The 49,863-nt window shown below is 64.4% G+C and carries 48 protein-coding genes (1 of these 48 cut by a window edge); 27 read left to right on the forward strand and 21 right to left on the reverse strand.

From position 1 onward, the window contains the following. The 4 genes from ACFQX9_RS21695 to ACFQX9_RS21710 all read left to right on the forward strand — a co-directional run. Window positions 1–460, forward strand: partial view of a beta strand repeat-containing protein gene (locus ACFQX9_RS21695; protein ID WP_377790414.1) — the 3' portion only. Its footprint begins 2,387 nt before the window's first position; 460 of the gene's 2,847 nt are visible here — the last part of the coding sequence; the start codon falls outside the window, past its left edge; the stop codon is at window positions 458–460. Window positions 461–489: 29 nt separating this feature from the next. Continuing rightward, window positions 490–2,622 (forward strand): type I secretion system permease/ATPase, encoded by a 2,133-nt coding sequence (locus ACFQX9_RS21700; protein WP_377790416.1) that lies wholly within the window; start codon window positions 490–492, stop codon window positions 2,620–2,622. Beyond that, window positions 2,609–4,063, forward strand: a complete 1,455-nt coding sequence (locus ACFQX9_RS21705) for an HlyD family type I secretion periplasmic adaptor subunit (protein WP_204511000.1) — start codon at window positions 2,609–2,611, stop codon at window positions 4,061–4,063. Before ACFQX9_RS21700 ends, ACFQX9_RS21705 begins: the two co-directional genes overlap by 14 nt. Before the next feature lie 166 nt (window positions 4,064–4,229). Beyond that, complete coding sequence (locus ACFQX9_RS21710; RefSeq protein WP_085352933.1) at window positions 4,230–5,195, forward strand: tripartite tricarboxylate transporter substrate-binding protein; 966 nt, start codon at window positions 4,230–4,232, stop codon at window positions 5,193–5,195. 159 nt (window positions 5,196–5,354) lie between these two features. Here the strand turns inward: ACFQX9_RS21710 and ACFQX9_RS21715 are convergent, their stop codons facing one another. The 3 genes from ACFQX9_RS21715 to ACFQX9_RS21725 form a co-directional block, all read right to left on the reverse strand. Beyond that, window positions 5,355–7,217, reverse strand: a complete 1,863-nt coding sequence (locus tag ACFQX9_RS21715; protein WP_085354380.1) for an ABC-F family ATP-binding cassette domain-containing protein — start codon at window positions 7,215–7,217, stop codon at window positions 5,355–5,357. 71 nt (window positions 7,218–7,288) lie between these two features. After that, window positions 7,289–7,462, reverse strand: a complete 174-nt coding sequence (locus tag ACFQX9_RS21720) for a hypothetical protein (protein ID WP_007609361.1) — start codon at window positions 7,460–7,462, stop codon at window positions 7,289–7,291. A 217-nt stretch (window positions 7,463–7,679) separates the two neighbouring features. Then, window positions 7,680–7,934 carry a sulfur globule protein precursor gene (locus ACFQX9_RS21725; RefSeq protein ID WP_247368370.1) on the reverse strand — a complete coding sequence of 85 codons (255 nt, stop codon included), beginning with the start codon at window positions 7,932–7,934 and terminating at the stop codon, window positions 7,680–7,682. Window positions 7,935–8,269: 335 nt separating this feature from the next. Here ACFQX9_RS21725 and ACFQX9_RS21730 point away from each other — a divergent pair, with 335 nt between their 5' ends. The 3 genes from ACFQX9_RS21730 to ACFQX9_RS21740 all read left to right on the forward strand — a co-directional run bounded on the left by ACFQX9_RS21730 (window position 8,270) and on the right by ACFQX9_RS21740 (window position 10,475). Further along, on the forward strand, window positions 8,270–8,896 hold the full coding sequence (locus ACFQX9_RS21730) for a glutathione S-transferase family protein (protein WP_085352938.1): 627 nt from the start codon (window positions 8,270–8,272) through the stop codon (window positions 8,894–8,896). A gap of 251 nt (window positions 8,897–9,147) precedes the next feature. Further along, entirely contained in the window at window positions 9,148–9,570 is a 423-nt protein-coding gene (gene ndk / locus ACFQX9_RS21735; protein ID WP_018456271.1) for a nucleoside-diphosphate kinase, read from the forward strand. A gap of 44 nt (window positions 9,571–9,614) precedes the next feature. Further along, window positions 9,615–10,475, forward strand: coding sequence for a TerC family protein (locus tag ACFQX9_RS21740; RefSeq protein WP_085352939.1), 861 nt, complete (start codon window positions 9,615–9,617; stop codon window positions 10,473–10,475). 35 nt (window positions 10,476–10,510) lie between these two features. On the opposite strand, the gene ppx is transcribed toward ACFQX9_RS21740, so the two are convergent. The 4 genes from ppx to ACFQX9_RS21760 all read right to left on the reverse strand — a co-directional run bounded on the left by ppx (window position 10,511) and on the right by ACFQX9_RS21760 (window position 15,662). Beyond that, window positions 10,511–12,013: an exopolyphosphatase gene (ppx, locus tag ACFQX9_RS21745; protein ID WP_085352941.1), complete on the reverse strand. Its 1,503-nt coding sequence runs from the start codon at window positions 12,011–12,013 to the stop codon at window positions 10,511–10,513. A gap of 15 nt (window positions 12,014–12,028) precedes the next feature. After that, complete coding sequence (locus ACFQX9_RS21750) at window positions 12,029–14,221, reverse strand: RNA degradosome polyphosphate kinase (RefSeq protein WP_377791048.1); 2,193 nt, start codon at window positions 14,219–14,221, stop codon at window positions 12,029–12,031. A gap of 128 nt (window positions 14,222–14,349) precedes the next feature. Beyond that, window positions 14,350–15,027 carry a DnaA ATPase domain-containing protein gene (locus ACFQX9_RS21755; protein ID WP_085352943.1) on the reverse strand — a complete coding sequence of 226 codons (678 nt, stop codon included), beginning with the start codon at window positions 15,025–15,027 and terminating at the stop codon, window positions 14,350–14,352. Between the two features lie 92 nt (window positions 15,028–15,119). Then, window positions 15,120–15,662, reverse strand: a complete 543-nt coding sequence (locus ACFQX9_RS21760) for a CDP-alcohol phosphatidyltransferase family protein (RefSeq protein WP_026233129.1) — start codon at window positions 15,660–15,662, stop codon at window positions 15,120–15,122. 155 nt (window positions 15,663–15,817) lie between these two features. On the opposite strand from ACFQX9_RS21760, the gene purM reads away from it, so the two are divergent. Together purM and purN are read left to right on the forward strand one after the other, a co-directional pair. Continuing rightward, window positions 15,818–16,891 (forward strand): phosphoribosylformylglycinamidine cyclo-ligase, encoded by a 1,074-nt coding sequence (purM, locus tag ACFQX9_RS21765; protein ID WP_085352944.1) that lies wholly within the window; start codon window positions 15,818–15,820, stop codon window positions 16,889–16,891. Window positions 16,892–16,905: 14 nt separating this feature from the next. Further along, complete coding sequence (gene purN, locus ACFQX9_RS21770) at window positions 16,906–17,559, forward strand: phosphoribosylglycinamide formyltransferase (RefSeq protein WP_085352946.1); 654 nt, start codon at window positions 16,906–16,908, stop codon at window positions 17,557–17,559. Window positions 17,560–17,653: 94 nt separating this feature from the next. On the opposite strand, the gene ACFQX9_RS21775 is transcribed toward purN, so the two are convergent. Further along, window positions 17,654–17,860: a cold-shock protein gene (locus ACFQX9_RS21775; protein WP_007591938.1), complete on the reverse strand. Its 207-nt coding sequence runs from the start codon at window positions 17,858–17,860 to the stop codon at window positions 17,654–17,656. Between the two features lie 378 nt (window positions 17,861–18,238). On the opposite strand from ACFQX9_RS21775, the gene ACFQX9_RS21780 reads away from it, so the two are divergent. Next, window positions 18,239–19,399, forward strand: a complete 1,161-nt coding sequence (locus ACFQX9_RS21780) for an autotransporter outer membrane beta-barrel domain-containing protein (protein WP_085352948.1) — start codon at window positions 18,239–18,241, stop codon at window positions 19,397–19,399. Window positions 19,400–19,479: 80 nt separating this feature from the next. On the opposite strand, the gene ACFQX9_RS21785 is transcribed toward ACFQX9_RS21780, so the two are convergent. Continuing rightward, window positions 19,480–20,520 (reverse strand): LysR family transcriptional regulator, encoded by a 1,041-nt coding sequence (locus tag ACFQX9_RS21785; protein ID WP_018456281.1) that lies wholly within the window; start codon window positions 20,518–20,520, stop codon window positions 19,480–19,482. Between the two features lie 71 nt (window positions 20,521–20,591). Here ACFQX9_RS21785 and ACFQX9_RS21790 point away from each other — a divergent pair, with 71 nt between their 5' ends. The 5 genes from ACFQX9_RS21790 to ACFQX9_RS21810 all read left to right on the forward strand — a co-directional run bounded on the left by ACFQX9_RS21790 (window position 20,592) and on the right by ACFQX9_RS21810 (window position 24,147). Continuing rightward, window positions 20,592–21,209, forward strand: coding sequence for a hypothetical protein (locus ACFQX9_RS21790; RefSeq protein ID WP_026233132.1), 618 nt, complete (start codon window positions 20,592–20,594; stop codon window positions 21,207–21,209). Continuing rightward, window positions 21,196–21,816 carry a GNAT family N-acetyltransferase gene (locus ACFQX9_RS21795; protein ID WP_018456283.1) on the forward strand — a complete coding sequence of 207 codons (621 nt, stop codon included), beginning with the start codon at window positions 21,196–21,198 and terminating at the stop codon, window positions 21,814–21,816. Before ACFQX9_RS21790 ends, ACFQX9_RS21795 begins: the two co-directional genes overlap by 14 nt. 25 nt (window positions 21,817–21,841) lie before the next feature. Beyond that, on the forward strand, window positions 21,842–22,405 hold the full coding sequence (locus ACFQX9_RS21800; RefSeq protein WP_085352950.1) for an isochorismatase family protein: 564 nt from the start codon (window positions 21,842–21,844) through the stop codon (window positions 22,403–22,405). A 30-nt stretch (window positions 22,406–22,435) separates the two neighbouring features. Further along, on the forward strand, window positions 22,436–22,606 hold the full coding sequence (locus ACFQX9_RS21805; protein ID WP_007609402.1) for a hypothetical protein: 171 nt from the start codon (window positions 22,436–22,438) through the stop codon (window positions 22,604–22,606). 158 nt (window positions 22,607–22,764) lie between these two features. After that, window positions 22,765–24,147: an aspartate aminotransferase family protein gene (locus tag ACFQX9_RS21810; RefSeq protein ID WP_018456285.1), complete on the forward strand. Its 1,383-nt coding sequence runs from the start codon at window positions 22,765–22,767 to the stop codon at window positions 24,145–24,147. A gap of 107 nt (window positions 24,148–24,254) precedes the next feature. Here ACFQX9_RS21810 and rnd read toward each other — a convergent pair whose 3' ends face one another. Both rnd and ACFQX9_RS21820 read right to left on the reverse strand, forming a co-directional pair. Next, window positions 24,255–25,406: a ribonuclease D gene (gene rnd, locus ACFQX9_RS21815; protein ID WP_018456286.1), complete on the reverse strand. Its 1,152-nt coding sequence runs from the start codon at window positions 25,404–25,406 to the stop codon at window positions 24,255–24,257. A 374-nt stretch (window positions 25,407–25,780) separates the two neighbouring features. Then, a complete protein-coding gene (locus ACFQX9_RS21820; protein WP_085352952.1) occupies window positions 25,781–26,680 on the reverse strand; it encodes a LysR family transcriptional regulator in 900 nt (299 codons plus the stop codon). Window positions 26,681–26,782: 102 nt separating this feature from the next. On the opposite strand from ACFQX9_RS21820, the gene ACFQX9_RS21825 reads away from it, so the two are divergent. Then, window positions 26,783–27,772: a zinc-dependent alcohol dehydrogenase family protein gene (locus ACFQX9_RS21825; RefSeq protein WP_085353061.1), complete on the forward strand. Its 990-nt coding sequence runs from the start codon at window positions 26,783–26,785 to the stop codon at window positions 27,770–27,772. 86 nt (window positions 27,773–27,858) lie between these two features. Here the strand turns inward: ACFQX9_RS21825 and ACFQX9_RS21830 are convergent, their stop codons facing one another. Continuing rightward, entirely contained in the window at window positions 27,859–29,334 is a 1,476-nt protein-coding gene (locus tag ACFQX9_RS21830) for a YdiU family protein (RefSeq protein ID WP_377790427.1), read from the reverse strand. Window positions 29,335–29,528: 194 nt separating this feature from the next. Between ACFQX9_RS21830 and aspS the strand changes: the two genes are divergently transcribed. Then, complete coding sequence (gene aspS, locus ACFQX9_RS21835) at window positions 29,529–31,301, forward strand: aspartate--tRNA ligase (RefSeq protein WP_085352954.1); 1,773 nt, start codon at window positions 29,529–29,531, stop codon at window positions 31,299–31,301. A 145-nt stretch (window positions 31,302–31,446) separates the two neighbouring features. Here aspS and ACFQX9_RS21840 read toward each other — a convergent pair whose 3' ends face one another. Together ACFQX9_RS21840 and ACFQX9_RS21845 are read right to left on the reverse strand one after the other, a co-directional pair. Next, window positions 31,447–33,024 carry a hypothetical protein gene (locus tag ACFQX9_RS21840; protein ID WP_377790429.1) on the reverse strand — a complete coding sequence of 526 codons (1,578 nt, stop codon included), beginning with the start codon at window positions 33,022–33,024 and terminating at the stop codon, window positions 31,447–31,449. A 29-nt stretch (window positions 33,025–33,053) separates the two neighbouring features. Then, the gene (locus ACFQX9_RS21845; protein ID WP_085364700.1) at window positions 33,054–33,410 is read right to left on the reverse strand and encodes a hypothetical protein; all 357 of its coding nucleotides are present in this window, start codon (window positions 33,408–33,410) and stop codon (window positions 33,054–33,056) included. A gap of 245 nt (window positions 33,411–33,655) precedes the next feature. Between ACFQX9_RS21845 and ACFQX9_RS21850 the strand changes: the two genes are divergently transcribed. Together ACFQX9_RS21850 and ACFQX9_RS21855 are read left to right on the forward strand one after the other, a co-directional pair. Continuing rightward, the gene (locus ACFQX9_RS21850) at window positions 33,656–35,965 is read left to right on the forward strand and encodes an NADP-dependent malic enzyme (RefSeq protein ID WP_018456292.1); all 2,310 of its coding nucleotides are present in this window, start codon (window positions 33,656–33,658) and stop codon (window positions 35,963–35,965) included. Between the two features lie 291 nt (window positions 35,966–36,256). Further along, the gene (locus ACFQX9_RS21855) at window positions 36,257–36,709 is read left to right on the forward strand and encodes a DoxX family protein (protein ID WP_377790431.1); all 453 of its coding nucleotides are present in this window, start codon (window positions 36,257–36,259) and stop codon (window positions 36,707–36,709) included. 11 nt (window positions 36,710–36,720) lie between these two features. Here ACFQX9_RS21855 and ACFQX9_RS21860 read toward each other — a convergent pair whose 3' ends face one another. The 4 genes from ACFQX9_RS21860 to ACFQX9_RS21875 form a co-directional block, all read right to left on the reverse strand. Continuing rightward, window positions 36,721–37,272, reverse strand: coding sequence for a dihydrofolate reductase (locus ACFQX9_RS21860; RefSeq protein ID WP_377790433.1), 552 nt, complete (start codon window positions 37,270–37,272; stop codon window positions 36,721–36,723). Window positions 37,273–37,280: 8 nt separating this feature from the next. Next, the gene (locus ACFQX9_RS21865) at window positions 37,281–38,294 is read right to left on the reverse strand and encodes a polysaccharide deacetylase family protein (RefSeq protein WP_377790435.1); all 1,014 of its coding nucleotides are present in this window, start codon (window positions 38,292–38,294) and stop codon (window positions 37,281–37,283) included. A gap of 165 nt (window positions 38,295–38,459) precedes the next feature. Beyond that, on the reverse strand, window positions 38,460–39,029 hold the full coding sequence (locus tag ACFQX9_RS21870; RefSeq protein WP_247391422.1) for a glutathione peroxidase: 570 nt from the start codon (window positions 39,027–39,029) through the stop codon (window positions 38,460–38,462). Window positions 39,030–39,121: 92 nt separating this feature from the next. After that, entirely contained in the window at window positions 39,122–40,705 is a 1,584-nt protein-coding gene (locus tag ACFQX9_RS21875) for a L,D-transpeptidase family protein (RefSeq protein ID WP_085384887.1), read from the reverse strand. A 208-nt stretch (window positions 40,706–40,913) separates the two neighbouring features. On the opposite strand from ACFQX9_RS21875, the gene ACFQX9_RS21880 reads away from it, so the two are divergent. Next, on the forward strand, window positions 40,914–41,462 hold the full coding sequence (locus ACFQX9_RS21880) for a CreA family protein (protein ID WP_026233134.1): 549 nt from the start codon (window positions 40,914–40,916) through the stop codon (window positions 41,460–41,462). Window positions 41,463–41,517: 55 nt separating this feature from the next. Here ACFQX9_RS21880 and ACFQX9_RS21885 read toward each other — a convergent pair whose 3' ends face one another. Further along, window positions 41,518–41,727, reverse strand: coding sequence for a hypothetical protein (locus ACFQX9_RS21885; protein WP_204511014.1), 210 nt, complete (start codon window positions 41,725–41,727; stop codon window positions 41,518–41,520). Between the two features lie 417 nt (window positions 41,728–42,144). Here ACFQX9_RS21885 and ACFQX9_RS21890 point away from each other — a divergent pair, with 417 nt between their 5' ends. Further along, window positions 42,145–42,309, forward strand: a complete 165-nt coding sequence (locus ACFQX9_RS21890; RefSeq protein ID WP_018456302.1) for a hypothetical protein — start codon at window positions 42,145–42,147, stop codon at window positions 42,307–42,309. Between the two features lie 35 nt (window positions 42,310–42,344). Continuing rightward, window positions 42,345–42,707 (forward strand): hypothetical protein, encoded by a 363-nt coding sequence (locus ACFQX9_RS21895; RefSeq protein WP_247368332.1) that lies wholly within the window; start codon window positions 42,345–42,347, stop codon window positions 42,705–42,707. Window positions 42,708–42,710: 3 nt separating this feature from the next. On the opposite strand, the gene ACFQX9_RS21900 is transcribed toward ACFQX9_RS21895, so the two are convergent. Next, window positions 42,711–42,959, reverse strand: coding sequence for a DUF6719 family protein (locus ACFQX9_RS21900; RefSeq protein ID WP_085352966.1), 249 nt, complete (start codon window positions 42,957–42,959; stop codon window positions 42,711–42,713). A gap of 67 nt (window positions 42,960–43,026) precedes the next feature. Beyond that, window positions 43,027–44,499: a PLP-dependent aminotransferase family protein gene (locus ACFQX9_RS21905; RefSeq protein WP_377790438.1), complete on the reverse strand. Its 1,473-nt coding sequence runs from the start codon at window positions 44,497–44,499 to the stop codon at window positions 43,027–43,029. A 74-nt stretch (window positions 44,500–44,573) separates the two neighbouring features. Here ACFQX9_RS21905 and ACFQX9_RS21910 point away from each other — a divergent pair, with 74 nt between their 5' ends. The 5 genes from ACFQX9_RS21910 to kynU all read left to right on the forward strand — a co-directional run bounded on the left by ACFQX9_RS21910 (window position 44,574) and on the right by kynU (window position 49,740). Then, complete coding sequence (locus ACFQX9_RS21910) at window positions 44,574–45,299, forward strand: pyridoxamine 5'-phosphate oxidase family protein (RefSeq protein WP_247368329.1); 726 nt, start codon at window positions 44,574–44,576, stop codon at window positions 45,297–45,299. 54 nt (window positions 45,300–45,353) lie between these two features. Beyond that, window positions 45,354–46,631 carry an ArgE/DapE family deacylase gene (locus ACFQX9_RS21915; protein ID WP_377790440.1) on the forward strand — a complete coding sequence of 426 codons (1,278 nt, stop codon included), beginning with the start codon at window positions 45,354–45,356 and terminating at the stop codon, window positions 46,629–46,631. Window positions 46,632–46,846: 215 nt separating this feature from the next. Further along, window positions 46,847–47,656, forward strand: a complete 810-nt coding sequence (locus ACFQX9_RS21920) for an alpha/beta hydrolase (protein WP_247368323.1) — start codon at window positions 46,847–46,849, stop codon at window positions 47,654–47,656. 33 nt (window positions 47,657–47,689) lie between these two features. Beyond that, a complete protein-coding gene (kynA, locus tag ACFQX9_RS21925; RefSeq protein ID WP_377790443.1) occupies window positions 47,690–48,529 on the forward strand; it encodes a tryptophan 2,3-dioxygenase in 840 nt (279 codons plus the stop codon). 8 nt (window positions 48,530–48,537) lie between these two features. Next, window positions 48,538–49,740: a kynureninase gene (kynU, locus tag ACFQX9_RS21930; RefSeq protein ID WP_377790445.1), complete on the forward strand. Its 1,203-nt coding sequence runs from the start codon at window positions 48,538–48,540 to the stop codon at window positions 49,738–49,740. Window positions 49,741–49,863 lie beyond the last annotated feature (123 nt).

A 49,863-nucleotide genomic window follows, 5' to 3' on the forward strand; every position in this document is an offset into this window, starting at 1 on the left:
CGGCAACGACGTCATCACGGTGACCGAGCACGACGGCATCATCACGGTGTCGGGGCTTGGCCAGGACATCAACATTACCGACGCCGGCGCGGGCGACAGGATCGTCATCAACGGTCTCGATGGCGACGACGTCATCACGGCCTCCGGTCTGCACGGCGGCATCCAGCTCGTTGCCAATGGCGGCAACGGCGACGACGTGCTGATCGGCAGCCCCGGCAACGACACGCTGGCAGGTGGTGCCGGTGATGACGTGCTGATCGGCGGCGGGGGCCTCGACGTCCTCGACGGCGGCACCGGCAACAACGTCGTCATCCAGGGCGGTGCGTTCGCGGCCGCGATGCTGCTCAACCAGGCCATGGCGGCCAGCTTCGTCCCGGCAGGTGAGGGGAACGGCGAGATGCCGCTGCCCGATCCGCACGCGATGCAGAACCAGGTGCTCGCACCGCCGCAGCACGCCTGAAGCCAACTGCATCGGCCCGGAGAACGCTCATGACGACGAACGCGGTCTCCACCGATACGGGGCTCGATGCATTGCTGACACTGCTGCATCTGCAAGGTGTTGCGGCCGATCGCGAGCAGCTCAGGCACCGGCTGGGCGCGGCAAGCTTCGGCGCAGCGGATATCGTCCGCTGCGCCAGGTCTCTCGGACTTAAAGCGCGAACCTATCGAACGCAGTGGAGCCGTCTGTCGGACACCCCGCTGCCTGCGATCGCAATGCTGCGGGACGGCGGCTTCATGGTCATCGCAAAGGCCTCCGCCGATAAGGTGCTGGTGCAGTCCCCGGAGGCGCAGCGTCCGGTACTGATGGATCGCGACGAGCTGTGCGCGATCTGGGACGGCGGTTTGATCCTGATGGTTCGGCGCGCCGGCCTGTCCGACCTCGGGCGGCACTTCGATATCACCTGGTTCATCGGCGCGATCGGCAAATACCGGCGGCTGCTGGGCGAGGTGCTGGCGGCTTCGTTCTTCCTCCAGCTTTTTGCGCTGGTCTCGCCGTTGTTCTTCCAGGTCGTGATCGACAAGGTGCTGGTGCACCGCTCGCTGTCCACGCTCGACGTCCTCGTCATTGGCCTCGTCGTCGTCTCCCTGTTCGACACCGTGCTCGGGATCCTGCGCAATTACCTGTTTGCGCACACCACCAACCGCATTGACGTCGAGCTCGGGGCACGCCTGTTCCACCACCTGCTGGCGCTGCCGATGGCGTGGTTTCAGGCCAGGCGCGTCGGAGATTCCGTGGCCCGGGTCCGTGAGCTCGAGAACATCCGCAATTTCATCACCAGCTCGTCGCTGACGCTTCTCATCGACCTGGTCTTCACCTCGGTGTTCCTGGCGGTGATGTTCGCCTATTCGGCGCAGATGAGCTTCATCGTGCTGGCATCGTTCCCGTTCTACATCGCGATCTCGGCCGTGGCGACGCCGCTGTTTCGCCGCAGGCTGGACGAGAAATTCCGCCGCGGCGCCGAGAACCAGGCCTTCCTGGTCGAGAGCGTCAGCGGCATCGAAACGCTGAAGGCGATGGCGGTCGAGCCGCAGATGCAGCGCCGCTGGGAAGAGCAGCTCGCAGGCTATGTCTCCGCGAGCTTCGGTGTCACCAGCCTCGGCAACACGGCTAGCCAGCTGGTGCAGCTCGTCAGCAAGGTCGTCACCGCCGCCATTCTCTATGTCGGCGCCAGACTGGTGATCGGTGACGCATTGACCGTCGGCGAGCTCGTTGCCTTCAACATCTTCGCAGGGCGGGTGTCGGCCCCGGTGCTGCGGCTCGCGCAGGTCTGGCAGGATTTTCATCAGGCGCGACTGTCGATCGCCCGGCTCGGCGACATCCTCAACAGCGCGGCGGAGCCTGCTTACTCCGCGGCCCGCGCGGGGCTGCCGCCGATCCGGGGCAACATCCGCTTCGAGCACGTCTCTTTCCGCTACCGGCCCGATGGGCCGGAGATCCTGCACGATGTCTCATTCGACATTCCAGCCGGACAAACCGTCGGCATCGTCGGATCGTCCGGTTCGGGCAAAAGCACCTTCGCCAAGCTGGTGCAGCGGCTCTATGTACCGCAAGGCGGCCGCGTGCTGGTCGACGGAATGGATCTGATGACGACCGACCCGGCCGGACTCCGTCGGCAGATCGGAATCGTGCTCCAGGACAACATGCTGTTCAACCGGTCGGTGCGCGACAACATCGCGCTGGCCGATCCAAGCCTGCCGATGGATCGCATCATCGATGCGGCGAAGCTGGCGGGCGCGCATGATTTCATTCTGGAGCTCCCCGAGGGCTACGATACGGTGGTCGGCGAGCGCGGCTCGACGCTCTCGGGCGGGCAGCGCCAGCGCATCGCGATTGCCCGCGCACTGGTGGGCAATCCCCGGATCCTGATCTTCGACGAAGCCACCAGCGCGCTCGACTATGAAAGCGAGCGGATCATCCATGACAACATGAAGGAGATCGCGAAAGGCCGCACCGTCCTGATCATCGCGCACCGTCTGTCCACCGTCCGCGGCGCCGATCGCATCTTCACCCTGGAACGCGGCCGTCTGGTCGAGGACGGCACGCATGATGCGCTGATCAAGACCGGCGGCCGCTATGCCGCCCTGCATCGTCTCCAGGGAGGCATTTATGAGGTCGGCTAACACTGTGCCGGCCGCTCGTCCGGAGCAGACCGTGATCCCGTTCCGGAATGGAAAGGGCCGGCGCGCCGAGGAAGTCGCCTTCCTGCCGGCGGCGCTGGAAATCACGGAAACACCGCCATCGCCGATCGGCCGCGCCATCGCCCTGGCCCTCATGCTGCTTGTCTGCGCGGCGCTGGCCTGGTCGGCTTGGGGCACGATCGACATCGTGACCTCCGCAACCGGCAAGGTCGTGTCGAGCGGGCGAAGCAAGGTGATCCAGCCGTTCGAGACCGGCGTGGTGCGCGCCATTCACGTGCAGGACGGGCAATCGGTCAAGGCGGGCGACCTGCTGATCGAGCTCGATCCGACGGTGAACGCCGCAGAGCGCGATCGTCTGCATGACGATCTCATGGCCGAGCGGCTCAACGTCGCGCGCCTCCGCGCCGCATTGGCGGGCGGCGAAGGGGTATCCGCTGATCTCGTCGTACCAGAGGATGCCGATCCCATGCTGGTTGCGACGCAACGGCAGCTCCTCGCCAATCAGGTCAGCGAGAACAGGGCCAAGCTCGCGGCGCTGGCACGTCAGGAAGCGCAGAAGGAGGCCGAACATCAGACGATTGCGGCGACGATTCACAAGCTTGATGCGTTGCTGCCGATCACCCAGCAGCGTGTCGAGATCCGCAAGACGCTGATGGAGAAGGAGATCGGCTCGAAGCTGACCTACTATGAGACCCTCCAGCTCCAGATCGAGCAGCAGGAGGAGCTTCGCGTCCAGAGCAGCCGCTTGAAGGAGGCCGAGGCGGCCGTCGCCGCGATCCGGGAGACCCGCATCCAAGCCCTGGCCGAGTACAGGAAGAGTCTCTCCGACGAGCTGGCTAAGAGCGAACAGAAAGCCAATGGCGTCGCACGCGATCTGATCAAGGCGCAGCAGAGGACGAGGCTTCAGCAACTGACGTCGCCGGTCGACGGCGTCGTGCAGCAGCTTGCGGTCCACACCGTGGGCGGCGTCGTCACGCCCGCGCAGTCGCTGCTGGTAATCGTGCCGACCGATACGCGGCTCGAGATCGAGGCGATGATCTCCAATCGCGATATCGGATTTGTCGAGGCCGGGCAGGGTGCTGCCATCAAAATCGACACTTTCAATTTCACCCGCTACGGGCTTCTCGCAGGCCAGGTCGTGAGCGTCTCGCAGGACGCCATCATCCGCGACCGGCCGCAGGAGCGCGGGAGCGACCGTCCGCTCGCGACACAACGCGACAGCAGCGAGCCCAGCGGGCAGGAGTTGAGCTACAGCGCCCGCATCTCGCTCGATCGCACCCAGATGCAGGTGGACGACCGCCTCGTCAGCCTGTCGCCGGGAATGGCGGTGACCGTCGAGATCAGGACCGGTTCGCGCACCATCCTGAGCTACCTGCTATCGCCGCTGCAGCGCTACCGGCACGAGATCATGCGCGAGCGCTAGTTCCCGCATGATGCCGACGAAGCTTCGCGAGACGCGCTGAGAACCAATCGGGCTTTTCGGCAGCTACACCATGCCGCGGGCGCGCCACTCCTGATGAAGTCATTTTGGTGTGGCCCCGCAGCCCGGAATGCGTACATAGGAGCAAGCAAAAAATTTGGAGGAAAGCATGCGGCTCATTGCCCTCGTATCGGCTCTGGTCCTGCCGTTTGGCGCGGCGCTCGCCCAGGACTATCCGATCAGGCCCGTCACCATGCTGGTGCCGTTCGCCGCCGGCGGACCTACGGACACGATTGCTCGCCTGACCGCGGCCGGCATGGCGAAATCGCTTGGCCAACAGGTCGTCGTCGAGAACGCGCCTGGCGCCGGTGGTACCATCGCCACGACCCGCGCCTCGCGAGCCCAGCCCGACGGATACACGCTGCTGATCCATCATGTCGGCCTCTCGACGGCCGCCACACTGTACCGCAACCTCAGCTATGACACGAAGACGGCCTTTGCGCCGATCGGGCTTGTGACCAATGCGCCGATGACCATCATCGCGCGTCCGGATTTTCCGGCCGACACGCTGAAGGAATTGGTCGCCTACGCCCAACAGCAGGGCGACAAGTTGACCTATGCCAATGCCGGACTCGGCGCGGCGTCGCATCTCTGCGGCATGCTGTTCATGACAGCGATCCAGAAGCAGCTCACCGCGGTGCCCTACAAGGGCAACGGCCCCATCATGAACGACCTTCTCGGCCGGCAGATCGATCTTACCTGCGACCAGGCGACGAATACCACCGGCCCGATCATGTCGAAGCAGGTCAAGGCCTATGCGATCACCACCAAGGAGCGGCTGAAGAGCCTGCCCGATCTGCCGACGGCCGACGAGGCCGGTCTCAAAGGGTTCGAACTTGGCGTCTGGCACGGCATCTATGCCCCCAAGGGCACACCGCCGGCGGTCGTTCAGAAGCTGACCGCGGCGCTCCAGTCCGCCCTTAGGGATTCCACGCTGATCGCCCGGTTCAACGACATCAATACCGAGCCGGTCCCGCAGGAGAAGGCGACGCCGGAGGCGCTGGCCGCGATGCTAGCGAGCGAAGTCGACCGCTGGGCTCCGATGATCAAGGCAGCCGGCCAATTCGCGGACTGAGCCATTCCTGCTCAATTCGTCCCGACATCGCTGCGTGAGCGGGCTAAGTCACCACGGTAAAGAACAGTCCATTCAATAGCCAATCACCGGGTAGCAAAATACCGGTACTGTGCATGGGGTTGTTTTTGCGATTTTAATGTCGGGCCGGTCGCGGAGGCGTCAGCCCGCCGCCTCGTCGAACTGCGTGCTCGCCTCTAGCCACTGCTCCTCGGCGCGCGCCAGCGCGTCGGCCGCATTGGCACGTGCCTTCGACAGTTGCGCGGCCTGCTTGGGGTCGCGGGTGAAGATGTCGGGCAGGGCCAGCGCAGTGTCGATCTTGCTGATGATCGCGCTGACGCGGGCGATCTCGGTCTCAGCTTCCGCGATACGTTTCTTCAGCGAGCCGCGATTGTCCGATCTCGGACGCTGCGGCTTCTCGCTCGGCGCGTTGCGCTCTCGCGGGGCGGGCTCGCCATTGCGCGCGGACAGCACCAGGCGGCGATATTCGTCGAGGTCGCCGTCGTAATTAGTCACGGTGCGGTCGGCGACGATCCAGAGTTGATCGGCGCAGGACTCGATCAGATAGCGATCATGCGAAACCATGATGACGGCGCCGGGGAATTCGTTAATGGCTTCCGCAAGCGCGGCGCGGCTGTCGATGTCGAGATGGTTGGTCGGCTCGTCCAGGATGATCATGTTGGGGCCGAAGAAGGTCGCCAGTCCCAGCAGGAGCCGCGCCTTCTCGCCGCCCGACAATTTTCCGACCTTGGTATCGGCCGCCTTGCCGGAAAAGCCGATCGCACCGGCGCGGGCGCGTACTTTGGCTTCGGGCGCCTCGCCCATAAGCTTGCGGACGTGGTCGTAGGTCGAGGCATCCTCGTTCAATTCGTCGAGCTGGTGCTGGGCGAAATAGGCAATCGAGAGCTTGTCGGCGCGGGTCACCTTGCCCGAGAACGGCGCGAGGCGGCCGGCGAGCAGCTTCACGAGAGTCGACTTGCCGTTACCGTTCGAACCAAGGAGCGCGATGCGGTCGTCATTGTCGACGCGCAAGGTGACGCGGTTCAGCACGGGCGAGTTCGGATCGTAGCCGACCACGACGTTGTCGGCGGCGATGATCGGCGGCGACAGGATTTTCTCGGGCGCGGGAAAGCTGATCTCGCGTACGTCCTGGGTGACCAGCGCCGTGATCGGCTTCAGCCGCTCCAGCATTTTCACACGGGACTGCGCCTGGCGGGCTTTCGAGGCCTTGGCCTTGAAACGGTCGACGAAGGCTTGCAGGCGGGCGCGTTCGGCTTCCTGGCGCTTGACCGCTTTGGCATCGAGCATCTCGCGCATGGCGCGCTGCTCCTCGAAGGAGGAGTAGGTGCCCTTGTAAAGGGTGAGCTTGCTGCGATCCAGATGCAGGATCTGGTCGACCGAGCTTTCCAGCAGATCGCGATCATGGCTGATCACGATAACGGTGCGCGGATAATGCGCGAGGTGATCCTCGAGCCACAGCGTGCCTTCGAGGTCGAGATAGTTGGTGGGCTCGTCGAGCAGCAACAGGTCGGGAGCCGCAAACAGCGTTGCGGCGAGCGCAACGCGCATGCGCCAGCCGCCGGAGAATTCGGCGCAGGGGCGGAGCTGGTCGGCGGCGGAGAAGCCGAGACCGGAAAGGATGGCTGCGGCGCGGCTCGGCGCCGAATGCGCGTCGATGTCGACCAGCCGGGTCTGGATCTCGGCGATCTGGTGCGGGTCGGTCGCGCTCTCGGCCTCGGTGAGCAGTGCGTCGCGTTCGAGGTCGGCCTTGAGCACGACCGAGATCAGGCTCTCGGGGCCGTTCGGCGCTTCCTGCGCCAGGCTGCCGACGCGCCAGCGGGGCGGCAGGCTCACCGTGCCGTGCTCAGCGGCGAACTCGCCGCGGATCACCTTGAACAGGGTCGATTTGCCGGTGCCGTTGCGACCGACCATGCCCACGCGGGATCCGGGCGTGATCTGCACGGAACTCTGGTCAATCAGAAGGCGTCCGGCGAGGCGGATGGAGAGGTCGGTGATGGAGAGCATGCGGCCTTGTCACCGCACCCGCGATCAAACGCAACCCGTTTTTCTGTGTTTGCAAGCCGGTGCTTGTCAACTCAGTGCGAATCGCGCTCGCGCTGCTTCAGCTCATTGAGGAGTTGCTCGAGGTGCGTCGGCAGCCTGGCTTCGGGCCGCAGGCTCTGCTGGAGCCGTTCGCCCACCGCATCGCGGATCGAGCGGCTGGTGCGCCGGTCGATTTGCTCGCTATCGTCGGCGAAAAGGCTAACCATCGCAGAGTTCCGTGTTCTCAAAGAAGCGACACGGTACCAAGTCCTTGGCCCCCAAATGGTTTCGCCACTCGCGGCGATTGCGCGGCATTCTAGCAAAAATTGTGTGAAGCCGCGCAATATCCTCTCCGAATACAAAGCCCCGGCGCTGGGGGACGCCGGGGCTTCGACTGGAAGGTACCTTGGGGGCTCAGGTATCTTTGGAAAGGTGCTGTCGGGCTCAGTAGCAGCGGTTGATCATCCGCCAGCGGGGTCCCCAGGGAGTCGGGACCAGCCGGCGCACATAGCAGCCGCCATAGCCGTAGGAGACGGGAGCATAGAAGCGCGGTCCACCCCAGCCGTGGCCGTTGTGCCAGCCACCGCCGCCGTGCCAGCCGCCGCCGCCACCATGCCAGTGCGCGGAGGCGGAGGTCGGCGCCAGCGCGGCACCAAGCGCAACCGCGGCGACGGCGGCGAGGGAAAGTTTCCTCAACATGGTGATCTCCTCAAATCTGTTGGCGCGGGGCTATCGCGTCGATGGAAAGGCCGCCGAAACGGTCTGCCTCTGAAAGAGGCTTTGGTTTCGATGGACCTGAGATTATCCGGGCGAGGCTGAACCAAACCCTGACGAGGCCTTCAGATTGAGTTCATTTGGGTGAAATCATTGTAATCCACGTTGGAATTCCAAGCCTGAGAGGGGGACCCACCACGCGTCCGCAATGGATGGGAAGGAGACCACGCTGAAGCTAAGCTTCGCGTCTGCCTTGAGTGCTACGGTCATATAGAGTCTGCCATGGTCGATCCTCAGTCACACCAGGAAGGGGCCTTCGCGTGATCACCGTTTGGGGCGGACAGACCTCGCGATCGATCCGGGTCGTATGGGTGCTGGAGGAGATGGGCCTTCCCTACCGCGTGCGGCAGGTGGACATGCTGGCCGCCAAGCAGGACCCCGAGTTCCTGGCGGTCAACCCCGCTGACTACATCCCGGCGATCCAGGACGGCGACGTCGTCATGGTCGAGTCGATCGCGATCATGGAGTACCTGATGGCCCGCTACGGGCCGACGCCGCTGGCGCCCGCGCCGCAGGATCCCACGTTCCCCGCCTACCAGCAATTTCTGCATCTGGGCGAAGCCGGTCTCGCGACCCTGATGATGCCCGTCGTCGTCAGCCGCTTCATCGCGCCCGACGCCGAACGGGAGAACTGGGGCGCGACCTGGTGCCTGCAGTCGTTCCAGAAGCGGCTAAAGCTTGTCAGCCAACGGCTTGCCGACTCGTCCTACCTTGCCGGCGAGGCTTTCACAGCAGCCGACATCTCGGTGACCTACGCCCTGAACCTGGGCCAACGGAACTGCGGGATCACCCTCGGCGACGCCGAACAGGCCTATCTCGCCCGCACCACCGGCCGCGACGCCTACAAGCGTGCCATGGAGCGTTCGCACGAAGGGGTGAACACCTGATTCCCGTTTCGTCCGCCAATCGAGACACGAGAGGTCAGCACTCAACGTCATGGGGTCGAAAGCGGCCCTAAGCCCGACGCCGACCTTCGCCCAGATCGCCGCCATCTACAAGTATCGGTTCAGGTGAACACTCGCCCTCGGCCTGCGGCGAAGCGCCCGCGAGCCCGTTTGGGCGGTCGCTTGCCGTATCGCGAAGGCGCCGATATAAGCCCGGCAACTCCGAACCACTGTTTCTCTTCAAGGACAACATCATGGCCATCGAACGCACCTTCTCGATCATCAAGCCCGACGCCACCGCGCGCAATCTCACCGGTGCGGTTAACGCCGTGATCGAGAAGGCGGGCCTGCGCATCGTCGCGCAGAAGCGTATCCGCATGACCAAGGAACAGGCCGAGACCTTCTATGCGGTCCACAAGGCGCGCCCCTTCTTCGGTGAGCTCGTGGAGTTCATGACGTCGGGCCCCGTGGTCGTCCAGGTGCTGGAAGGCGAGGGTGCCGTCGCCAAGTATCGCGACGTGATGGGCGCGACCGATCCGTCCAAGGCGGCTGACGGCACCATCCGCAAGCTCTACGCAAAGTCGATCGGCGAGAACTCCGCGCACGGCTCGGATGCGCCGGAGACCGCCGCGATCGAGATCGCGCAGTTCTTCTCGGGCAACGAGATCGTCGGCTGATCCGTCAGCCGATAAGGTAACGAGACGCGGCGAAAGGACGTAGTGTGAACTGGCTCTGGCAGATCTTCGATCCCGCTACGATCGGGGCATTCTTCACCCAGTTCCGCGTTGAGATGGCCGAACCGACCTTTTGGGTCGCGGTCGGCAAGATCATCTGGATCAACATCCTCTTGTCCGGCGACAATGCGCTGGTGATCGCGCTTGCCTGTCGCGGCCTCAAGCCGCGGCATCGGCTGTGGGGCATGATCCTCGGTGCGGGCGCCGCGGTGCTGCTGCGGATCATCTTCACGGGCATCGTCGCGAGCCTGATGGAGTTGCCGTACCTCAAGCTGGTGGGCGGCCTCGCGCTGATCGTGATTGCGGCCAAGCTGCTGGTGCCGGAGCAAGAGGACGAGGACGGCGTCGAGTCGGCGTCGCATCTGTGGCAGGCCGTGCAGATCGTCGTCGTTGCCGACATCGTCATGAGCCTGGACAACGTCATTGCGGTGGCCGCGGCCGCCAATGGCAGCGTGCCCTTGCTGGTGCTCGGTCTTGCCATCAGCGTGCCCTTGATCGTCGCCGGCGCGGCGCTGATCATGGCGCTGCTCGCAAAGCTGCCGGTTCTGGTGTGGGCCGGCGCGGCGCTGCTCGGCTGGATCGCGGGCGAAGTGATCGCGACCGATCCCGGCATCGCGCCGAGGCTGCATGCGCTGTTCGACGGTCCGTTCGGCGCTTCGCTCGACAACATGCTCGGCGCCTTGCGCATCCCGCCGCAATTCGCCCATGGCGGCGGAGGCGGCGAATATCTCTGCGCAGCTCTCGGCGTCGTTGTCGTGCTGGTCGTCGGCTCCATCTGGCGCCGCCGCAGCATGAGCGCGGCCGCGCTGGAGTCCTCCGAACGCCACGTCAAGGCCTCGGCGGAGTAGATCTATCTTTTGAGCATGATCTCTTGGGAAAAGCGCTAGCGTCGGACGATCGAGCCGGCGCGGTTGATCAGGCGGGCGAGCGCGCGGAAGCGGCTGCCGACTCGATCCGCGACGAGATCGCCGAGGCGGTGCTCGAACACCAGCAACAGCTTGCGGCCCATGCTGCGGAAATGCGTCGCGGGCAAGACGCCCGGACGCGCCGCCGAGATCAGATGTGCGACGCGGAAGGCCGCGCCCAGCAGGCGGGCGCGTTCGAGCTGCGCCGGCGTCAGCAGCTCCTGCATGGCGACCGGCGGCTGGTTCTCCTCGCTGAGGCCCGCATAGCGATAGAACACGGACAACCCGACGAAGGCGCGCTCGGTGTGGGTGATCGCGCCGAAATTACCGTTGACGACGAGGCTCAGCGTCTGCTCGCCGCGATGGTCGGGATGCACGCGCCACCCGATGTCGGACAGCAGGCACGCGGCGTGGCGCAGGCGGCGGTCTTCTTCGGTCTCGCGCAGCTTCACCACGCGCGCGAGGCGGTCGGTCCAGGCGATCAGCTCGCGGGCGTGCTTTGCCGAACGCGACAGCAGCTGGTTCAGCTCCTCGGCCGCGCAGATCAGTCCGTCCTTGTTGCGCTCGGACTCCGGCAGCTTCTCGTGCAGCAGGCCCTCGCGCACGCCGAAGGTCGAGAACACGATGGTCTTCGGCTTCGCCACCCGGATGATGTGCTCGAGCACCAGCGCCGCATAGGTGAGGAGCGGACGCCGGGCATCGGCGACGATCTCGATGTCGGCGAGCATGCCGGCGGCCGCAAGCCGGCGGAGACGACGCGAGAAATCGAGCGCCTCGGCCGCCGAAATCGAATAGCCGTGCATCACCTGCAGCGGATAGCCGCTCTGGATGATGTGGATGCGCGCAAGCGCGCGCCAGGTGCCGCCGACCGCGTAGAAGCTGCGGCTGCTCCCCGCCTTGAGCTGCGGCACCCCATCGAGCGCTTCGCGCACGATGCGGTCGGCGCGTTTCAGGGATTTATGCGCGAGGTCCTGCAGCGCGAGGCCGCCGAGCGGCAGCGTCACGCCGCTGCGCACGGTGTTTTTGCGCACGTCGATCAGTTCGAGCGAGCCGCCGCCGAGGTCGCCGACGATGCCGTCAGGATGATGGATGCCGGAGATCACGCCAAGCGCCGACAGCCGCGCCTCGCGCGGGCCCGACAGGATCTCGATCTTCACCGCGCAGATGCGCTCGGCTTTCGCGATGAAGTCGGCGCCGTTGGAGGCATCGCGGCAGGCGGCGGTCGCAATCGCAAACACCCGCCCGACCTGCATGACCCGGCACAGCGCACGGAAGCGCTTGAGCGAGGTCAGCGCCTTGTCGACGGCGTCGGGCGCAAGCAGTCCCGTGCTCTGCACTTCGCGCCCGAGGCCGCACAGCGTCTTCTCGTTGAAGATGGGAATGAGGCTCCGCGTCAGTCCCTCGTAGACGACGAGACGGACCGAGTTGGAGCCGATGTCGATGACCGCGACGCTCGAGCCGCGCTTGCGCGGCCGCTTCACGTCGACGATCCCGGATCAAGATTGATGACGTTCATTACGGCGCGTGAGGCGGCGCGGCGAGGATTCCTTGAGCGACTTACCACGGCCAGACAGACTCGGATTTGTCATGAAGTAGTTGTGGACGTTGAAAGGCTCCTCGCCCTTCGCGGTCTTCATACGCGTTGAGGACCCGTCCGGCAACAATTGCCAGCTCTGTTCATTGTCCTTGAGATTCGCGACCATGATCTGTTCGAGAACCTGCTGATGCACCGTGGGATTCTGCAGCGGACACAGCACCTCGACGCGGCGGTCGAGGTTGCGCGGCATCATGTCGGCTGAGGAGATATATACAGCCGCTTTCGCGCTCGGCAGGCCCTGGCCCATGCCGAAGCAGTAAATTCGGCCGTGTTCGAGGAATCGTCCGATGATCGACTTGACGCGGATGTTCTCCGACAGGCCGGGAATACCGGGCCTGAGGCAGCAGATACCGCGCACCACGAGCTCGACCTGCACGCCGGCCTGGGAGGCCTCGTAGAGCGCGTCGATGATATCGGGGTCGACCAGCGCGTTCATTTTCATCCAGATCGCAGCAGGCCGGCCGTGCCGCGCATGCGCGGTCTCGCCCTGGATGTGCTCGATGATGCGCTTGCGCAAGGTCAGCGGAGACACCGCCATCTTTTCCAGATCGCTCGGCGCAGCGTAGCCGGTGATGAAGTTGAACACGCGCGCGGCGTCGCGGCCGATGGTCGGCTCCGAGGTGAAGTAGGAGAGGTCGGTGTAGATGCGCGCGGTCACCGGGTGGTAATTGCCGGTGCCGGTGTGGACGTAGGTCGTGAGGCTGCCGCCCTCGCGCCGCACCACCATCGAGAGTTTCGCGTGGGTCTTCAGTTCGAGGAAGCCGTAGACGACCTGCACGCCGGCGCGTTCGAGGTCGCGCGCCCAGCGGATGTTGGCCTCCTCGTCGAAGCGGGCCTTCAGCTCGATCAGCGCGGTGACGGATTTGCCGGCTTCGGCGGCTTCCACGAGCGCGCGCACGATCGGCGAGTTGCTGGAGGTGCGGTAGAGCGTCTGCTTGATGGCGACGACGTCGGGGTCGCGCGTCGCCTGCTGGAGAAACTGCACCACGACGTCGAAGGATTCGTAGGGGTGATGGACGACGAGGTCCTTCTGCCGGATCGCAGCGAAGATGTCGCCGCCTTGCTCGCGCACGCGCTCGGGATGGCGCGGCACGTAAGGGGTGAATTCGAGATCGGGCCGGTCAAGGCGGGTGAGCTGCGAGAGCTCGTTCATGGCGAGCACGCCATCGACCAGGAACACCTCGTCGTCGGCGGTCGACAGCGCGTGCTGCACGAAACTGCGCAGCTGCTCCGGCATCTTGGCGTCGATCTCGAGTCGGATCACCGAACCGCGGCGGCGGCGCTTCAGCGCGGTCTCGAACAGGCGGACGAGATCCTCGGCCTCTTCCTCGATTTCGAGTTCGGAGTCGCGGAGGACGCGGAAGGCGCCCTGGCCGTGAAGATTGTAGCCGGGGAACAGGCGGTTGATGAACAGCGCGGTGGCCTGCTCCAGCGAGATCAGCCGGACGACCTTGCCGTCAGCCGGCAGACGGATGAAGCGGTCGATCTTGCCGGGCATGCGGATCAGCGCGTTCATCTGCTTGCCGTCGGCGGCGCGCGTGAGCTGGAGCGCGATGGTGAAGCCGAGGCTCGGAATGAACGGGAAGGGGTGGGCCGGGTCGATCGCGAGCGGCGTCAGCAGCGGGAACACGTTGCTGAGGAAGTAGTCCTCGACCCAGGTTCGTTCCGCCTTGGTGACCTCCTTGCCCTCGACCAGCACGATACCCTCGTCGGCGAGCGTGCCGCGCAGGTCGCGCCAGATTGCCTGCTGGTCGGAGGCAAGCTGCGAGACGGTCCGGTTGATGAGCGCGAGCTGCTCGGACGGGGTCAGACCGTCGGGGCTGCGCTCAGCAATACCCTCGCGCACCTGGGCCTTGATGCCGGCGACGCGGACCATGAAGAACTCGTCGAGGTTATTCGCTGAAATCGACAGGAATCGCACCCTCTCCAGCATGGGGTGGCTGGGATTGACCGATTCCTCCAGGACGCGGCGGTTGAAGTGCAGCCAGGAAAGCTCGCGATTGATGAACCGCTCGGGGCTCGATGCGATCGGCGGCGGGCCTTCGGCTTCCGGGGCTTTTTCTTTAACTTCAACAGCTTGCGCAGAATCCATCAGAAGTCGGTCCATCCAGTTCGCTCCAATTTGCGACTTACGCGCAAAACCCGCGGGAGCATGTGTTAGAGCGATGACGTTTCGATGACATTGATGTTCCGCCGCCCGGCCGCGTCAACCCGCCTTGGTCAGACATCCCGGAGCAGCTCGGCCGCCAGGGCCCGGGTGACGGGGCGGCCGAGGCGCAAGGCCTCGCTGTCCAGCAGGTCCACAGCCCGTCGGGCGGCGGCCGAGGACCGCTCCAGGCGAGTGGCGAGGTAGCTGACCACGCTCTCGTCCACCGCGAGCTGGCGGTCGGCGCAGAACTTGACGATCAGGCCGCGGAAGAGCTGGTCGTCGGGCGGCAGCAGCGAGACAACGGGGACGGCGCGGAGCCGCGAGCGCAGGTCGGCGAGCTCGATCTCGAGAGACGCGGGCACCTCGCGTCCGGTGAAGAGGACGTAGGCGCCGTCCTCGCGGGCCAGATTCATCAGATGGAACAGGGCGCGCTCGTCGAATTCCCTGGCTTTGGGATCCTCGACCACCAGCGCGCCGGTGGCGAGCGCAGCCGGGACGGCCTCGGCGGTCAGCCCATTGGCCGTGGTCGAGCGGGCGCCTGAAGCCTCGGCCCAGATCGCGGCGAGATGGCTCTTGCCGCTTCCTTCCGGGCCGGCCAGCCACATGATTCGGTTCGGCCATTCCGGCCAGGCGTCGATGAGGGCAAGACCGGCGGCGTTGACGGGGCCTTCGAGGAAATTGTCCCGGCTCAGGCTCTCCGCATGCGGAAGCGAAAACGCCAACTGTCGGGGATGAACGCGGCCTGGCACGCTTGCTTTGCTCCGTGCCGGCGTGCCGGCTTCGTTTGACGAGATGCGACCTAATCGAGCGGGAGTTGGCCTTTTACGGGGCCGCTCCCAACTCACTTGGCCTCGATCGTGCTCATGTGCCGCAACCATTCGACAAGATAGAGCGACACGGAGGAGAGCGTGAAGACCGTGACGAGGCCCATCAGGATTATATCATAAGGACCGGGTTTGAAGCCGAAGGCGAGGGCGGCCAGCACCAACGCCGCGAACGCCACTTGGGCCACAGTGTTGAGCTTGGATACCTTTGAGGGCTTCATCTCCACAGGTCGGTCGAACAGCCACGATATGATCACGGCGGCGACGATCATGATGTCGCGCGAGACCACCAGGATGACGATCCAGCGCGGAATCGCGCCCCAGATGCCGAGCGCCATGTAGATCGAGACCAGCAGCGCCTTGTCGGCGAGCGGGTCGAGCAAGGCGCCGAGCTCGCTCGTCATGTTGAAGCGCTTGGCAAGGAAGCCGTCGACCGCGTCGCTGATACCGGCGATCAGGAATACGGCGAACGCCACCTCCATTTGGCTCGACACGATGGCCCAGACGATGATCGGGACCAGCATGATGCGGCCCAAAGTAATGATGTTCGGTATACTCACACGGCGCTTCCCGGCACCCGGCCTGACCTCGAATTCGGCCCTTTGGAGGCTGAACCGGTTGATATCTCTACATAGTATACGGCGGCGCGCCATGCGAGCCATTGCGCGTCCCCGGAATTCGACGTAACCAGCCGCAAACCCACTGGAAATCGGGCATGACCGACCGCAAAAACGGCCTCACTTACGCCGATTCAGGCGTCGATATCGATGCGGGCAACCGCTTGGTCGACCTGATCAAGCCGATGGTGCGCGCCACCGCACGGCCCGGCGCCGACGCCGAAATCGGCGGATTCGGCGGCCTGTTCGATCTCAAGGCGGCCGGTTTCAAGGATCCCATCCTGGTGGCCGCGACCGATGGCGTCGGCACCAAGGTCAAGATCGCGATCGAGACCGGCCTGCATGGCGGGATCGGCATCGACCTCGTCGCCATGAGTGTCAACGACCTCGTGGTGCAGGGCGCCGAGCCGCTGTTCTTCCTCGACTATTTTGCCTGCGGGAAGCTCGATCCGGAGGCGACCGCGTCGATCGTCGCCGGTGTCGCCGAAGGCTGCCGCGAATCCGGCTGCGCCCTGATCGGTGGCGAGACGGCCGAGATGCCCGGCCTCTACAAAGACGGCGACTACGACCTCGGCGGCTTTGCCGTCGGCGCCGCGGAGCGGGGCACGCTCTTGCCGCGCAAGGACATCGCCGCCGGCGATGCCGTGATCGGGCTCGCTTCGTCGGGCGTGCACTCCAACGGTTTCTCGCTGGTGCGCAAGATCGTGGAACAATCCGGCCTCGGCTTCGGGGCGCAGGCGCCGTTTGCGCCCGTCATGACGCTCGGCGGCGCGTTGCTGACGCCGACGCGTCTCTACGTCAAATCCTGCCTGCGCGCGATCCGCGAGACCGGCGCGGTGAAGGGGCTTGCCCACATCACCGGCGGCGGCTTCACCGACAACATTCCGCGCGTGCTGCCGAAGCATCTCGGCGTCGGTATCGATCTGGCGCGCCTGCCAGTGCTGCCGGTGTTCAAATGGCTGGCCGCGCAGGCCGGCATCGCCGAGCTCGAAATGCTGCGGACCTTCAATTGTGGGATCGGCATGATCGCGATTGTCGAGCCGGACAAGGTCGAAGAGGTCGTGGAGATCTTCACTGACGCCGGTGAGACCGTGGCACAGCTCGGCAGCGTGATCCCGGCCGAGGGCGAGCACCGCGTCGTCTATAACGGCCATCTCGACCTGGCGCTGTAATGACCGGCGCTGTAATGAAACGCCGCGTCGCCATCCTGATTTCCGGCCGTGGCTCCAACATGGCTGCGCTGATCAAGGGCGCGGCCGCGCCGGATTTTCCGGCGGAGATTTCGCTCGTCATCTCGAACAAGGCCGATGCGCTGGGGCTGGAAAGGGCCAAAGCGAGCGGCGTGAAGACGCTGGTGATCGAAAGCAAGCCGTTCGGCAAGGACCGCGCCGGCTTCGAGAAGGTGCTGCAAGCAGCACTCGATCAGCACGGCATCGAGCTGATTTGCCTCGGCGGCTTCATGCGCCTGTTCACGGCCGAATTCACCAAGGCGTGGTACGGGCGGATGCTCAACATTCATCCCTCGCTGCTGCCGTCCTTCCCCGGTCTCGACCCGCACGGCCAGGCCTTGCGCGCCGGCGTCAAGCTGTCCGGCGCGACGGTGCACTTCGTGATCCCCGAGACCGACGCCGGCCCAATCGTGATGCAGGGCGCGGTTCCCGTCAGCGACGACGACACGGCGGACACGCTGTCGGAGCGTATCCTTGAAGTCGAGCACCGCATCTATCCCGCAGCACTGAGCCTGCTCGCGACCGGCAAGGTCCAGATCGAGGGCGATGTGTGCAAGACCGCGGGCAGCGGGCCGTCGGAGAATTTTCTGGTTTCGCCGTTGGTGCGGTGAAGCGCCGTCGCACTCGGAATACTTCTCATTCCACAAAAACCCCCGGCAGAGCCGGGGGCAACGTCATGATCTCTTGCGCAGACCGCGAGAGAAATCAGGAAACCTTGAGGTTCTCCGCGGATGCCTTGCCGCGGTTCTCCACGAGATCGTATTCAACCACCTGATTTTCATTGAGGGTCGAGAGTCCGGCGCGCTCGACGGCGGAGATGTGGACGAAGACGTCCTTGTCACTGCCGTTCGGCTTGATGAACCCATAGCCCTTGGTCGGGTTGAACCATTTGACGGTGCCCTTTTGCGGCATCCTCAGTCTCCTCCGCTAGATACAAAAACGACGCGGCCGCTTTTCGCGTGCCACGCCACAAACGGGCTTCCGGTAGTCTGTTCGAGTCTTGAGTCTCAATGTCGCGAAACGCACAGTCGAGCGGCCAATTCCGATTGTGTCCGATATTGCAACATGAAAATCGCCCGTTAGCAAGCCGCGCGCGAATTTCAAGACTTCGACCCGAGTGCCCGTCCGCAATTTGCGACCTGTGGCCGCGGAACCACAATCGGAAGCAATGCCTTTGCCGGGACGCGCCAGCCGGTTGACCCTCAGTAACAGTTCGGCACAAATCGCGGCACGCGTGCGCCGCTCCTGTTGCTTTTTTGCGCGCCGCCCTTTGCTTCAGGATTTGTCGCCATGTGCTGCATTTCGCAGCCCTCAGAGACACGGCAGGCGATCAGGCTGAACCGCGTCCGCTGGATCGCGGCTGCCGTGGCGTTTGCTCTCATCATGGTACTGTCGACGACATCAGGCTTTGCGCAGAGTCCCACGCCCACGCCGACCCCGACACCCACGCCGTCACCGACGCCGATTCCGATGCCAATTCCGATGCCGACCGCGACCAATTACGACCAGTCGGCCGGCAACAGCTCGCTCAATCTCGGCTCGAATTTCCTGGAGCGGCTCGGAAACCAGGCATCTGGCGGCGTCAACCGGGCGTTTCGGACCAATCCCGGCGGCGGCGGCGCGTCGGCGAGCACGGAAGACCCGCGCTACCGCACCTGGTTCGAGGGTTATGGCATCTCGGTCCGGACGGATGCGCAAGGAGACTTTGTCGGCGACAAGCGCAAGACGTTTGGCGGTGTCGCAGGCTTTGGCGCGCGGCTCGCGCCGGGTGTCAATCTCGGCTTCTCCGTCGACCAGAGCCACACCGATATCGACGTGCCGCTCGCACTTCAGTCCGCCACGCTGGATCTGACGCAACTCGGCTTCAGCGGCTCGGTCGACAAGGGCCCCTGGACCTGGGCCTTCGCGGTGGTGCACGGCTTCGGCAAGGTCCGCTCCAGCCGGGATACTGGCCTGGGACTTGCGACCGCGGGTTATCGCGCCGCAATCGACGGCGCGCTGACCGAGATCAGCTATTACTGGACCAAGGACCACATGCGCATCGTGCCCAAGGGCGCACTGGAATATGTCCGCGCCACCAGCGTCGCGTTCCAGGAGGTTGGCGGCCTCGATCCACTCAATGTCGGCTCGACGGCGCTCTCGCGCGCGCGCGTCATGATCGGAGCCGAGATCGGGCGCTACTTCATCTTCGACCAGAAGATCCTGGACCTGTCCGCCTACGGCAAGTTCGTCGACAATTTCTATCAGAACCTGGGATCGGTGCAGGTCAGCCTCGGGACCCAGAGCATCGTCGTGCCCGGCATCGGCGAGAGCCGCTACGGTACGGATGCAGGCGCCTCGGCCTCGCTCAGCCTGACCAACACGGCGCGGCTCTACGTCAACTACGACGGCAAGTTCCGCAACGAGCTGACGTCGCACCAGGGCACGGTCGGCTTCGAATATCGGTGGTGAAGCGAAGCCTGCCCGCGTCGGCCCAGAGGAGGATCCCGGAAAACTGCGAAGCGGTTTTACGAAAGCATCATGCTCGAGCTTTAAGTCGGCATTGCCGCGACATAACCCGTCAATCCAAAGGCCGCGCGCGCGGCCGTCATCATCGGCGCCAGCGCGTTCGGGTGGATGAACTCGTCGCGGAAACAGGGATGGATCTTGGGATCGAAGATTTTCTTCAGCCAATCGACCACGATCTTGTGGCGCTCGGAGGCGCGGAACTCCTTATGATAGGTGAGCCAGAGATCGGCGTGGTGGCTGACGCCGAGATCGACGGCAACCAGCGGGGCGCCGAGCGCGATCGAAACCGTCGGCAGGAATCCGATGCCGGCGCCGCGCTCCACCGCATAGAGCACGCCGACCGAGGAGTTGGTCTTGATCCCGACGATGCCCTCGAGCGACTTCAGTCCGAGCACGCGGGCGTAGGCGCCGTCGTCGACCTGCGGGGCGCTCTGCTTGATGATGCGGTGGTTCTTCAGCTCGGCCAGGGTCGCGGGCACGCCGTAGAGGTTTTCGTACTCCTTGGAGACGAAGGGATAGATGTGCAGGCGGCCGAGCTTGGCGACGATCAGATCGGGATTGGTCGGCGGCTCGAGCTGGATCGCGATATCGGATTCGAGCCGCGCGACGTCGGCCTGTTCCATCGCGCAGCGCAGGTCGACGGTGATCTTGCGATAGGTTTTCTGGAAATCGATCAGTCGCGGCAGAATCCAGAAATTGCCGGGGCCTTCCGTCACCGCGACGCGCACGGTGCCTGACATATCGTTCGACGATCGCGAAGCACGCCGGAACACATTGAAGGCATGACGCTCCATGTGCGCGACGTCGGCGATCATCGCGCTGCCTTCGTCGCTGAGCGTGAGCCCGCTCTGGTCGCGCAGGAACAGCTTGCAGTCGATGCTCTCTTCGAGCCGGTCGATCCTGCGCATCAGGGTGGTGGAGGTGAGCCCGAGCTCCTCGGCGGCGTTGCGGAAGCTTTTATATTTTGCGCAAGCTAAAAACAGTTTCAAATCGTCCCAGGACATGTCCAGGGTTTCTTCACGGTGCTGCATCACCGCAGCACCCCGGTGCAATAACTGCTGCATACGCCTGATCCCCAGCCGCTAAGCTCATCGCCATAGCGGGGCACGAAAGCCGCGAACGATAGAGGGGCGACATGAGTATGGAAAGGGGCTCGTTTGCCGCAAGGCATGATTTCGACGCGCTGCCGCTCAGTCCGGATGTCGACGTCCGTCGCGCCAAATTTTCCGAAATCGCCGCGCTTTCGCAGTTGGCGCACCGGCTGGTGCCGGGCGTTCGGATCGGGGCGACTGAGCTTGCAAAATATTTCGCCTTCGATCCCGAGAGCATCCTGACTTTCAGCCGGAAGGGCAACCTTGTCGGCGGCATGGCCTTCCTGTTTCTCAACGATCGCGGGCATGATGCGTTGCTGCTCGACGAGATCTGCCTCACCGCGCCGGAGACGCGCTATCTCGCGTCCGCGAAGGAAGACGTTTCCGCTATCTACATCTGGGCGATCGCGGCGACGGGGCGCGGCGTCGCCGGTCTCGGCAAGGCCGCGGCTCATCTTAGACAGCTAAGGTTTCGCAACGCGGATTGCTATGCGCAGCCGTCAACCGTGGCCGGCCGCGACATCATGAAAGCGACAGGCTTCGAGCCTGTTCCAAGCTTCCAACCCGACCTCTGGTGCTACGAGCGGCCCTGGCATCGGCAGCCGATGCGCATGCCGAGCGCGATCATCCAAGCAAGGAGTTTTGCAGATGCACGGTACTAGGATTCCTCTCGCCAAGCCCGATTCCCGCGCCATCACCATTCGCCTCGCGCGCGATCTCACCGATCTCATGCTGGTCACCTCGATCCGCTCAGCCGTCTATCTCGCCGAGCAGGATTGCCCGTTCGATGAAGAGTTCGACGGCAACGACATGGTTGCCGCGCATTTCATCGGCTATGTCGGCAACGAGCCTGCGGGCTGTCTGCGGGTGCGGTTCTTCGGCGATTTCGCCAAGGTGGAACGGCTTGCGGTGCGGCACCAATACCGGCGGTCGCGCGTCTCGTTCAAGCTGGTACAAGCGAGCGTCGACTATGTGAAGCGCAAGGGCTTTCGCAAGATCTACGGCCAGGCGCAGGACCGGCTGGTCGATTTCTGGGCCCATTTCGGCGCCAAGCCGCTTGGTCACAATCGCAAGATCACATTTTCCGACTTCTCCTACACAGAAATGCTGCTGGAGATCGAACCGGGTCCGGATGCCATTACGCTGGACAGCGATCCTTACGTGATCATCCGCCCCGAGGGCGATTGGGACCGGCCGGGCGTGCTCGACGCCTCGGCAGGACGGGCTGTGACGTCGCCGCTGCGGGACGTCGCGCTCGCTGGTCGTTGAAACTGGTGCAGCTGCGCGCAAAACCATGCTGGTTTCCATCACAGACGATCCGCCGATCCTGGTCTGCACGGATCTCCAGGTCGAATATCTGACCCCCGGACGTCGCCACGTCATCCTCGACGGCGATGCCGCAACGGCGCGCTGCGTGGAACTGCTGACGTTCTGGCGCGACAATCTCTGGCCGGTGATGCATCTGAAGCGCATCGCGCAGGCGGCCTGGTTCAATCCGGCATCCAAGCTGACCGATTGGATCGCGGAGGCGAAGCCGCGGCCGGGAGAAATGACCTTCGAGCACCCGCTGCCGTCGGCCTACAGTTCGGCGCGGTTTGTGGACTACATGTCCAATATCCGCAATGTCCGTTGCGTGCTCGCGGGCTTTTCCCTGGACGAAACCGTCCTGGCCACCGCTATTGACGGGTTTCACCGCAGTCATCGCTTCCAGGTGGTGGCCGACGCGGTGGCCTGCCGGCAGCCGGGGACTGGCGATGCTGCCGCCTACAAGCATGCGGTAGTGAATGTGATCGGGAATTTTGCTACAATCCAGTCCAGCGCCGAACTGATCAGAACCAGCGGCGCCGTTGCGGTGTAGGCGGCCGCGATCGACGGATGGAGTGGGACATTGTCACGGGGAGATCAGCTCGAGGAGCTGGCAAGCGACCTGTCGCGTGCCGCCGAGGCGGCACGCCGTCTTGGTCTGCCAACGACGGTGTATCTGCTCTCGATGGCGCTGGTGGAGGTGCGGGAGGCCGCTGCCGCCGATAGCGATGGGAATGACGACGGTGCGGCGTGACAGCTGCCCGATGTGCGGCTTTGTGCAACGCAGCTGAGCGCTTCCTGCCGACGAATTGACGTTGCAAGTTTTGCGCGGTGGCAATAGCCAAGGAGCTGGATCATCGAGTGATGACGCTGGCCGCGCCGGCGACGTGACGCTTTCAAGGATTCCTGCAAATGTCCATGCTGCCCAATTCGCAAGAGGCCCGGGATGTGGCCTACCAGCTCCATCCCTACACCAACGCGCGCGCCCATCAGCAGGCCGGTCCCCTGGTGATCGAACGCGGCGAGGGGCCTTACGTGTTCGATGCGTCAGGCAAGCGCTATTTCGAGGCGATGGCAGGCCTGTGGAGCGTCGGACTCGGCTTCAACGAGAAGCGGCTGGTCGACGCCGCGCACAAGCAGATGCTGGCGCTGCCGTTCTATCACACGTTCTCCGCCAAATCGCACGGGCCCTCGATCGATCTCGCCGAGAAGCTGGTCGCGCTCGCGCCTGTTACGATGAGCAAGGTGTTCTTCACCAATTCCGGCTCGGAGGCCAACGACACTGTTCTGAAGTTGATTGCCTATCGTTCCAATGCGCTCGGCCAGCCACAGCGCAAGAAGGTGATCAGCCGGATGCGCGCCTATCACGGCGTCACCATCGCGTCCGCCAGCCTCACCGGGCTGCCGAACAACCACCGCTCTTTCGACTTGCCGCTCCCGAACATCCTGCACACGGGCTCGCCGCATTTCTACAAGGATGGCGCGCCCGGGGAGAGCGAGGAAGCGTTCGCGACGCGGCGGGCCGAGGAACTCGATGCGCTGATCCAGAAGGAAGGCCCGGACACGATCGCTGCGTTCTTCGGCGAGCCGGTGATGGGCGCGGGCGGCGTCATCGTGCCGCCGGCGACCTATTGGGACAAGATCCAGAAGGTGCTGAACAAGTACGACATCCTGTTGGTCGCCGACGAGGTCATCTGCGGCTTCGGCCGCACCGGCAAGATGTTCGGCTGCGAAACCTACGGCATCAAGCCCGACGCCATCGTGGTCTCCAAGCAGATCACCTCGAGCTATTTCCCGCTGTCGGCCATCATGATGAACGATCGCATGTTCGAACCGATCGCCGACGAGAGCAACAAGATCGGCGTGCTCGGCCACGGCTTCACCGCGGGCGGCCATCCGGTCGGCTCGGCGATTGCGCTCGAGAATTTGAAGATCATCGAGGAGCGGGGCCTGGTTGCGCACGCCGCCGAGCTCGGTGGCTACATGCAAGGCAAGCTGCGTGAACTCACCAGCCATCCACTGGTGGGCGAGGTCCGCGGTGTCGGCATGATCGCTGCGATCGAACTGGTGCTGGACAAGGCGCGCAAGACCGCAGCGGCAACGCCGGGCGCCGTCGGCGGCATGGCCAGCCGCATGCTGCAGGAGCGCGGCGTTATCTCGCGCAACATGCTCGATGCCATTGCCATCTGCCCGCCGCTGATCGTCACCAAGACTCAGATCGACGAGCTGGTCGCGGCGATTTCAGGTGTGCTGGACGACATGAAGCCGGAAGTGGCGAAGCTGACGCCGGCGTAGGGACGGCGCTTCACGCGTGAGCGTAGCGCTCTATCACACCCCCGGTGTCGTCCTGGCCTAGTGCGCAATTGCGCACTAGGCCAGGACGACATCGGGAGGCATCGGGGCTATTCCGCTCGCTGAACCCCGATCACGCGGCCTTTCTCGACCGCCAGCGCCAGCTCGCCGCGCTTCAGTTTCAGGGCGGCCTCGCCGAACAGCTCGCGGCGCCAGCCGCGTAGCGCCGGCACGTCGGCCTCGTCGTCGGCCGCAATCTCCTCGAGATCGTCGACGGTCGCAATCACCTTGCTGGCGACCGCATGGCGCTCCGCGGTCATGCGCAGCAACACCTTCAACAGTTCGACGATCGCGGCGCCATTGTTATTGTTGCGCGGCTTTTCCAGCTTCGGCAGCGTGGCGTGATCGCGCGCCAGCCCGCGCTCGACAGCGGCGACGATGTCGGCGCCCCATTTGGATTTCTCAAAACCCTTCGGCACGGAGCGCAGGTTTGCGAGCTTCTCGATCGTGTTCGGCGCATGGGTCGCGATGTCGCTGACGGCCTCGTCGCGCAGCACGCGGCCTCGCGGCACGTCGCGGCTCTGCGCCTCCTGCTCGCGCCAGGCGGCGACCTCCATTAGGACCGCAAGGTCCTTGGGCTTGCGCACCCGCGTCTTGAGCCGTTCCCAGGCGCGCTCGGGATGGAAGTCGTAGGTCTTGGGCGAGGTCAGGACTTCCATCTCGATCGAGACCCATTCGCTGCGCCGGCGCTTTTTAAGGTCGGCATCGAGCGCTGCGAACACGTCGCGCAGATGCGTGACGTCGGACACGGCGTAGTGCATCTGCTCCTTGGTCAGCGGCCGGCGCGACCAGTCGGTGAAGCGGTGGGTCTTGTCCGGGCGGTGTCCGGTGACCTTCTCGACCAGGGCGTCGTAGGCGATGCTGTCGCCGTAGCCGAGCACCATGGCCGCGACCTGGGTATCGAACACCGGGTGCGGGATGATACCCGCCTGGTGCCAGATGATCTCGATGTCCTGGCGGGCGGCGTGGAACACCTTCAACACGCCCTCGTTGCCCATCAGCTCGAAGAACGGCTTGAGGTCGATGCCCTCGGCCAGGGTGTCGATGACGATTGCTTCCTCGGCGCTGGCCATCTGCACCACGCACAGCAGCGGGTAATAGGTGGTCTCGCGCAGGAACTCGGTATCGACGGTAATGACGGGGTGCTTGGCCAGCCGGCTGCAGGCAGCCGCAAGGTCAGCGGTGGTGGTAATCAAATCCATGAACGGCCCATGACAAGTCCATCAGCCGTTCTGCCGAAAGCGCTGTGATGTCAAGGGGCTCGAAGCGAATTCGAGCCTTGCATTTGGACCGGAATCGCATTTTCCGACGAAAATCCTATTCGTAGCGGACCCGCCGGGAGGGTTTGCGCGCGCAGGGCAGTGCCACCACGACCACGCACATGGCGACCAGCGCCAGCCCCAGGAACTCGAAAACCAACAGATCCACGGCAAAATCCCCCAGCAACATTGCTAAACTTGTCGGGGGCGAATTGAGGGTCTGTTAATTCTCGTGGTTACCGGCGGCGGGTCGGGCCGGATGGTGGACGGGGGGTTAACGGCCGCGGCATGCTATGCAGGCGTCACGGCATCAGGCGTCAGGTCATGAGCTTCGGCAGGGCGGCCGCCAAGGCGTCCACGGCGGCGCGAACTTTCGGCGGCATCCGGGGCGAGCGTGGCCAGAGCGCGTGGCAGTCGTAGAGAAATCCCGGCTGACCGCTCAACAGAGTGACGAGTGTACCGGCGCGTAGGCGTTCGCGGACTAGCCAGTATGGCAGCCAGGCCAGTCCCATCCCCTGTGACGCGGCGTCCGCGATCGCGTCGAGATCGTCGAGCCTGAGCCTTCCCGCCGGCACGATTTCGCTCGGAGGCTGGCCCTCGCGGGGAAACAGCCACGGCCGGACGCGTCCGGAGCGGCGATAGATGATCGCCTGATGCTGGGCAAGATCGTCGAGCGATTTCGGCTTGCCGTTGGCGCGCAAGTACGAGCGCGTGCCGCACACCACCATGCGCTGGCTTGCGATGCGCCGCGTCATCAGGCCGGATTGATCGTGTAGATCGCCGGTCCGGATCGCAAGATCGTAGCGGCCCTCGATGATGTCAGCGATCGGGTCGCCGAACGAGAGATCGAGCTCCAGATGGGGATATCGTCGCGCGAGCTTCATCAGCAAGGGGGCGATGCAGTGCCGGCCCAGCAGGGCAGGCATGGTCACGCGGAGCCGGCCACGCGGCTCGGACAATTCGTCGGAAGCGACGGCGTCGGCGGCCACGGCTTCAGCGAGCACAGTGCGGCAGCGCTCGTAGTAGGCTTGGCCTGTCTCGGTCAGGCTCTGGCGCCGTGTGGTGCGGTTGAGGAGGCGGACGCCGAGGCGCTCCTCGAGGAAACGAACGTGCTTGCCGACCATTGGCGCCGACATTTCGAGCGCATCGGCGGCAGCGGCGAACGAGCCTACATCAACCGCCTTGACGAAGACGGCCATGCTGGTCAGGCGGTCCATGATTGCAAACTCCTGGTTTCGACTGTTCACCCCTCTGCACGCTTTATCCGGCGCCGCCCGGTTGGCATAGCTCCATTGAATTCAATTGTTTTGGATGTGTTCATGGCGCGCGTCGTTCGCTTCCACAGACATGGTGGCCCCGAGGTGCTGCGCATCGAGACCGTCGACGTCGCGCCGCCAGGGAGGCGCGAGGTGCAGATCAGGGTCAAGGCGCTCGGGCTCAATCGCGCGGAAGCGCTCTTGCGGAAGGGGACCTATATCGAGACCGCGACCTTTCCGTCCGGCCTCGGTCTCGAGGCCGCCGGCATCGTCGAGGCGATCGGCGAAGGCGTGAGCGGCTTCTCGCCGGGCGAGGTCGTTAGCATCGTGCCGCCCGTGTCGATGGTGCGATGGCCGGCTTATGGCGAGCTCGTCACGTTTCCGGCGGAGTTCGTCGTGAAGCACCCGCCCGAGCTCGGCTTCGACGCCGCGGCCGCGGTATGGATGCAATATCTGACGGCGTTCGGCGCTCTGGTCGATATTGCTGGGCTGGAGCGAGGGGAGTCCGTAGTCATCACCGCGGCGTCGAGTAGCGTCGGGCTTGCAGCGATTCAGATCGCGAACCGGATCGGTGCGATCCCGATTGCAGTGACGCGAACCTCGATCAAACGGCAGGCCCTGCGCGATGCTGGCGCCGCCGACGTCATCGCCTCGGTGGAAGAGGACATCCGGTCACGGCTGCAGGACATTGTCGGCTCAAACGGCGTTCGCGTGGTGTTCGACGCGGTCGGCGGTCCCATATTTGAGCCGCTCACCGCCGCGATGTCGCCGGGTGGCGTTCTCATCGAATATGGCCGCCTGAGCCCAGAGCCGACGCCGTTTCCGCTGGTCAACGTACTGACCAAGAGCCTGACGCTGCGCGGCTATCTCGTGCACGAGATCATCCGCGACCCCGCGCGGCTTGCTAAGGCGAAGACCTTCATCCTCGACGGGCTGCGGGACGGCGCATTGCAACCGATCATCGCCAAAACGTTTCAGTTTGAGGAGATCGGCGAAGCGCATCGCTTTCTGGAGTCAAACGAGCAGTTCGGCAAGATCGTGGTAACGATCTGAGCGAATGATCGTCTTGAACAAACGATTTCGGCACCCCCGCATCTGGATTATGCCTTCGGCTCGTCCACGTGCGCACCGAGCTTGCCTCACGTCCCGCAGAACGTCTGCAGCACCCGCTGCTCCGGCAGCGGCGGATCGGCGTAGGCTGCATAGTCCGGCTGGCCCTCGAACGGTTTAGCCAGCACCTTCACGAATTCCTCAAACGGCGTGTAGTCGTCATCGTTGACCGCGGCCTGGATCACGGCCTCGACGCGGTGGTTGCGCGGGATGAACATCGGGTTGACGGCGTGCATGGCGGCTTGCCGTTCGGCTGCGGTTTGCGGCTCCAGCGCCGTGCGCTCGTGCCAGCGCCTGGCCCACTCGTCGAACGCCGCGGGGTCCATGAATTGCGCGCGTGCATCGTCAGCAGCCGGATCGCCAGCGGCGTCGCCGAGTTTGCGGAAGGTGAGGGTGAAGTCGGCCTGGTTCTTGGCCATGGCGTCCAGCAGGTCCTGGATCAGCGCGTCGTCGCCGTCGCGCTCCGTGAACAGGCCGATTTTCTTGCGCAGGCCCGCCTGATAGCCGTCGCTGAACGTGTCGGAGAAGGCGCCAAGAATGTCCTGGGCCTCGGCGACCGCCTTTTCCTGATCCTCGGAAAACAGCGGCAGCAGGCATTCGGCAAGCCGGGTCAGATTCCACAGCGCGATGCGCGGCTGGTTGGCATAGGCGTAACGGCCCATCTCGTCGATCGAGGAAAACACTTGCGACGGATTGTAGGCGTCCATGAAGGCGCACGGACCGTAATCGATGGTCTCGCCTGATATCGATGAGTTGTCGGTGTTCATCACGCCGTGGATGAAGCCGACCAGCAGCCAGCGTGCGACCAGATCGGCCTGGCGTGCGACGACGCCACCGAGCAGCGCGTGATAGGGCCGCTCGGCGCCGAGCAGCTCCGGATAGTGCCTGGCGATGACGTGGTCGGCGAGCCGGCGAATGGCATCGGTGTCGCGGCGGACGGCGAAGAACTGGAAGGTGCCGACGCGGATATGACTCGAGGCGACGCGGGTCAGCACCGCGCCGGGCAGCGCGGTCTCGCGGATGACGTGCTCGCCGGTGACGACGGCAGCGAGTGAGCGCGTGGTGGGGATGCCCAATGCGAACATCGCCTCGCTGACGATGTATTCGCGCAGCACCGGCCCGAGCGCGGCACGGCCGTCGCCGCGGCGGGAGAATGGGGTGGGACCGGAGCCCTTGAGCTGGATGTCGCGGCGGATGCCGTCCTTGTCGATGACCTCGCCGAGCAGGACCGCCCGTCCGTCGCCCAGCTGCGGAACGAATTGCCCGAACTGGTGGCCGGCATAGGCCATGGCGATCGGATCGGCGCCGGCGGGAACCGTCTTGCCGGCCAGGATCTCGGCGCCCTCAGGGGTTTCCAGCACATCAGGATCCAGCCCGAGCTGGACCGCCAGCGGCCGGTTCAGCTTGATCAGCCGGGGCGCTGCCACCGGCGTCGGTGCGACCCGGGCGAAAAAGCTGTCCGGCAGCGCCGAATAGGAGTTCTGGAACGGGAAATGGACTGTCATGGCCTCAAGATAGGCGTGGAACGCCTGATGGCAAAGGCTTGAGCCGAGATTGGGCAAAAATGGCCACTTCCAGCCGAAAACGGGCCGTTCCCTTGGTTGCCGCCCCCGTCCTGCCGAGGTAAACCCTGCCGCAACTTTGAACCTGCCGTTTCGGCGGTTCGATTCGATCCTCCGACATTGAATTTGGGACGACCATGCATCGCTACCGGTCACATACATGCGGCGCGCTCCGCGAGAGCAACATCGGCGAGACGGTCCGCCTTTCAGGCTGGGTCCATCGCGTTCGCGACCATGGCGGCGTGCTGTTCATCGACCTGCGCGACCATTACGGCCTGACCCAGTGCGTGGTCGATCCGGACTCGCCGGCGTTCTCGCAGGCCGAAAAGCTGCGTTCGGAATTCGTGGTGCGGATGGACGGTAAGGCCCGTCGCCGCCCCGAAGGCACCGACAATGACGATCTGCCGACTGGCAAGATCGAGATCTATGTCAGCGAGATCGAGGTGCTGGGCCCGGCCGGCGACCTGCCGCTGCCGGTGTTCGGCGACCAGGAATATCCTGAAGACATCCGCCTGAAGTACCGCTTCCTCGATCTGCGTCGCGAGAAGCTGCACCAGAACATCATGACGCGCGTCGAAATCATCAAGTCGATGCGCAGGCGCATGGAGGGGCAGGGCTTCTTCGAGTTCAACACGCCGATCCTGACCGCGTCCTCGCCGGAGGGCGCGCGCGACTTCCTGGTGCCGTCGCGCATTCATCCCGGCAAGTTCTATGCCCTGCCGCAGGCGCCGCAGCAGTACAAGCAGCTCTTGATGATGTCGGGCTTCGATCGCTACTTCCAGATCGCGCCCTGCTTCCGCGACGAGGATCCACGCGCGGATCGTCTGCCGGGCGAGTTCTACCAGCTCGACGTCGAGATGAGCTTTGTCACGCAGGACGATGTCTTCGCCGCGATGGAGCCTGTCATCACGGGTGTGTTCGAGGAGTTTGCCAAGGGCAAGCCGGTGACCAAGGGCTGGCGCCGGATTCCGTTCGCGGAAGCCTTGCGCAAATATGGCAGCGACAAGCCGGACCTGCGCAACCCGATCGAGATGCAGGACGTCTCCGAACACTTCCGCGGCTCCGGCTTCAAGGTGTTCGCGCGCATGTTGGAGGACCCCAAGAACCAGGTCTGGGCGATCCCGGCGCCGGGTGGCGGCTCGCGCGCCTTCTGCGACCGCATGAACTCCTGGGCGCAGGGCGAAGGTCAGCCCGGCCTCGGCTACATCATGTGGCGCGAGGGCGGCGAAGGTGCCGGTCCGCTTGCCAACAACATCGGTGCTGAGCGCACCGCCGCGATCCGCGCGCAGATCGGCGTGAAGGAAGGCGACGCCGCCTTCTTCGTCGCCGGCGATCCCGACAAGTTCTGGAAATTTTCTGGGTTGGCCCGCAACAAGGTCGGCGAGGAGTTGAACCTCACCGACAAGGAGCGGTTCGAGCTGGCCTGGATCGTCGACTTCCCGATGTACGAGTACAACGACGAGGACAAGAAGGTCGACTTCTCGCACAACCCGTTCTCGATGCCGCAGGGCGGTCTCGATGCCTTGAAGGGCCAGGACCCGCTGACCATCAAGGCGTTCCAGTACGACATCACCTGCAACGGCTACGAGATCGCCTCGGGTGGCATCCGCAACCACGTGCCGGAAGCGATGGTGAAGGCGTTCGAGATCGCCGGCTATGGCGAGCAGGAAGTCGTCGATCGCTTCGGCGGCATGTACCGCGCCTTCCAGTACGGCGCCCCGCCGCATGGCGGCATGGCCGCCGGTGTCGACCGCATCGTCATGCTCTTGTGCGGCACCAACAATCTGCGCGAGGTCTCGCTGTTCCCGATGAACCAGCAGGCCATGGACCTCCTGATGGGCGCACCGTCGGAGCCCAGCCCCAAGCAGCTCCGCGAGCTGCACGTGAAGGTGAGCCTGCCGCAGAAGTGAGGCTGTCTCCACAGCGTCATTGCGAGCGAAGCGAAGCAATCCAGAATCTTTCCGCGGAGTGACTCTGGATTGCTTCGCTTCGCTCGCAATGACGGGGAGGGATTTTCGCCGGTCCAACTGCCATCCCCGCGCGCAGCGTCGTTCCCTACAGCCCCGTCGACGCCTCGATCCTGAACTGCGCAAGCGCGCTCTGTGGGTCGGTTTGCAAGAGCTGCATCAATTGCATCAGCGGTGCCTTGGCGCGCGGGGACAGCATGATGGAAAGCGTCTGGCCCGGCGTCTCGACGAAGCGGGCGATCGCGTCCACGGCCGCGTTCGCATCCGGATTGGCGGAAGCAACTTGCTCGCGTTTAGCCTTGATGCTCTCGACGAGCGCCTGGCGTGCGGTATCGCGGCTGACATTCTGCATGCGCGCGAACTGCGCCGCGACGAGATCGATGACGCTGCTGTCGCGCAATGAGAATTCGAGCGTGCCCGCCTCGATCCGGGCCGCCTGGCCCATGAGCTGGGCCGGATCGGCCGAAAACACCTCGCGTGGTACGTTGCCGAGCGCCATACGCAGTTGCGCTCTTGCGTTGCCTCCGATGTCGAGGGTCGCGGGCGTCAGAGCGAAGCTGTTGGACTGTTCGGTCCAGGCAGCGCCGAGATCGAGGTCGATAGCGAGCTTGTCGATCCCGCTGGCAATCAATGGAAGCTGTTTTGGACCGGATGGATCGGCTGGCGTGACAAATTTGGCAACCACATGCGCCTTGCTCGGGATCGAGCCGACCAGCTGCCCCCAGTCCAGGCTCAGTGTGTCGATCATGACCAGCTTATTGGTGGTCTTGAACGGCGCCGTCACGCCCTTGATCTCCGCGCCTGCGAGCACGCCGAACAGCCCGAGCATCTGATCCGGCGAGGGCGCCCGCCCGGCAGTGGTGAGGCTTGCTGCCCAGCGCATCAAACTCGCCGTGCTGAAGGACTTCAGCGCAAAGCGCTCCATCTTGAACTGTCCCTGCGGAGACGGCGCGTCGACGCCTTCGACCGCGAACTCGCCGTCGCGAAATCGGATGGCACCAACCGTGGCCGTTCCTTGCGGCGTGCCGACCGACATCTTGCCGATTTCGGCCTTACCGATGCGAAGACCCTCATAAACTCCGGCGAGCTTCTCCAGCAGCTCGCGTGCCTGCGCCGGAGTCGGCGGGGCCGATTGATCCCGTGGCAGCGCGGCAAATATCTCAGCCAGCCGGAATTTCGACGGCTGGACGGCGATGTCTTCCATGGTGAACCCGTCGACATCCACTCGCATCCCCTGTGCCGATTTGAGCGCATAGGGGCCCGTCGAGACCTGCCGATAGACCCGGCGATAGCTGTCGTCGCTGGCCGTCTGCGGATCGAGCGCGGCGATGATCGCGGTCGCGTCGAAATCGTTGACGATGATGTTCGACGATTCACCCGTCAGCTTGTCCGTCTTGCCGGGTTGCTTCACGTCGACCGAGATCACGGCGCGGTCCGACTTCATCCCGTCGATCTTGCCGTGCTTTAGGTTCTGGATCGCCAGTCCGGAATAGGTGACCTCGCCGCTGCCGGCGGCGCGGGAATCGAAGCTGATCGTGAGGGTCGGAGCCGTGAGCGACGATGCAGCGACACTCGCATATTGGCCGAGCACGTAGCGGTACATATCGACCAGCGAGCTGTCCGCCGGCACCTGACCGGCCTGAACAGGACCGGCATAGTCGCGCATGACCAGGTGCGGGATCTTGTACGCGACCTTCAGCTTGGCAGCGCCGATCTGGTCCAGCGTAACCTCGAGCCCGGTGATGTCGACGGGGTCGGCCGAGATCCTTGTTTCGTCGATCTGGCGAACGCCCGTGCCCTTGATGGCGGCGATCCTGATCTGCGCCTGCGTGCCTTGCCCGGCGTAACCGCGATGTCCTCGATCGTGATGGTGCGCGTGGGCAGATCGAAGGCGATCTTGCCGTAGCTAGCCTTGCCGCCTTGCTTGCGGATTTGCTCGAACGCGGTCTCCACCTCGGCGGTGACGCGATGTTTTGCGTAGAAGCTGAAGCCCAACCATCCGCCCGCGGCCACCACGGCCACGACGATGAAGCCGATCAGGATTCGCTTCATTCCCAGCTCCAGTTGCTCGCGTTGCAGCACGCAACCTGCCATATTCGCAAAGCAACGCGCGGTCCAGGGAAAGCGAGCGCTATCAGATATTTGACCGCGCGCCCTGTTGATGGGGCAGCAATCGGATGTTGCCACCGGGCCGCCCGACGTGCTTCATCCCGTCTCCATGACCCGGAAATACCACCCGAAGGCGGGCCGGTCAGGACAACGTAGTTTGAGGCCGGTAACGCGAGGCAAGACACCGCATGTCGTCCTATTCTGATGATCTCCACCAGGCGGCGCTGGCCTATCATCGGCTGCCGCGCCCCGGAAAGCTCGAGATCCAGGCGAGCAAGCCGCTCGCCAACCAGCGCGACCTCGCGCTGGCCTATTCCCCCGGCGTCGCCGCCGCCTGCATGGAGATCGCCAAGAACCCCGCGGAAGCGGCGACGCTGACGATACGCTCCAATCTGGTTGCCGTGGTTTCGAACGGCACCGCCGTGCTCGGCCTCGGCAATATCGGCCCGCTGGCCTCGAAGCCGGTGATGGAGGGCAAGGCGGTCCTGTTCAAGAAATTCGCCGGCATTGACGTGTTCGACATCGAGATCGCGGCCGACACCATCGAACGCGTGGTCGAGACCGTGGCCGCGCTCGAGCCGACCTTCGGCGGCATCAATCTCGAGGACATCCGCGGACCGGAATGCTTCGAGATCGAGGCGCAGCTCAAGGAGCGCATGAAGATCCCGGTCTTTCACGACGACCAGCACGGCACCGCGATCATCGTCGCCGCCGCGATCACCAACGGTCTGCGCCTGAACGGCAAGAACCTGTCGGACGTCAAGATCGTCGCATCGGGGGCAGGGGCCGCAGCGCTTGCGACACTGAACCTGCTGGTGTCGATGGGGGCGCAGCGCAAGAACATCTGGGTCTGCGACATCGACGGCCTTGTTCACGAAGGCCGCAACACCACGATGGACCGCTGGAAGGCGGTCTATGCGCAGAAGACCGACAAGCGCACGCTCGCCGACGTCATCGGCGGCGCCGACATCTTTATCGGTCTCTCCGCACCGGGCGTGCTCAAGCCCGAGATGGCCAAGGCGATGGGCGACAAGCCGCTCATCATGGCGCTCGCGAATCCGACGCCGGAGATCATGCCGGAGGAGGCGCGCAAAGCCCGTCCCGACGCCATGATCTGCACTGGCCGCTCCGACTATCCGAACCAGGTCAACAACGTCCTGTGCTTTCCCTTCATCTTCCGTGGCGCGCTCGATGTCGGCGCCACCGCGATCAACGAGGAGATGAAGCACGCCGCCGTCGAGGCCATCGCGCAGCTCGCGCGCGAGGCGCCGTCCGATGCGGTCGCGCAAGGCTTCGATACCGGCGAGACGCAAGGGTTTGGCCCGGGCTCGCTGATCCCGAGTCCCTTTGATCCGAGATTGATCCTGCGCATCGCGCCGGCGGTGGCGAAGGCCGCGATGGAATCGGGCGTTGCGACCCGGCCCATCACCAATTTCGACGAGTACACCGCGTTGCTCGAGCGCTTCGCCTTCCGCTCCGGCCTCGTCATGAAGCCGATGTTCGCCAAGGCCAAGACCCAACCGGTGCGCGTGATCTACGCCGAAGGCGAGGATGAGCGCGTGCTGCGCGCCACCCAGGTGGTGCTGGAAGAGAAGCTGGCGATGCCGATCCTGGTCGGACGTCCGTCGGTGGTCGAGGCCCGCATCGAGCGCTTCGGCCTGTCTATCAAGGCCGGCAGGGACTTCGACCTGGTCAATCCCGAGGACGATCCGCGCTACCGCTCCTACGTGCAGTCCTATGGCGAGGTCGCCGGCCGCCGCGGCGTGACGCCGGATGCGGCGCGCACGGTGGTGCGCACCAATAACACCGTCATCGCGGCGCTCGCGGTGGTGCGCGGAGAGGCGGACGCCATGCTCTGCGGCGTCGAGGGCCGCTACATGAGCCATCTGCGCCATGTTCGCGAGATCGTCGGGTTCACCCCGGGAATCAGCGACTATGCGGCGCTGGCGCTGCTGATCACGAGCAAGGGCGCCTTCTTCATCGCCGACACCCAGGTGCGGCCCAATCCGAGCGCCGAAGAGCTCGCCGAGATCGCCTCGCTCGCGGCGGTCCACGTCCAACGCTTCAACATCAAGCCGAAGATCGCCTTCGTCTCGCATTCGGATTTCGGCAGCTACGACACGGAATCCTCGCGCAAGATGCGCCGGGCAACCCAGCTCCTGAAGGAGAAGCATCCGGAACTCGAGGCCGACGGCGAGATGCAAGGCGACACCGCGCTCTCGGCCGCCGCGCGCAAGATGGTGCTGCCGCACTCCAAGCTCGAGGGCGAAGCCAACATCATGATCATGCCAAGCCTCGACACCGCCAACGTCGCCTATCAGATGATCAAGTCGCTGGCGGACGCGCTCCCCGTCGGGCCGATCCTGATCGGCCCGGCGCGCCCGGCTCACATCCTCACCCCGTCGGTAACGGCGCGCGGCATCCTCAACATGACCGCAGTGGCTGTGGTGGAAGCGCAGGAGCGCGCGTCGCGGCAGCAGCCGACGTTGTTTACGTAGGCCGTGCGTGGCCTTCCCCTCTCCCCTTGTGAGAGAGGGTGGCTCGCCGCGGAGCGGCGAGACGGGTGAGGGGTTGCTTCCGCGCGCACATTTCTCACGGTTGAATTTGCAGAGCGAGACCCCTCATCCGGCACTGCACCTTCTCCCACAAGGTAAGAAGGTGCAGTGCCGGGCCACCAACTTTGAATTGCTCGCAGTTAGCCATTTCCCCGTTTGTAAACCGGCGAATGTATCTTCATAATCGCGAAGTGCTTTCGCGAGAATTCAAAAGCCTGAGCAAAGAGGCCGATCATGCCAGCGTTCGTGACTTTCGGGCGGATCCTGTTCGCCGTGCTGTTCATCTACACGGGTGCGGCAAGACTGTTTGCCATGCAGGCGACCGTTGATTTCATCGCCGCCAATGTCGTGACGCCCGACATGATCGCGCCTTACGCCAAGCAGATCGAGACGGCGACGGCCATGACCACGCCGCAACTGCTGGCGATCGCAGTCGGCGTGCTCGAGATCATCGCAGGCGTGATGATCGCGCTGAATTTCGGCGCGCGCTTCTTCGCGATGCTGATGATTATCTATGTCGCGGTCGCGACCTTCCTGTTCTACGACTTCTGGAACCAGGTGCCGCCTGACAACGGCAAGATGCTGGTCGACGCGCTCAAGAACCTGTCGATCATCGGCGCCCTGTTCATGATCATGGGCTACGGGCGCGCCACGCGTCCGGCCGAAGCGGCCTACGGGGACGTATAAAGGTTAAGCCACTACGTCCTGCGCCATGGCGTCACCGTCACGTCATGCGCGGCGTCGAGCAGATACGGCGCGCCCGGCTTCATCCCGTGTGAGGCCAGCACCTCCTGAGGCGTGCGCCCCGGTACTTCGACAAAACAGCCCTCGCCGCCGGGCAGCCGAAGGTGCGGGGCTTCCGACAGCCAGAACGTATCGTAGCGATCCATGAACATGTCGAACACGACGGGGCCGCCGATGATTGCGACGGTGCCGGAAGCGACATCGGCGAACGCACAGGCGTCCTCAAAGCTGGCGTGAGCCGGATTCCACAAGGTCGCGTTCGGCATCTCGGGATCGACGGTCAGAGTCTGGATCTTGCGGGTCAGGATCAGGCGCTTGCGCTTGGGTGAATTCGGCTGCTGCTCATGCGAGTGACGGCCGTGCACGATCAGCGCGGCGCGATCGAGCGCCTGCTCGAAGAACAGCTTGTCGCCTTCGAACTTCAGGCTGTCGGGCATGACATGCTCCGCGTCGGCGAGCATGCCGTCCGCGGAGACGATGACGTAGCCTTCGATGCGAAAGGACAATGGCGCGGCTATTCGGAGACCGTCGTCACGACGCTGTTGACTGGCCGGTTGCTCACCGTCGGCAGCTTGACGTCCTTGAGCAGCTCCTGGTCGTATTCCGGCAGCGTCGAGGCCGGGAACTTGGCGCGCATCGCCACCACCTTGTAACCGCCAGCCTTCAGGCGCTTGAGCAATTCGGGCAGGGCTTCCGCAGTGTGCTTCTGGAAGTCGTGCATCAGGATGATGCCCTTGCCCTTGCTGTCGAGCTTCTTCATGACGGTCTCGACCACCTTCTCGGGCTTCGAGGCCTTGAAGTCGAAGGAGTCGATGTCGCAGGAGAAAATCGCCGTGTTGCGGTTGCCGAGATAGGTGACCATCTCCGGCGGATGCTGGAGCGCCGGGAAGCGGAAGAAAGGCGAGGGCGAAATGCCGCCGAGCGCCCATTTCACCGCGGAAAGACCCTTCTCGATCTCTTCCTTGCGCTGCGCTTCCGTGAGCTTCTTGTTGTTGAGGTTGGCGTGCGACCAGGTGTGGGTGCCCACGGTATGGCCGGCCGCGTAGACCTGCTTCAGGATCTCCGGCTCGTAGGTCGCGTGCTTGCCGATCGAGAAGAAGATGCCGGTGGTGCACTCGTCGGCGAGCGCCTTCAGCACCGCGGGCGTGTTCTTGGGCCAGGGGCCGTCGTCGAAGGTCAGCACTACCTCGTGGTCGCGCAGGAAATCGAGCTCCTTGAAATGCTCGAAGCCGAAGCCAGGACCGCCCGTGGTGTCGATCTCGACGGTGCGGGCGACCCCAAGCGCGCCCGGCGTGTTGCAGGCTGCGCGGGCGGGCTGCGGCGCCTGCTTAGGCGGCGGAGGATTGACGAAGCCCGCCGGCGCGGCGGCGGGTGCGGGAGCTGCAGCGGGCGCAGCCGCAGCCGGTGTTGCCGCCGGTGCGGCCTGCGTCGCGGCGGCGGGCTTTGCAGCCGGGGTCTGCGACCATGCCGCGCCCGTCATCGCCAGAGACATCGCGCTTGCCAATATCAGTCCTGCCGCCACACGCATGGTGTTGTCCTCGAGATTGATCCCGTTGTTCCGCCGCGGCTTTTCGCCTTCGGCAAAACCATCCTGCCCATAACAATCCTAGCCTAGATGGTGGGCCCTCGCCATTGCAACGGCTGTTTGGCGCGCCAGCCCAATTGTGCCCAACCGGGTTGGGGACGCGTGGCGTCAAGTGTCGGCCAGCGCCTTGGCGATCGCCGTCTTGATCCGCGTGTCTGTCGGTTCGACCGCGGATGCAAAGACATCGGCGATATAGCCGTCCCGGCCGATCAGATATTTGTGGAAGTTCCAGCGCGGAACTTCTCGCGGGCGCGCCTCTGCCGCCCATTTGTAGAATGGATGCGCCTTTGCACCGACCACGATGGCCTTGGCCGCGATGGGGAAGGTAACGCCGTATTGGTGGTGGGCGGTTTCCGAGATCTCACTGGTGCCGCCGGGCTCCTGTCCGCCGAAATCGTTGGAGGGCACGCCAATGACGGTGAGGCCGCGTTCGCGAAACTCGCCCCAGATGTCTTGCAGGCCGGCATATTGCGGCGTGTAACCGCAGAGCGAAGCGGTGTTCACCACCAGCAGCGGCCTGCCAGTGAAGGCCGCAAGGCGGATGTCGTCGCCTGACAATGCCGGGAAAGAGAAGGCGTAGGCGGAAATTCGGCTCATGCCGCCATCCGCCAGTGCACGCGTCGCCGGCGCCAGCGTGCCTGCAAAGGCGGCGATGAGTATGGTCCTGCGGTTCATCATAACGGCGTCCCCCGAAATGATCCGGGGCGCATGTTACCCCGTCGGTGCGAGCGGCGTCGTCAACACGGCGTTATCTGCCGCGATGAGGCGCGTTAGTACAGGCGGACGATGAAATCGGTGCCTTCGCCAGTCTCGCCCTGGTTGATGCCCTGGTCGGAGACGATGATCGAGCCGCCCGATGTCAGCATTTCGTTGATCCTCGCGATCGTGTCGGCCGGGATCGAGACGCGGTCCAGGGCCTCGGCTGGACTGTCCGGCGGGACCACAGGCTTTACGGCGACGGGAATCACCGCCGCGCCACGTTGGCGGCCTGTCACGCGGCCGTCATCTTCGCGCGCGGCAGAACGGACCGACACTGGCAAGGACACCACCGACCAATGCAGCGCATTGGAATCGGCCTTGTCGATTTCGGCGGTAAAGACATGCGTGCCGAGCGGCCGATCACTCGCGGCGATTGTGACAGGCACCTCGAACAGCGGCGCAAAGTTCTGCCGCACGTAGAGCTTGGAATCCTTGCGGCTGATGAAGACCGCGATCTGGCCCGCTCGCTTGGGCGCTTCAGGTTTTGCCACGGGCGCCGGATCGGCAACGCGGGTTTCGTCCTTCTTGACGTCGGTCGTGGCCGCCTGCGCTGGCGCCGCGGCCGGTGCATCGGATGTCTTCGCGAGTTCGGACTTCGGCGTCTCCGCGGCGTCGACAGGCTTCGCTTCAGTGTTCGCGGGCTGCGCGGCGTCTCCGGCCTCTGGCTTGGCCGCGTCCGCCGCCTCAGCGGGCTTGGTCTCGGGCTTTGCCGTTGTCTCGGTGTTGTCGGCCGATGCCGGGGCCTCCTCGCGGGCTGGGGCATATCCGGTGGTCACGTCCGACATCACGGTGTGGCCGACCGACGAGCGCAGCTCGGGCACGCCGTCGGCGCTGGCGGTTTTCGTTTCAACCGGCTTTGCTTCGGTGGCCGCGGTATTGGCCGTGCCCTTGTCGGCCTTGTCGCCGGCATTGGTCTGCGGCTCGAGGCTGGCCGCGGGTTGCGGTGGCACGCGCAGCGAGGCAAGCAGCGGATGTGAGAACTTCTGCGGCGACATCTGACCGGGCGAAACGATCACGCGCGCGCCCATCCTGGTCCAGTTCCACATCTTCACCGCGAACGCCATCGGCATGCGGATGCAGCCGTGCGAGGCTGGATAGCCCGGCAGCACGCCGGCATGCATGGCAACGCCCGACCAGGTGATCCGCTGCATGTACGGCATCGGCGCGCCGCTATAGATGTTGGAGTGGTGGAATTTGTGCTTCTGGATGACGCTGAACACACCCATCGGCGTCGAATGGCCCTTCATGCCCGTCGAAACCGGGGATTCCGCGAACACGCCTTTGCTGTCGTAGACCGTGACCTTCTGCCGGTCGATCGAGACGACGATGACGAGAGGACCTTGCGGTTTGGTGCCGGCTTCTTTTTCGGCAACAAGGTCTTTTTTGCCGACCGCACCGCGCTTCTGCGGTTTCTGGCGCGGGACGTCGAGATGGCGCTCCTGGCGCCCGTAGGACCCGTCGGAATAGTCCGTCCAGTAATAAAACGCTGCGTCCGCCTGGCTTGCCGTGCCGATCGCACCCGCCGCCGCCAAAATGGCGACCTGCCAAAGCCGCGTCGGCTTGGCAGAAAAACCGGCCCCGTTCACGCTGTTCATCCTCGAATCCATAATCCAAATCAGATGTTAGTCTCTCAGAGGGGATACGCGTTCACCAGCATGGCGGTTCTGCCATCAGCTACATTTGTCCAAAGCGTAGCAAAAAAGCCTCACGGAGCGGTAAACGGCGGCCGTGTCGGCTTGCCGGTCGTCTTCCTGATCGGTCGCCTCATCCCTACATTGCTGGAAGTTGTTACCGGAGAGGTTCATGTCATCTCGTTTCCGCAGTCTTTCCAGCATCCGCTTGAAAGGCCTCGCTTTATTCCTCATGGCGTTGACCGTGCCGGCAGCGTCCGCCTTCGCCGCCGACGAGCCGGATCTGATCTTTCGCCGCTCGACCGTGTTCAAATGGATGAGCCCGAACGACAAGCTTGCGACCTACGGCCTCGACGATCCTGAAGTCGAGGGCGTGGCCTGTCATTTTACGGTGCCGGAGAAGGGCGGCTTCAAGGGCTGGCTGGGCCTTGCCGAGGAAGTCTCGGACATTTCGCTCGCCTGCCGTCAGGTCGGCCCGATCAAGTTCAAGAACAAGATGGAGCAGGGCGACGACATGTTCCGCCAGCGCCGCTCGCTGTTCTTCAAGAAGATGCAGATCGTGCGCGGCTGTGACGCGAAGCGCAACGTGCTGGTCTACATGGTCTATTCGGACAGGCTGATCGAGGGTTCGCCGAAGAACTCGACCTCGACCGTGCCGGTCATGCCGTGGGGACCGGCGGACGCCAACGTCCAGAAGTGCGGAGAGTTCTTCACTCAGTGACGCTCTTGCGTTCACTCAGTGACGCTCTCGCGTGCACTCAGTGAGGGGTTTGCGTTCACTCGATGATGTCAGCGCGGATGGCGCGCGGTTTTGCAAGATGCGAGCCGGTCAGCCGCACGAATGACTGCGGCGTGGCCTCAAAGCCCCGGCTCGATTGTAGCGCCATTTCGCCAGGCGAATGGGCACTGCTGTGAACAGGTCGTTGCTCCCGGCGGTCCGTTCGTTGGTCCGCATCGCGCGTCGTTGCGCGATTCTGCGCGGTCATGATGGCTGTTCCTCACATGAACGCGCTCGGCGATGCTCGGGCGTCCTCGGTCTCGATAGCTTGGGTCGCAGTCGAAGCGCCCCCGGTTCGACAGGACCCAGCCTTCGTTCGGCTTCTCTTCAGCAGAAAAACGTAAAACGCATGTGAAGGGTGTGAGGCGGGATCATGACGGCGCCGGCGTTCCGCGGCGCATCCGAGCTCGCCGGAACCTGCCAGGCTACATTGGGTGACCGCACGACCCATCTGAAAAGATTGAGATTTTCCATGGAATATGTCGTCGCCTCGAGCGGGACGAAACAATTCTCACGGAGACGAAACCATTTTCCGGCTTTGGCGCATCACGCGCGAAACCGCCCATGGTTATCAACCTCACAACGACGACGGCGCACGCCGGCCACCGAATTCGGAGAGAACTTCATGCGCACGCTCAGCCTCATCCTTGCTTTCGGTTTCGTGCTCGCCGGCTCCTCGTTCGCAGGCTCGCCGGACGGCAATGTCCCGGGTATCGGTACTTTCCAGTACAGCGGCTCGCCGATCATGATCCCGGCACCGCAGCCGATCGTGGTTGCCGCGCGCTTCTGATCGCCAACAAGAAAAATCAGCCAATAAAGGCCATCATGCTTGCTCGTTCCTGCGCCGCGGCGTTCATATCCCTTCTGACGATCAGTGCCGTTCAGGCGCAAGTGCGCTCTCCCTCCAGATTACCCGATCCCCGTACCGAGTTCGTGAGGCAATGCGCGCCGCGCATGCTCGGGCGATGGGAGCATCCGGAAGAGGTCTGCGGCTGCCTGCACGATCATGCTGCCGCCGTCGTCGAGGATCGCGATCTTCGCGAGGCCCTGCTGCGCGGCATCAGCGAGACCGGAGTGCCGACGATCGAGACCGATTGGGTGCCGGCCGCAAAGCAGATCGAAATCGGCCCGACCTTCACCAAGATCGCCAAGCCGACCCTGCAATGCATGTTCGACCCGGCGAAGTAGCGCTCAGCGCTTTGATTTCGGACCAAATCGCGACACGCAGATGCTCGTCCGTGCGACGCCCTTGTCGGTCATTTTGGCGCCGCGCACTTCCTTGACCTGTCCGGCGGGGCAGGTTCCGTCGTCCACTTGCACGCGCTGGCCGAGCTTGAGATCGACGATGTCCTGCTCGCGTCCGACCGAGCCTGCGCGCGCCGTCGCGGCGAGTGCGATGAAGATCAGGAGCGAAAGGCAAGTCGCGCGGCGTAGCAGCATGGGGTGAGCTCCCGGCATCGATGTCGCAATGTAGGGAGCGGCAGCCGATTCTCATAGTGAACGTTCATCATGCCCGCCGGGCCGGCGTGCGCCTCGCTCGCAAGGCCACTCGCGATTCCCGCGCGAGTCGTTCGGCGGAGGCCACGAGCTTCGAAACCGCGTGGCCGGAAAATCCCAGCACGAAACCGGGCTGTGGGCGCGCGCGTGAATAGGTGTCGGCCAACAGCCAGCCTTCGGCGCTCGCGGCCTGCTTGGCTTTCGCCGCCACAGACAGATCGACCGAGGGATCGAACCGGGCGACTAGATGCAGACCCTGTGATGGGACCGGCACCGACAGCACGCCATCGGATGCGGCTTCGAGCCTCCCGGCCAGCGCGTCGCGCGCCTCGCGGTAAAGCTTGCGCACGCGCTTCAGGTTCGCCGCGAACGCGCCGGAATTGAGCATGTCGGCCACCGCGCCCTCCATCAGCGTGCCGGGAAAGCGGTCGAGCGCGGCCCGCGTCGCGGCGACATCCGCAATCAAGCGCTCGGGCAGGGCGCAATAGCCGATGCGCAGGCCCGGAAACAACGTCTTCGCGAACGTGCCCATGTAGATCACGCGCTGGAGGTGATCGATACCGGCCAGCGACATCAGCGGCGCGCCGTCGTAACGGAATTCGCTGTCGTAATCGTCTTCCAGCACGAAGGCGCCGGCCTGCCTGGCCCAGTCCAGCAGCTCGAGCCGCCGCGGCATCGACATCTGCACACCCAGCGGAAACTGGTGCGACGGCGTCACATAGGCTGCGCGCGCGGACGGCGCCGCTGCGCGGCCTTTGGCGACCCGCATGCCGTGCGCGTCGACGGGAACGGAGACGGCACGATAGCCGCAATGCGCGATGGTTTTCCGCGCAGCGGGGTAGCCGGGGTCTTCGCACCAGACCTGGTCGTTGGGCTTCAGGATCGCGCTCAGCACGATGCGCAGCGCGTGCAGCGTGCCCGACGTCAGCATGATCTGATCGGGATCGCAGCGCAGGCCCCGCGCCGACAACAGATGATCGGCGATCGCCGCACGCAGCTCGCGGCTGCCACGGGGATCGCCATAGTGCAGATGCTCAGCGCCGAAGGCGCGCATGCGACGGCCGACAAAGGCGCGGAAACGCTGCACGGCGCGCGCGTCGATATGGGTGCAGCCGAGCGAAAACGCGCCTTGCCCGGGCGTTTCGACGCTGATCTTCGGCCGCTTCGGCTCAGCCGCGCGCGCGGGGATGCGCGCGGCGACGAAGGTGCCGGAGCCGACGGTGGCGTCGGCAAAGCCGTCGGCAATCAGCCGCTCATAGGCGGTGACGACGGCATTGCGCCGAAAGCCGGTCTGTTTGGCCAGCGTGCGCGACGGCGGCACCGGCTCGCCGGGTTTCACCAGACCGCCGACGATCATCTCGCACAGTGCCTGATACAGCCGGTGCGCCGACGAGGCGCCAGCCGTGATGTGCGGGCCTGCGAGGTCGAGCGGCAGCTCGGCTTTGGCCGGCGAGGGGACAGAATTGGTCGGAATTTTTCGCATGGAATTGGCACTATCGCAGACCAAATCCGCGCCTACAACTGTTCTGGCATTGTTCAAATCCGACAGGAGCGGCCGTGAGCCAGACCGAGAACCAGAATTCCTATCCGATATCCACGCGCAACCAGGTGAAGCGCCGTCATGACCGCGGCTTCTACGATCACGACACCGTTCATCGTATCCTGGATTCCTCGATGCTCTGCCACGTCTCCTACGCGATCGACGGCCAGCCCTATTGCACGCCGACCTTCTTCTGGCGCGAAGGGACGAAGCTGTACTGGCACGGCTCAAGCGCCAGCCGCATGCTGCGCAACCAGACCAGGGGCGAGCGCGTGTGCCTGACGGTCGCCCATCTCGACAGCCTGGTGCTGGCGCGCTGCGGATTCAATCACTCGGCCGACTACCGCGCCGTGATGGCATTCGGCACCGCCTATCTCGTCACCGATCCCGACGAGAAAGAGCGCGCGGTCATCGCGATGGTCGACCGCTTCTTCCCCGATCGCACCGCGAGCCTGCGGGCGAGCAACACCCAGGAGATCAAGGCGACCTCCTTTATCGCGATGGAGATCGAGGAGGCCTCCGCGAAAATCCGGGCCAAGGGTGTCGCCGACGACGACGAGGACTATGAATTGCCGATCTATGCCGAGCGCATCCCGGTGCGCACGGTGCTCGGCGCGCCGGAGCCTTGCCCGCGGCTGCTCGACGGCGTGCGCCGGCCGGCGACACTGAATGGCTATTCGGAGGGCCGGCTGCTCGAAGATGCATTGCGGGATGCCTATTTTGCAGAGTACCGGAACGGCTGAAATCGGTTAGCTTGCGCTCCATCGATGATCTCAATGCCCGATTGGAGTTGCCGGATGAATGCCGAAACGCAGCAGAGGATTCTTGACGCCGTCGATGCCGGCTTCGAAGCCCAGCTCGCGACCACACGCGATCTCGTCGCGATCCCCTCGACGCGCGGTGCGGAGGGGCCATGCCAGGACATGATCGGCGACCTCCTGCGCGCGCGCGGATACGAGGTCGACGACTGGCACATCAATGTCGACGACCTCAAGGATCTGCGCGGCTTCGGGCCCATCGAGCACGATTTTTCGAAGGCCCGCACTGTGGTCGGCACGTACCGGCCCAAAACCGAGGCGGGCAAATCGCTGATCCTCCAGGGCCATTGCGACGTGGTGCCCGCGGGGCCGCTGGAATTGTGGGACACCCCGCCGTTCTCGCCCGTCATCAAGGACGGCAAGATGTTCGGTCGCGGTGCCTCCGACATGAAGTCGGGCACCATCGCAGCGCTCTCCGCGCTCGATGCGATCAGGGCCGCGGGCCTGAGGCCGACGGCGCGGATTCACTTCCAGTCTGTGATCGAGGAGGAGAGCACCGGCGTCGGGGCGCTCTCGACGCTTCAACGAGGCTATCGTGCGGATGCCTGCTTCATTCCTGAGCCGACCGGCGGCAAGATGGTGCGCTCGCAGGTGGGCGTGATCTGGTTCCGCCTGCGCGTGAAGGGCCATCCGACCCATGTCGCCTTCGCCGGCTCCGGCGCGAATGCAATCATGGCGGCCTATCATTTGATCCAGGCGCTGCAAAAACTCGAGATCGAGTGGAACGAGCGCGCGAAAGCCGATCGTCACTTCAAGACGCTGAACCATCCCATCAACTTCAACCCCGGCATCATCAAGGGCGGCGACTGGGCCTCCAGCGTGCCGGCCTGGTGCGACGTCGATTGCCGGATTGCCGTGTTGCCGGGCTGGTCGATCGCCGATCACCAGAAGGAGATTCTTGCGTGTGTCGCCGCCGCCGCACGCAACCACCGCTTCCTCGCCAACAATCCGCCGGAGATCGAATGGTCGGGCTTTTTGTCGGAAGGCTATGAGCTGACCAATGCCACCGCGCCTGAGGCGGCGTTCGGCAAGGCTTTCAGCACCGTGTATGGCGGCCAAATCGAAGACCTCGTCTTCACCGCGCTCACCGACACCCGCTTCTACGGCCTCAATCACGGCATCCCGAGCCTGTGCTTCGGCGCGAGTGGCGGCGAGATGCACGGCTTCAATGAATATGTCGATCTGGACTCGCTGAAAAAGACGACCAAGGCATTGGCGCTGTTCATCGCGGATTGGTGCGGGGTGGAGCAGGGGTAGGGGCCTTCCCCCGTCATGCGAGGAGCCCTTGCGACGAAGCAATCCAGACTGCCACCGCGGAGGCAGACTGGATTGCTTCGCTGCGCTGGCAATGACGGGGGCTGCCCAATCCACCCGCGTCCCAAAATCCTTTAAGCTTAAAATAAAGACTAGGATGGCGGCCGCGCCGGTGGCAGACTAAGGCCCGGTCCGCAGGACAGTCCGAGGAAGGCACGATGCGCGATTGGGATGACGCCTACGCCAATTCGGCCCATATCCCGGGCTCGGACAAGATACCGGCGCTGTGGGCGGAGCGCGCGGCGGCTTATCGCGCCGGACTGAAGGAGTTTCGCGCCGACATCGCCTATGGCCCCGGCGAGCGCCAGCGCCTCGACCTGATCTTGCCCGACGGCGACAGCAAGGGCCTCGTCGTCTTCGTCCACGGCGGCTACTGGATGCGCTTCGACAAATCGGCATGGACTGATCTCGCCGAAGGCGCGCGGCATCACGGCTGGACGGTGGCACTGCCAAGCTACACGCTGACGCCGGCCGCGCGCATCTCCGACATTACTGGGGAAATCACCACAGCGATCGCCAAGGCGGCCGCGCTGGTCGCGGGCCCGATCCGGCTCGCCGGCCATTCCGCGGGCGGGCATCTCGTTACGCGCATGCTGTGCGACGACAGCCGGCTGGAGCCCGCCGTCTTCAACCGCATCGCCGGGACGCTGTCCATCAGCGGCCTGCATGATCTGCGTCCGCTGCTCAAAACCAGGATGAACAACACCCTGCGCATGACGATGGAGGAGGCCACGCTGGAAAGCGCGGCGCTGCATCTGCCGCGCGGGCCTTCGCCGGTGACCGCCTGGGTCGGTGGCAACGAGCGGCCCGAATTCATCCGCCAGTCCGATCTGATGGCCAATGTCTGGACTGGTTTCGATGTGCCGACGCGTCTTGTCGTCGATCCCGGGCTGAACCATTTCACCGTGATCGACGCCCTCAAGGACCCGTCGTCGCCCATCACCGCGCGCCTGATCGGCCTCGACTGACGAGGCCTTGAAGATCGATCGAAAGGGCCTGCCATGACGTCCAGCCAATACGATCCCGCAAGCGAAGGCGCTGAGACCGATTTCGCCCGGCGCATGTCCTATGGACACTATCTGGCGCTGGACGCGATCCTCGGCGCGCAGCATCCCCTGTCGGAAGCCCATGACGAGATGCTGTTCATCATCCAGCATCAGACCACCGAGCTGTGGATGCGGCTCGCCATCCACGAGCTCAGCGCCGCACGCCGTTCGATCGCGAAGGATGAGGTGCAGCCTGCAATGAAGATGCTGGCACGGATGTCGCGCATCTTCGAGCAGCTCAACGGCGCCTGGGACGTGCTGCGCACCATGACGCCCAGCGAGTATACGCGCTTCCGCTCGCAGCTTGGCCAGTCTTCAGGCTTCCAGTCGCGGCAATACCGGCAGATCGAATTCCTGCTCGGCAACCGCAACCACGCCATGCTCAAGCCGCACGCGCACGATCTGGAAACAACGCAGCTGCTCGAAGCCGAGCTCGCAACGCCAAGCCTCTATGACGAGGTGCTGCGGCTCGCCGACCGCAACGGGCTCAAGATGCCTGCGGCCGTGCTGGCGCGCGATGTTCGCGAGACTCATAGCTTCAATGAAGGTGTGCTGCAGGCTTGGCGTATCGTCTACGAGACGCCGGAAACGCACTGGATGCTCTACGAGCTCGCCGAGAAGCTGGTCGATTTCGAGGACTATTTCCGGCGCTGGCGCTTCAACCATGTGACGACGGTCGAGCGCGTCATCGGCTTCAAGCGCGGCACCGGTGGCACTGGCGGCGTCAGCTACCTCAAGCGCATGCTGGAGGTCGAGCTGTTTCCGGAACTCTGGCGCGTGCGCACGATCCTGTAGAGAATTCCATGACCAAGCTTCGCGTCTACGACGACACCAAAGCGCTGTTCCATATGCCGGACGGTGTGATCTATCTCGACGGCAATTCGCTCGGCGCGTTGCCGCTTGGCGTTGCCGAGCGCGTCAGCCGCGTCATCACCGCCGAGTGGGGCGATGACTTGATCCGCGCCTGGAATACGGCTGGCTGGTATGCCCAGCCGCGCCATGTCGGCGATCGCATCGCGCGCCTGATCGGTGCGGAAGCCGGCTCCGTCATGGTCGGAGATACGCTGTCGCTCAAGCTCTATCAGGCGCTCGCCGCCGCGCTCGACATGAACGCGTCGCGCAAGGTCGTTCTATCGGACACCGGCAACTTTCCGACCGACCTCTACATGGCCGAAGGCCTGATCGCGACCCTTGGCCGTGGCCATCAATTGCGCCTGGTGGCGCCGGAGGAGATCGAGGCTTCGTTGTCGGAGGAGATCGCGGTGCTCTACATCACCGAGGTCGATTACCGCACCGGACGGCGCCACGACATGGCGAAGCTGACTGCAAGAGCGCATGCGCTCGGCATCGTCACGGTCTGGGACCTCGCGCATTCGGCCGGCGCGCTGCCGGTTGACCTTGCAGGCACCGGCGCGGATTTCGCCGCTGGATGCACCTACAAATACATCAACGCCGGCCCCGGCGCGCCGGCCTTCCTCTACGTTGCGCCGCGCCACGCCGACAGCGTGCGCGCCGCTTTGTCGGGTTGGATGGGGCATGCAAAGCCGTTCGCGTTCGAGCTTGCCTATGCGGCCGCAGGTGGCGTTGAGCGCATGCGCGTGGGAACGCCGCCGGTGCTGGCAATGGCGGCATTGGAAGCTTCGCTCGACATCTGGGACCGCGTCGATATCGCCGAGGTCCGAGCCGGCTCGCTGGCCCTCGGCGATCTCCTGATTGCCGAGGTCGAACGCCGCTGTCCGTCCTTGAAGCTTGTTACGCCGCGCACGCATCAGCGCCGCGGCTCTCAGGTCTCCTTCGCCTTCGACGGCGGCTATGCCGCGATGCAAGCCCTCATCGCCCGTGGCGTGATCGGCGATTTCCGCGCGCCTGACATCATGAGGTTTGGCATCACGCCGCTGTATATCGGCGAGGGCGAGATCGTGCGGGCAGCCGAGTTTATCGAGGAGGTGATCGCGGGCGAAATTTGGCGGCGGCCGGAGTATCAGGTGGTGAATGCGGTGACGTGAGGTACGAACGCTGTCTCCCCGTCATTGCTTTGCCGCGAAGAGCAATTCACCCTGTGAGCAGAATGATTTGGGAGGAGATCCGATGACGCCGCTCGAGAAAATTAAAGCAATGAAGATGCCGTT

The sequence above is a fragment of the Bradyrhizobium sp. GCM10028915 genome (assembly GCF_042666195.1).
GTDB classification, from domain to species: Bacteria; Pseudomonadota; Alphaproteobacteria; order Rhizobiales; family Xanthobacteraceae; genus Bradyrhizobium; species Bradyrhizobium canariense_D.

Bases quoted from the DNA above. Each gene is read 5' to 3' on its own strand.
- ACFQX9_RS21865 (WP_377790435.1), bottom strand. From the start codon at position 38,294: ATGCGTGTGGCGGCAGGACTGATATTGGCAAGCGCGATGTCTCTGGCG.
- ACFQX9_RS21750 (WP_377791048.1), bottom strand. From the start codon at position 14,221: ATGGATTCTGCGCAAGCTGTTGAAGTTAAAGAAAAAGCCCCGGAAGCC.
- ACFQX9_RS21715 (WP_085354380.1), bottom strand. From the start codon at position 7,217: ATGCTCTCCATCACCGACCTCTCCATCCGCCTCGCCGGACGCCTTCTG.
- ACFQX9_RS21830 (WP_377790427.1), bottom strand. From the start codon at position 29,334: ATGACAGTCCATTTCCCGTTCCAGAACTCCTATTCGGCGCTGCCGGAC.
- ACFQX9_RS21850 (WP_018456292.1), top strand. From the start codon at position 33,656: ATGTCGTCCTATTCTGATGATCTCCACCAGGCGGCGCTGGCCTATCAT.
- ACFQX9_RS21845 (WP_085364700.1), bottom strand. From the start codon at position 33,410: ATGAAGCGAATCCTGATCGGCTTCATCGTCGTGGCCGTGGTGGCCGCG.
- ndk (WP_018456271.1), top strand. From the start codon at position 9,148: ATGGCCATCGAACGCACCTTCTCGATCATCAAGCCCGACGCCACCGCG.
- ACFQX9_RS21825 (WP_085353061.1), top strand. From the start codon at position 26,783: ATGGCGCGCGTCGTTCGCTTCCACAGACATGGTGGCCCCGAGGTGCTG.
- ACFQX9_RS21890 (WP_018456302.1), top strand. From the start codon at position 42,145: ATGCGCACGCTCAGCCTCATCCTTGCTTTCGGTTTCGTGCTCGCCGGC.
- ACFQX9_RS21880 (WP_026233134.1), top strand. From the start codon at position 40,914: ATGTCATCTCGTTTCCGCAGTCTTTCCAGCATCCGCTTGAAAGGCCTC.
- rnd (WP_018456286.1), bottom strand. From the start codon at position 25,406: ATGGATTTGATTACCACCACCGCTGACCTTGCGGCTGCCTGCAGCCGG.
- purM (WP_085352944.1), top strand. From the start codon at position 15,818: ATGACCGACCGCAAAAACGGCCTCACTTACGCCGATTCAGGCGTCGAT.
- ACFQX9_RS21775 (WP_007591938.1), bottom strand. From the start codon at position 17,860: ATGCCGCAAAAGGGCACCGTCAAATGGTTCAACCCGACCAAGGGCTAT.
- ACFQX9_RS21700 (WP_377790416.1), top strand. From the start codon at position 490: ATGACGACGAACGCGGTCTCCACCGATACGGGGCTCGATGCATTGCTG.
- ACFQX9_RS21900 (WP_085352966.1), bottom strand. From the start codon at position 42,959: ATGCTGCTACGCCGCGCGACTTGCCTTTCGCTCCTGATCTTCATCGCA.
- ACFQX9_RS21920 (WP_247368323.1), top strand. From the start codon at position 46,847: ATGCGCGATTGGGATGACGCCTACGCCAATTCGGCCCATATCCCGGGC.
- ACFQX9_RS21795 (WP_018456283.1), top strand. From the start codon at position 21,196: ATGCACGGTACTAGGATTCCTCTCGCCAAGCCCGATTCCCGCGCCATC.
- kynA (WP_377790443.1), top strand. From the start codon at position 47,690: ATGACGTCCAGCCAATACGATCCCGCAAGCGAAGGCGCTGAGACCGAT.
- kynU (WP_377790445.1), top strand. From the start codon at position 48,538: ATGACCAAGCTTCGCGTCTACGACGACACCAAAGCGCTGTTCCATATG.
- ACFQX9_RS21810 (WP_018456285.1), top strand. From the start codon at position 22,765: ATGTCCATGCTGCCCAATTCGCAAGAGGCCCGGGATGTGGCCTACCAG.
- ACFQX9_RS21870 (WP_247391422.1), bottom strand. From the start codon at position 39,029: ATGATGAACCGCAGGACCATACTCATCGCCGCCTTTGCAGGCACGCTG.
- ACFQX9_RS21705 (WP_204511000.1), top strand. From the start codon at position 2,609: ATGAGGTCGGCTAACACTGTGCCGGCCGCTCGTCCGGAGCAGACCGTG.
- aspS (WP_085352954.1), top strand. From the start codon at position 29,529: ATGCATCGCTACCGGTCACATACATGCGGCGCGCTCCGCGAGAGCAAC.
- ACFQX9_RS21855 (WP_377790431.1), top strand. From the start codon at position 36,257: ATGCCAGCGTTCGTGACTTTCGGGCGGATCCTGTTCGCCGTGCTGTTC.
- ACFQX9_RS21785 (WP_018456281.1), bottom strand. From the start codon at position 20,520: ATGCAGCAGTTATTGCACCGGGGTGCTGCGGTGATGCAGCACCGTGAA.
- ACFQX9_RS21840 (WP_377790429.1), bottom strand. From the start codon at position 33,024: ATGCGCGACTATGCCGGTCCTGTTCAGGCCGGTCAGGTGCCGGCGGAC.
- ACFQX9_RS21790 (WP_026233132.1), top strand. From the start codon at position 20,592: ATGAGTATGGAAAGGGGCTCGTTTGCCGCAAGGCATGATTTCGACGCG.
- ACFQX9_RS21725 (WP_247368370.1), bottom strand. From the start codon at position 7,934: ATGTTGAGGAAACTTTCCCTCGCCGCCGTCGCCGCGGTTGCGCTTGGT.
- ACFQX9_RS21710 (WP_085352933.1), top strand. From the start codon at position 4,230: ATGCGGCTCATTGCCCTCGTATCGGCTCTGGTCCTGCCGTTTGGCGCG.
- ACFQX9_RS21800 (WP_085352950.1), top strand. From the start codon at position 21,842: ATGCTGGTTTCCATCACAGACGATCCGCCGATCCTGGTCTGCACGGAT.
- ACFQX9_RS21820 (WP_085352952.1), bottom strand. From the start codon at position 26,680: ATGGACCGCCTGACCAGCATGGCCGTCTTCGTCAAGGCGGTTGATGTA.
- ACFQX9_RS21895 (WP_247368332.1), top strand. From the start codon at position 42,345: ATGCTTGCTCGTTCCTGCGCCGCGGCGTTCATATCCCTTCTGACGATC.
- ACFQX9_RS21905 (WP_377790438.1), bottom strand. From the start codon at position 44,499: ATGCGAAAAATTCCGACCAATTCTGTCCCCTCGCCGGCCAAAGCCGAG.
- ACFQX9_RS21915 (WP_377790440.1), top strand. From the start codon at position 45,354: ATGAATGCCGAAACGCAGCAGAGGATTCTTGACGCCGTCGATGCCGGC.
- ACFQX9_RS21875 (WP_085384887.1), bottom strand. From the start codon at position 40,705: ATGAACAGCGTGAACGGGGCCGGTTTTTCTGCCAAGCCGACGCGGCTT.
- ACFQX9_RS21885 (WP_204511014.1), bottom strand. From the start codon at position 41,727: ATGACCGCGCAGAATCGCGCAACGACGCGCGATGCGGACCAACGAACG.
- ACFQX9_RS21720 (WP_007609361.1), bottom strand. From the start codon at position 7,462: ATGGTTAGCCTTTTCGCCGACGATAGCGAGCAAATCGACCGGCGCACC.
- ACFQX9_RS21780 (WP_085352948.1), top strand. From the start codon at position 18,239: ATGTGCTGCATTTCGCAGCCCTCAGAGACACGGCAGGCGATCAGGCTG.
- purN (WP_085352946.1), top strand. From the start codon at position 16,906: ATGAAACGCCGCGTCGCCATCCTGATTTCCGGCCGTGGCTCCAACATG.